Raw genomic sequence first — 56521 nt, 5'->3', positions numbered from 1 at the left:
GGCATCGGTGACAGCCAGGTGCGGCGGAACCGGCCGACCTCACCCTCGACACCGCCCTTCTCGTGCGCGCCGTCGATCCCGGGCTCGCAGTAGAACGCATCGAAACCGTAGTGGGAGCGGAACAGCACCCACCGGTCGTTCTCCACCCGATCCCGCGTCCCGTGAATCACCCGGACGACGGCCGGGGTGAGGTTGTCGTACTTGATGTGCAGTGCCGGGACACCTTGGATCGTCTCAAACGCGGCGATGTGCCCCTCGAGGAACGCTTCCTGCGCCTGCGTCGGATAGACCCGGTGCACGGCCTTCCCGGACGCGGAGAGCCGGAACACGAACAGGTGGCACTTCGTCTTTACCCCGGCAAGCACCACCCAGACCTCACCGAAATCGACCTCGGCTTCCATGCCCGGTGCGTGCTGTTGCTGCACGAACGCCGACACGACCCGCTTGCCCGCCTCGGTCTCGATCTCCGGACGGCGCCGGCGCACGTAGTCTCGGACGACCGCGTAGGACACCTCCGCTTCGTGCTCGTCGATCAGGCGGTTCCAGATCCGCGTCGCCGTCTGGTGCTGCTTCCGTGGCGCGTCGAGGTCCTGCCGCAACATCGCGTCGATGTGAGCGCGGACCAGATCGAGCTTCGGTGCCGTCTGCGTTCTCGGCTTCCGTTCCGGAGGCACCGGTGATTCCAGTGCCTGCGCGATCGTGCGCCGATGCACCCGGTACTTCCGGGCAAGAGCCCGACGGCTCAGACCCTCGACTCGTGCGTCCCTCCGGATCGCTGCGAACAAATTCACCTTCGACCCCATCCTGGGCCCTCCCGTTCATGCACGTAACTGCTGACGGGACCACGTTCAGGTGGGGCCACTTATCTCCGACACAACCCACCGGCACGTCGGCAAGTGGAGCCACTCAGTTCCGACAAACCGGGTCCAAACAACGCTGACAGAGACACCATCACCTCCCCCAACGGCTCGGTCAATCTCACAGTCACCGACGAAGCAAATGGCTCGTTGACCTACAGCGTGACCGCCGGAACGCAGACGGGACTACTGCCCTCATTCGGATCGGTCGGCGACGGGCTGGACAACGCGATGATGGAAAGCTTCTGGTCATCCATGCAGATCGAGCTGCTGAACCGGAAGAAGTGGAAGACGAGGGTCGAGCTCGCCAACGCGATCTTCGAGTACATCGAGATCTTCCACAACCGTCAGCGCCGACACTCCGCTCTCGGCTACCGCACCCCAATCGAATACGAGACACTCGAAATCAACGACATCCCCGCCGCGAGTTAGCGACCCGGACTGGAACCGAATCCGTGGGGCAGGTCAGAACTGTCACCTATCCGTGCAGCAGTCCCCCGCCTGGCCATCGCGGCGGATGTTTATGCCTTGATTGAGTCAGAGGTACGCCCACTGATAGCTGCGGGTGGTCGACTGTGGTCGAAAGGCTCCGGCGGGTACCCGAGCCGCCTTCGGCAGATGCTCAGTGGGCTCGATTCGGCTCACGAAGTGACATTCGCCACGGACGCTGCACTCGCTCTCCCTCGCGGAGAGCGCGTAGTGGAGCACATCCTTCCGATGAAGCGCATCGTCATCGAGATCGTCGATCCGGCTCAGGCTGATCCGAGGTCGAACAGCCACGCTGATCCCATCGCAGGCGGCCCGGCGACCTCGCCTGAACACCTGCTGGCGATCTTCGACGGTCTCCTTCAAAAGTGCTGGGTCACGAAGGAAGAGCACGATCGCCTCAATCGAGCATCACGGGGACTGTCAGGAAGACGGTGGATCTGGTACTGGCCTGACCGAAAGGAAGGGCTATGAGCCAGACCATCGAGATGATCGATCCTGTGACGGGAGAGATCATCGATCAGCAACAGATCGCCGAGCAGTTGCTCGCGCAGGCGAGGGAACAGGGCGTCAGCCTCGTCGGGCCGGGAGGCCTGCTCGGCGGGTTGACGAAGACGGTGCTCGAGACCGCGCTCGAAGCGGAAATGACTGAGCACCTCGGTTATGAGAAGCACGCGGTCACCACGAGCGAGAATGCCCGGAACGGGACACGGTCGAAGACGGTGCTGACCGAGATTGGCCCGGTCGAGATCGAGGTCCCCCGGGATCGCGACGGGTCATTCGAGCCGAAGATCGTCCGCAAGGCGCAGCGCCGCCTGGACGGAATCGACGAGATCGTTCTCTCCCTGACCGCACGCGGGCTGACCACGGGTGAAGCGCCGCGCACTTCGACGACGTCTATGGTGCCAGCGTCAGCAAGGACACGATCTCAAAGATCACCGACAAGGTGATCGAGGAGATGACCGAGTGGCAGAACCGTCCGCTGGACCGGGTCTACCCGGTCGTGTTCATCGACGCGATCGTCGTGAAGGTCCGGGACGGGCAGGTGCGCAACAAGCCGTTCTACGTCGCTGTGGGCGTCACCACGGCCGGAGAACGCGACATCCTGGGCATCTGGGCCGGCGACGGCGGTGAGGGCGCGAAGTTCTGGCTCGGGGTGCTCACCGAGATCAAGAACCGCGGTGTCGAGGACGTCTGCATCGTCGTCTGCGACGGCCTGAAGGGGCTGCCGGAGTCGATCAACACGACGTGGGAGCTCGCGGTCGTGCAAACGTGCATCATCCACCTGATTCGCAACACGTTCAAGTTCGCGTCGCGGAAGTACTGGGACCAGATCGCCCGCGACCTCAAGCCTGTCTACACGGCCCCGACCGAGGCCGCCGCGAGGGCGAGGTTCGAGGAGTTCGCGGAGAAGTGGTGCACGATGTATCCGGCGATCCGGCAGCTGTGGGAGAACGCGTGGAGCGAGTTCATCCCGTTCCTGGACTACGACGTCGAGATCCGCCGGATCATCTGCTCGACGAACGCGATCGAGTCCCTCAACGCGCGGTACCGGCGCGCGGTCAGAGCGCGCGGGCACTTCCCGAACGACGCGGCCGCACTGAAGTGCCTCTACCTCGTTACCCGGTCGCTTGACCCCACCGGCCGGGGTCGGGCACGCTGGGTGGCGAGGTGGAAGCCCGCACTCAACGCCTTCGCGATCGGTCAAGTCCCCGGTAGTGGTGTAGCCGCCTTGTGATCCTTCGGTGCTGGGTCAGGCGCTGAGTTCGAGGATGCTGTCGGTCACCTCCTCGGGGCCGGTGTCGGGAAGCAGGCGCAGGCGGGACTTGGCGAGGATGTCGAGGCCGAGGTAGCGGCGGCCTTCGGCCCATTCGTCGGTCTGCTCGGCGAGGACGGCGCCGACGAGGCGGACGATGGCGTCGCGGTTGGGGAAGATGCCGACGCTGTCGGTGCGGCGACGGATCTCGCGGTTGAGTCGCTCGTTGGGGTTGTTGGACCAGATCTGCGACCAGAGGCCTTCGGGGAACTCGGTGAACGCGAGGATGTCCGCCCGCGCGGTGTCGAGGTGCTCGAACGCGTCGGGGAGCTTGTCTTCGACGTAATCGAGGAGCCGGTCGAACTGGACGTTGACGGCGTCCTTGTCGGGCTGGTCGTAGACGGAGTGCAGCATCGCCTTGACCGCGGGCCAGAGGGACTTCGGGGTGACGGACATCAGGTTCGCCGCGTAGTGGGTGCGGCAGCGCTGCCAGGCCGCTCCGGGCAGGTTCGCCGCGATCGCCTCGACCAGACCCTGGTGGGCGTCGGAGGTGACGAGGCGGACGCCGGTGAGACCGCGGGCGACGAGGTCGGCGAAGAACTGGTTCCAGGCCGAGGCGGTCTCGCTGGTCGCGACGCGCATGCCCAGGACCTCCCGGCGCCCGTCCGCGTTGACACCCGTGGCGACGAGGACGACGGCGTTGATCACGCGGCCGCCTTCGCGGACCTTCATCGTCAGGGCGTCGGCGGCGACGAACGTGAACGGCCCGGCATCCCCGAGCGGACGGTGGCGGAACTGGTCGACGTGCTCGTCGAGATCCGCGGCCATGCGGGACACCTGCGATTTGGACAGCGAGTCGATGCCGAGCGTCTTGACCAGCTTGTCCATCCGGCGGGTGGAGACGCCGGCGAGGTAGCAGTCGGCGACGACGGTGATCAGCGCGGCCTCGGCGCGCTTGCGGCGCTCGAGCAGCCATTCCGGGAAGTATGTGCCCTTCCTGAGCTTGGGGACGGCGACGTCGATCGTGCCGACACGGGTGTCCAGCTCGCGGTGCCGGTAGCCGTTGCGCTGCGTCACCCGGTCGGGGCTGGGCTTGCCCCATTCGGCGCCGCAGACGGCGTCTGCGTCCGCGGACAGCAGCGCGTTGATCATCGTCTGCAGCAGCTGCCGCATCAGATCCGGCGACGCCTCAGCGAGGGCTTCACCGAGCAGGCCAGCAGGGTCGACAATGTGAGGAGCGGTCATCGTGATGACTCCATTCGAGAGGGTTGTAGGAGATTCCTCGAAGGATCACACGGTGACCGCGCCCACGTTCACGACGAGGCCGACCACCGAGCAGTTACACCACTATGCGGGACGCCACTTCGCGATCACCTTCGAAGGCCGAATCAACTGAAATGCGCCAGACCAGATCCACCGTTAATCTGACACACCCGCATCACGTAGCTTCCAGTGGGATGCGGGTCAAGTCCCGTGGAGTGGTGTCACTCCGGTTGCTCCTTGGTGGGTGATGGTCAGGCGATGAGGTGGAGCTCGGGGAGTCAAAAGGTGTCGAGACCTGACCCCCGATGCCTCGCTTGATGTGCGATCGGGTGACCCGCATTCGAGGGCGAGCCCATCGGGCCGCGTTCGCGGTCGAGTCGAGGTAGGAGTCGGTAGCGCTCCGTTATCTGCGCGTCACACCTCATTGCGCTCGTGATCTCGCGCGCTGTCCCGCGCGTCACGAGGAGAATCCGCGGGGCGGAGAAGCGGCAGGGCCAGCGCGGCCAGCAAGAGAGTGCCCAGACTGGCCCCGGTCGCGACGAGGGCGAAAGAGTGCGCAAACGCTGCTTGGATGACGGACGTCAGGTGGGGAACCTGATTCAAGGCCTCGACTACCCCCTGATTCAGGGCGTGCCCCTGGTTTGCTTCAAGCATCTCCACGTGTGGCGCGAGATAGTTGCGGTAGACCATGGTGCCGGCGCTGCCGAGAACAGCGATACCAAGGGCTTGACCGAGTTCTGTGCTCGTCTCAGAGATCGCCGATGATGCCCCGGCTTCCCGGCTCGGCACGGTGCCCACGATGATGTCCGTGCCAAGCGCCGCCCCTGGGCCGAAGCCGAGATAGGCCAGCGAGAATCCGACAATGGCAAAGAGGACACCCCGCTGGTCCACCGTGAAGGCGAGGACGGCGAAGCCTACTGCTGCGACGAGCAGGCCGGCGGCGAGGGCCTGAGCTGGCGTGATCCACCGGGTCAGGACGGGGCCAACAGAGGAGCCGATGCCGAATGCCACCGCCGGGATGATCATGACAAGCCCGGCCTGAATGGGCGAGAGTTCTGCAGCGAGCTGGAGATACTGGGAGAAGTAGAAGTAGGTGCCACCGATCAGCACAGCACACATCGTCATTAGTCCGACTGCTGCGGAGAAGCGCCGTTGAGTGAACAGAGCCACCGGAATGACTGGGCGCTCGTGGCTTCGAGAGCGCCAGGTGAACAGCGCTAGCGCTAACGCGGTGAGCACGAATCCGCCGATCGCAGCAACCGCACCGGTAGCGCTCGACAGAACAGCGGTCTTCAAGCCGAATACCAGACTGAAGATCGCTGCGCCGAGCAGGAGGGCGCCAGGAACGTCAATCGAGGCCCCCACCTTAATCTCCGATTCAGGAAGCATGCGGCGACCAGTCACCAGCACAGCGACCATGATGAGAACCCCGGGCAAGAAGACAGCGCCCCACCAGAAGTGCTCCAAGAGCACACCGCCCATGCTCGGGCCGAGCGCGATTCCAACCATGAAACATGCCATCCACAGTCCGATCGCCCTTGCTCGTTCACTTGAATCCGGGAACAAGGTCACGATGAGACCGAGACTCGCTGGGGCGATAGTCGCCCCGGCGATCCCCAGTAGTGCTCGCGCGATGATGAGGACTTCGATCGACGGAGCAAACACGGCGATCAGCGACAGGATGCCGAATACGGCCGATCCGGCAAGGAGAAGCCGACGGCGGCCGACTCGGTCAGCCAAAACGCCGAACGGGATCAAGAAGACGGCCACCATGAGGCCATAGATGTCACTGACCCACAGCTGGCTCGTTGCAGACGCTCCCAAATCGTCCGTCAGAGTCGGGAGGGCGAGGAACAGCACGTTCTGATCCATCGCCACGACCAATGCGGGAAGCGCCAAAAGGACTAGTGCCTGTCGAGGCGAGCGAATGCTCATAGCGTGTTGTCGAACAGCACTCGGCGGACTTCCGCACGACCGTACTCCACCACGGGCATACGCTGTGCCCACTGCTCAACACCCCTAAGCGAGTTGGCTTCGATCACATACTGCGCGAACACCACCTCGCCGTTCTCACGTTCGGGTCGGTCTGCGGGGACACTGTGCGTGGCCAGCTCAAGACCAAAGGACTGCACGAGCTGACCCGAGGAGGCGATTTCGCGGTTGAAGCGATCCCAGGCGCGCATCTCCGCCGCGTGCTCAGGCGATCCTTCGGCGGGACCGTGCCCGGGTACAAACTTCGTCATCACAAGATAGCGAGACATCTGCCCCTCTCCTTCCGGTTGCGTTTTGCAAGTGCTCTGACTCTAGCGTAGACTGCTTGCATGACGCAACTGGAACCGGGTGGTCTTGATGTCACGGTCGGACGGTCGGCCTGCCCGATCAACCTTGCCGTCGAACTCCTTGGGGATCGGTGGAGCATTGTCGTCCTGCGCGATCTCACCTTTCGCGGACCGCTGTGCTTCCGCGAGATTCTGACTGGCTCAATGGAAGGGATCGCGACGAACATCCTGACCAGCCGACTCAACAAGCTTGTTGCCGCAGGCATGCTCACCCGTCATGAGGATGAGCACCACCGCCAGAAGGTGCGCTACCACCTCACCGAGGCGGCGATCGACTTCGTCCCCGTCCTCACGGCGATCGGTGCGTGGGGCAACAGGTGGCTGCCGGCTGACCCGGAGTTGGGGGATGCCGCTGCGACGCTAGACTCCGGCGGGCCACGACTACAAGGGCAGTTCATGCGCGAGTTACGTCACGAACACCTCGAAGGGCATCAACTGGATTTCGACAGCCTGCGTCAGCGCCTGCTGCAGAGCTGAGCCTGGATCACAGGTCGGTCCGAAGACACCTGGCGGCGCGAGAGTAGAGTCAACAGATGACACGGCCCGGGGAGCAACGGTCGGCGGATCGCATCCTATCGACCGTCATCGCCAGACATGCGCTCACGAACGCCGTGGTCAGTTACGTCACGTCATCCTTCAACACTATCTATCGAGTGTCCGCTGACCAGGGCGAGTTTATGCTTCGTGTGAGCCCTCCACAGCGCATCCATGAACCAGATGTGACAGAGGCTGAAGAGGCCTGGACGGACCGGGTTCGCGGGGCCGGACTCGCCGCTCCACAGCTGATCCGGGCGTTCGATGGCAGCACCGTCCTCACCGAAGGGCGCGGCGAGGGGGGCCAGGCCGTGCTTCTCACATGGCTGGACGGCACCGACCTTCAGTGGCCTCTCACGCCGGGGCAGATCGAACTGCTGGGAGAGCTGAGCGCGCAACTGCACCGTGCCGTGTCGCCCACAGCTACTCGCACTCCAGGTGTTCTCGATGCCAGCAACCCGATCCTCTTTGCCGTCCCCGACCTGCTTTCTACCGCACCATCAGCCCACCGTGCTCTCTTTCGGCGAAGGTTCAGCGAAGCTCAAGCGTGCCTAGGCGAGGTATGGTCGACCGCGAACGAAATGCCGCGCGTATTGCACTTCGACCTCACGCCTAGAAACGTGCTTCAGCTCGCGGATGGTCGCCTTGCCGTCATCGACTGTCAGGACCTCGCTTGGGGGCATCCGGCGCAGGACATTGCGAACACGATCTATGGCATTACGCGAGGAGAGCTGGACGAGACGGTCACCGCGCTGTTCCGGGCTGGCTACCAGCGCCACGCGGCGTGGCCGGATCTGGACGCTGGACGCCTCCGTCAGCTGTTCGTTTCCAGAAGGATCGTCATGGTCAACTTAGCCCTGACTCTTCGTCGCCCTGGGCTCGCAGCGTATCTCGATCGCCATGCGGCGGCACTGAGCTGACTTTGGTAATCGATGGTAACCAGGGCCAGATCGCCTGGTCGGGCAGATCTCCGCATCCTCTGCCTCATCCACCGTAGGTACCGCGCGCCTTCTCTCAGCGGCACAGGCCGGGCGGGCCATCTCAACGAGGACGGCCCGATCCGCGTCCAAGGCGGGCTGGATGATCATGTGGTCATCGTGGGCGGAGCGTCCGCCGCGCTCATCGTGCTGCGGGCTGTGCGGTGCCTCTTGCCAGTGCGAGTCCTGCTCCGGTCCAGGCCTCGTCGTTGGTTACGTCCTGCAGCGTATCCAGCCAGTCTGGAATGTCGGCGGGCGTCTGCCCCCCGTCGTCAATCTCAGCGACGAGGCTGCCGTCCTCATGCTGGTCGATTGCGACTGTCGTTCCACCTTGTCGTGCGATGTGGCGTCGCTTGCGGAGGGTGTGCGCAGGCAGCGAATTGAGCAGGTTCCACTCCTGGTCGTTGAGGTACAGATTGGTACACGCGACCTCGTGAGGGCCTGGGCCCAACCGGATTTTGTGGCTCAACTTGTGGGTGACCGTCCCATCCGCATCATGCACTTCGCGGAGACTTAGACGTGTCCCGATGACGTATCGATCGATGATGTCCCTGGTGCTGGTCACCCCGTCGGGAAGCGACAGAAGGACGTAGCGGCGTTCTCGTTCGACTACCGCGTACTTCAGCGGATGGTCCCGCTCTTGCGCATCTGATGCCGCCTCGCTCGCTGAGGACTCTCCCGTCAGGAGCACGTCGATGGCCATGTCGACGATAGTTCCGCGTGACTCCAGCTCATGGAGCTCGGAGATCGGCATCCAGCGTGCGAACTCCGTGGAACCGTCGGTCTCGGTGGTGCCAAGCATGCCGCCGGTGATGGTGCCGGCGTAGAGGAATCGTTGGGATCGGAATGGCCTGCTGTCGGATGTGGCGGGCGCAGTTTCGTAGGAGTCGGCCAGTATCCGCTGCACCGAGACGTGGTAGCCGGTCTCCTCGTAGGTCTCTCGAATGGCGGCATCGCGTAACGATTCGTCGAACTCGATGCCCCCGCCGGGCAGGGTCCAGCAGGGCGGGTTGAGTTCGTCCCCCCGGAACCAAGTGAGCAGGACCCGCCGCTCATCCGTGAGCAGCACGTATGCTGCCAGGCGCGTGTCGTACTCCGTGAAGTGCATGTGTTCTCTCATTCGTTTGGGCTGGGGCGAGCATTGATCAGCCAGGAGCTGTAGTGTTCGGTCACGGTGCCACCGAGTGTTTCGGCGATGGATGCTGCTTGTCTCACCTCGGATTCCGACCAGTCGCTGAAGGTCGCAAACAGGGCGTGAATCTGGTCGGCGGTCAGCTCGATCGACCACCGGTAGCGGTGCATCTGCTCGACGGTGAATAGCTGCGTTCTGGCGATCTTCGCCGCGGTGTGTTCGAGGTCCTCCGGGTTGCCTTCTCGGGTGGTGCCTCGGCGATCGACGATGCGCTGGATTTCGTGGCGGAATGGGGTCACTTCCGCGTCAGGGTCACCGAAGACATTGCGCCAGACCAGGAGCCTGGCTTCAGCAGTGAGCGCTTTGTGAACGAGCGGCAGCACGACGTCGAGGTCCATCCAGTGGATTGAGGTGGCTGCGATGGCGAGGTCGAAGGCCGCAGTGTCCGGCCGGATGTCTTCGGCGCGCGAGCGAACCACAGTGGCCGCCGGGAATCGTTGTTGAAGGATTGCCGCTAAGCTCTCGCCTGGCTCGACTGCGACCACGTCCATCCCGCGGGCGAGGAGCTCGCCGGTCGCCTCTCCGCTGCCGGCTCCGAGGTCAAGCGCGCGTCGGCCGGGTTCGACCAGGCCGGTCGCGGCGGCATCCCGCCACAGCGCGGCTGGGTAGTGCGGTCGGGCGGAGCCGTAGTTGGCCGCCACCGCGTTGAAGTGCATCGGATCGAGATTGTTCATTGGTTCAGCTTCGGGTCAGTGGGGCAGCGCGGTCCAGGCGGACACCAGGAGTGCAACGGCGAGCCCGAGATCGAGGACGAAGCAGGCTTCGGCGAGGGACCGGCTCACCACCTTGTTGCGGGCGAAGTGCGCGATGTCCCAGGCGGTGTGGCCGAGCGCGGCGATCGCGGCGAGGTAGATGGTCCAGGTGGGGCCGGACATCATCGCCGCCAGTCCGATGGCGGTGTAGCCGAGGAAGCCCAGGGTCTGTACACCGATGGTGTAGCGGTGGGTTCCTGTGGCGCGGATGAGCCCGAAGACTGCCAGGCCGATGCCCATCACGATCAGCGTGGCGGTGGAATCCAGACCGGTGAGTTTGGCGAGGACGACCGCGGCGCTGGCGACGATCACCATCACCCATACGCTTCGCTGAGAGCCGAGGACGGCCGCCCCGAGGTAACAGGTGGCCGCAATGATGATGATCATGGCGGTGACGTGGGGGTCGGCTCCACTGGCCAGGTTAGCGAGCAGTGCCAGGAGGCCGAGCGCGGACGGCCAACGGGAGATCACGTGCCGGATTCCCCGCGCAACCCGGCCGGCTGCGGGCTGATGGACGTGACTGTCGAGGTGAGTGGTGTTATTCATAGCCTCAGTCTGGGTGCGACTGGAGCCTGGTGATCCCGTGGATCTGTCACGAAGATCCTGGGTGGCACGCACGGTCAAACCCAGCCATTCTCGCGAGCGATTCGATGGGCTTCTGCTCTCGACTCGGCGTGGAGTTTCTGGGCAATGGACGCTAGGTAGTTGCGCACCGTGCCCGGTGAGAGAAACAACTCGCGCGCTATATCGCGCACCGGACGATCCGCGTGCGCCGCTACCAGCACCTCGGTCTCGCGGGGGGTGAGCGGGCTCGACTGGATCGTGAGGGCGTCTGCGGCGAGAACGGGGTCCACGTAGCGTTGTCCTTCGTGGACGCGGCGAATCACGTCCGCCAGAGCCGTGCCGGGCGCGCCCTTGGCGAGGAATCCTTGGGCGCCAGACAGCAGCGCTTGGCGCAACAGATACGGGCGGCCGTGGCCGGTGAGGATCACGCCGGCGCACTCGGGCAGGGTGCTGCGCAGCTCCTTGATCACGCTGATTCCGTCGAGCTTGGGCATTTCCAGGTCGACGACCGCGACCGCTGGTCGATGACGTAGCGCCTGCTCGACCGCTTGTCTGCCGTCTGGAACGGTGCCGACTACTGCAATGTCCGGTTCGCGTTCCAGGAGACTCACCAGGGCCACCCGGATCAGCTCGTCGTCCTCGGCTAGCAGAACCCGGATCGGCGTCGTCATCGGAAACCTGCCGAATCAGCCGAGCACCGGAGGCGGAGTTCGAACCAGGACTCGTTCTGGATAATGGTCAGGCTCGCGCCCTGCGTCGCGCAGCGTGCAGCGAGGCTCGCCAGCCCGGTGCCGTCCGACGACTCCCGGCGCCTGGACACGCCGTCGTTGGCGATAGTCAGCCTCAGGTGAGGTTCTTCGGTAGTAAGTGAGATCGCGACCTGGGTAGCCGCACTGTGACGGAGCAGGTTGGTTACGGCTTCCCGGGCCACCGTGGCCATGAGCTCGGAACAGGCCTGGGATGCCCGATTGATCACGTCCTGAGGTGCATCGATGGACACTCTGATCCCAGCGGAGGAGAGCACGAGTTCAGCGGTGTGAAGCTGGCTGGGAAGGTCGGTGGTCAACTGGTCGTACACGGCCCGGCGCGCGTCCCGAAGCGTTTCGGTGGCAAGCGTGCGGATCTCGTCATTCTCTGCGAGTTCTGCTTTCAAGGCGATAATGCTGAGACGATGCCCGAGTACATCGTGAAGCTCGCGACTGACTCGCAATCGTTCCTGAGCGATCACGAGGTTCGCCTGCGCCTCCCGACCGGCCTGCGCCTCCCACAACAGCCGGAGCATCCAGACCAGCCCTTGGCACATCACCCAGACCGCGGCGGCCGTCGTGAGCGTGATCAGCACGCCCACCGCAAGCGACGCGTGAATAACCTGGCCACCAACCAGGGTCGCGGCCGCGAGCGTCCCTGCGGCGGCTGCAGCCATACGCCAACCGAACAGGGCGCACGCGGCGATCGCGAAACCGGCCAGCCACGCCCAGGGCTGGTGACCGGGCCCCGCCCATAGATGCGCTGGCGCCCACAGCGCCAATGAAACCGTCACGAGCAGTGCGGCCCGGAACCACTTGGCGCCGCTGGTGAGGTCGGGGCTCACCGAAGACCACAGCACCCAGAGCAGCGTAGCCCCGAACCCAGTGAGACCGACCACATAAAGGGTGCGGAGCAGCGCGGTCGGTGGCGCGGTTAACGACCACGGGATGATCACCGCCCAGGCGAAACAGGCCATCAGCACGCCCAGCACGATCAGACGAGGACTCAGCCGGGGCCGTTGGAGCAGGCTGGACTCCAACGCCACGTCCTGGGGAGAGCCGACCACTCGGTGACTAAGTCCTGTGAGCGGGCCACCGTAACCCGCGAACTCACTGAGATCTCGACTGCTGGCCGGGCCTATCGCCATCGGAATGCTCTCACCGAGATGAGCCCGCAGAGCACTGCCCAGACGGACATGACGATGTACGCGACGATGTCGGCGGTTCCCTGGTACCAGGCAGAGGTCAGCGCCTGGCTCATCGCGCCGAGCGGGGTGAAGCCGGTGATCAACTGCATCGCCGGGGTCATCATGGGTCCGGGCGTCCACATACCTGCGGTGAACAAACAAGCCATGAAGACCAGCATCCCGACCCCGTACGCGACCTGGGCATTCCCGGCGGTCGCCGCGATCAGCGATCCCACGGCCATCATGGCGAGGGTCCCGATGCCGATGACCGCGGCGACCAGGGCAACGCTTCGTGGGGCGGAGGCGCCGAAAGCGGCCCGAGCGAGCAGAGCGGTCATGAGGATTGCCGCGACGAACGTGGCAGCGCTGACCAACCACTGCGCGAACAGCACCCGGCGCGCGCCCACTGGTGTGACATCGAGGCGCCGGAGCACGCCGCTATCGCGGTACGCCGCGATAGCGGATGGATAGTTGGTGACGGCGACGCTCAACAGTGCGACGGTGATCGAGATCGGGACGAAGAAGTCGATCACCCGCAACCCCACCAGGGCGGGGTTGTCACTCCTGATGGGGTCCATCGTGCCCGGGATGGCGAACCCTTGGAGCAGCAGAAGCAACGAGGGCAGCAGCAGCGCCATGAACACGCTGGTCGGATTTCGCAGGAACAGCCGTGCCTCGGTCACGGTCAACGTTGTGAGGGCGCTCATGCTGCTCTCCCGGCGTTGCTCGGGTCGATTGTGTCGAGGAAGGTGAGGTAGGCGTCCTCAAGGGTCTGCGTGGCGTGCGACCTGACCGCGGCGGCGGCTCGGAGTTCCGCCGGCGTTCCGACGAACTGGGTTCGCCCAGCGGCGATGATGGCGAGCCGGTCGGCCAGTCGTTGCACCTCGTCGAGGTAGTGGGAGACCAAGATGATGGTGACCCCACGAGCTTTGATCTGCTCGATGAGGTGCCAGACGCTGCGTCGTCCCTGCGGGTCGAGGCCGGTGGTGAGTTCGTCCAGCACGACGATGCGCGGCGAGCCAACCAGCGCGAGGGCGATGGAGAGCCGCTGCTTCTCGCCGCCGGAGAGCTTGCCGAAGGCCCGCTTCCGCTGATCCTTGAGCCCGACCGTTTGCAGCAGCTCCTCAATCGCGATCGGCGCTGGATAGAACGAGGCGAACAGCTTTGCCGCTTCTTCCACCCGCAACGTGGCGGGAAGGACCGACGCCTGCATCTGATACCCCACGAGCTCACGCACCTGAGCGCGGTCCTTCGCCGGGTCGAGGCCAAGCACCTCGACCCGGCCCGCGTCGGGGGTGAGGGCTCCGGCGAGGCATTCCACCGTGGTGGTCTTGCCGGCACCGTTGGGGCCGAGCAGGCAGAACACCTCCCCGACCCGGACAGAGAAGCTGACCTCATCGACAGCCACAACCCCCGGAAACGTCTTGCGCAGTTCGCGGACGGCCACGGCGACCGAGGGCTGGCCTGGTGGTTCCGCCGCGAGGCTCTGCGTGCCGGTGTTCATCGCTCTTTGTCCTGCTTGCTGCGCTGGGTGAAGATTGACCACAGCGCGTAAGCGAGCAGCAGCGTCACAAGGCCAGCCGCAGCCAATGCGTACGCACCCGGGCCCCAGGCGACGCCGCCGAGCACGGCTACCAGCACGGCCGCGGTGATCACCGCCGCCAGCAGGATCACTTGGGACGCAATCGAACTGTTCTGTCGATTGCGGGCCGCCAGGACGATCTCCGCGATCTGCAGCACCGCGATCCCGAGCCCGGAGCCAACGGCGTAGGCGACGATTCCTGGCGGGATCGGCGCGGTGGTGATCGCCAGGATGGCCGCGCCCGCCGTGACGAGCAGCGCAACCGCGTCCAGCACGGCTGCGATCAGCTGCCACGGGCCGGCGTCGGTGGGGTCTTGTCGTTTCCTGGGGATGAAGTCCCAGGCGCGAGCCTGGTGCCAGCGGCTCGCCGCGAAACCGACCGCGAAGGTGCCGATCGGCGCTGCCAGCGCTGCGAACAGGTTTCCAGTGAGCGTCCACACCACCGCGCCGAGCGCAACGACGATTGGCAGGGAGCAGAGCCGCCCGAACCACCAGCCGCGCAGGTACAGCGGACGCGCCTGGGGCAGGTCAGCGGGGTGTAGCAGCCGTTTCACGGCAGGGTCGGGCAGGGTCACTGCCTCATGCAGGTCATTCATGGTTTCTCCAAGGTGTCGTCTTGAGGTAATCGGGATCCACGCTCGGCCGGGCGAGTTCGTAGACCTTCTGGCGGGCCACGCCGATCGCGCTGGCGACGGTCACTGCGCTGTACTCGTCCAGCAGCGCCCCGATGCACACCGAACGGACGCTCGCGGCCCGGGCAACCAGGTGCGACATCAACGTGCTGACCTCAGCGGCCAGCAGAGCGACGGCTCGCTCCCCGCCGAACTCGACGGCCCAGTCTGCACCCCCCGAACTGGCAGCGGCATAGAGCCGGTCCCCGCCGTCTTCGAGGTGGGACGCAACCTGGTTCGGTGTTACTCCGGCAGCATCGAACCGCTCGATCACTGACGCGACCGTTGCGGGAGCGTCCTTCCGGCGATGCGCCAGGACGCGTATCCACTGGTCCGCCGCGGAATCCGCCGGGCCGGGCTGCAATTTGTCACCCCTGGGGTTACGATCCATGTTGATAGCGTCGCATCCCAGGCTTCAACTGTCAACCCTGGGGTGACGGCAGCCCTGAAGTCAGCCAGGGGACTTCTTGTCTTTAGTTGCGTCATCTCTCACCCTCCGTTCGTTGATGCCTTGAGCGCGCAACGCCTGCTATGTCACTGACAAGGCTCGAGTGCCATAACTCGTATATGTATGTACTAGATCATACTTGAGCGTCGGGATCTGGAGAGTTGCTGAAGTCGGGCAGTGGTCGACCCTGCTCCTTCAGGGAAACCTGAGCCTCCTCCGCTGCAAGGTGCCGGTTATGCGGAGGAGCGGGAACCAGGCCGCCATCATGATCGCGAGGACGGCTGCGGCACCCAGGATTTGCCCCACGTCAAGCCAGTGCGCCAGGAAGGCTGCTAGGGCAGATCCGAGCGGCAGTGCGCCCCAGCTGAGAACACGTGACGCCGAGTACACCCGACCCAGCAGCGCCGGCGGGGTTCGTTCCTGCCGCAAAACCGCCACAAGCACACTCCACAGGCTCGCCCCTGCGCCGGCGGCGACGATGCCGGCCACGACCGTCCACAGCGGTCCTCCCATCGCGGCTGGCAATACCAGAAGCACAGTGCCGACGAGGTCGGCGAACAGCAGCGTGGGTACCGAAAAGACCCGGCGCAGCAGTGGAGCGGCAATGCTGGCTGCGATTCCACCGACCGACATGGCGGTGATCAGCCCTCCGTATGCGACCGGGTCGAGGTTGAGTGGGCCCGGCGCGATGGCGTAGATGACGAACAGCGCCGTCCAGGCACCCCAGACAAGATTCATGACGGCAGTTAGGATCGCCAGTTGCCTGAGCAGTACATGCCGCCATAGAAAAGCGAGACCGTCTCGGACGCGGCCGTGGTCGTCGGCGTGGGATTCCCGCTGGTGTCCCGGTTGGTCGAGTGAGCGCAACAAGAACAGGCAACTGAGTGCGGCGAGGGCGTAGAGCGCACCGCCGGTCACGGCGGTGAGAACCGTGGAGATCCCGATCAGTAGGCCCGCGACAGGTGGGCCAACGAAGCTGTTGAGCATTGTGCTTGTCGCATACAGCTGGCTGTTCGCGCTCGTGAGGGTAGCGGTCGGGACGAGGCGCGGCACTGCCGCGTTGACCGCCGTGTCGACTAGCTGTTGCTGGCCATGAGGTTGTTGACGTTTCTCGCTGCTGGCTGGTCGCGCAGCTACACTGGTGTCATGCGGATGCAGCAGCGATTTCAAGACCCCCGGCCGGGATATGGCCGCGGGGTCTTCGACGCGCAGTCGTAGCGCAGTAGGTCTCCGCAGGTACGGCCGGGGGAAGTTTCTCCTCTTTCACCTACCTGCCATCTTCTTGGAGACCTTCTCATGTCGCACACCGACTATCTGACTTCCGACCAGCTCTATCGTGCTCTCAACGTGCGCGACCTCACCGATCCCGACCAGGGACGTCACGCCATCCAGGCACTCCTGCAATCAGTCATCGACCGTCTGCAGCCTGAGTGGGACAGCTCCCTCCGGTATGTGCGCAGCTCGCCGGTCGTTCCTGTTCGGGACAACTACGACCGCCTCGGTTACGACCCAGGTGATGTCACTCGGGCTCGCCGGTACACCCGTTACATCAGCCCCGCCGTGATGCTCCGCAGTCACATGAGCGCCGAACTCCCGCGCGCCCTTGAGGACTATGCGGGAATGTCCGAAGTTGATGAGTTACTCGTGGCATCCGGCCTCGTCTACCGTCGCGACGCCGTCGATCGCACCCACGTGGGGGAACCGCACCAGGTGGACCTGTGGCGTATCCGCAGCACTCCGGATACCGATGACCAGGACATGCTCTCGATGATCGGCGAATTGGTCGAGGCAGTCCTCCCGGATGCGCAGTGGAGAACAACAGACGTGGCGCACCCGTACACCGTCGGTGGCCGGCAGATCGATGTGCGCCACGACGGCGAATGGCTTGAACTCGCCGAGTGCGGCCGCATCCATCCCGAGGTGCTGCGCGGATCAGGCCTCGACCCCGAGAGATGGTCCGGCCTGGCTCTCGGCATGGGGCTTGAACGGGCACTTATGCTGCGCAAGGGCATCCCTGACATCCGCTACCTCCGGGCAGAAGACCCTCGCATAGCAACCCAGATGCTCACCCTGGATCCATGGCAGCACGTTTCACTTCTGCCTGCGGCACGACGCGACCTCTCAGTCGTCGTTGATGCAGAAGAAGACGAGGAGACGCTTGGTGACCGCATCCGTGTCGCTCTCGGAGACAACGCCGACGTCATCGAGTCTCTCGAGGTTCTCAGTCGCACGCCCCACGACGGACTGCCCGAGGCCGCGCGCTCCAGGCTCGGCATTCTGGACGGACAGGTCAATCTCCTGCTGCGAATCGTGTTGCGCCCCATCGACCGCACCTTGACCTCGGATGAGGCCAACGTGATCCGCAACGTGATCTACGAGGCCGTGCATGAGGGCCCGGTGATGGAGCTGATCTGAGATCGCTGAGAGCAGCCATGACCTCGCCTACGAATGCCAACGCTCCCCTCTCACCCGAAGGCCGACGTCGCCTGATAGAACGCTGCCGTAGCCGCCCCATCTCCCACGTGGCCGCCGAGATGGGGATTTCCCGCGCGACCGCCTCGAAATGGGTCAACAGATACAAGCGATTCGGGAAGATCGGCCTACTGGACCGCTCGTCGTCTCCGACAGCGACAGCCATCTGCAACGCCTGGCCGCCTGGTGGAGCAGATCGAGTCGATGCGGCGCGAACACAAATGGTCGGCGTCCCGTATCGCGTTCGAGCTCGAGCAGGCAGGAACACCGGTCAGCCGTCGCACCATCACCCGGCTCCTCGCGCAGCTAGGCCTCAACCGGCGGAAGTTCATCGACCCGAACGGCGAGACGAACCGGGAGCCGCAAAGCATCAACGCGAAGCGTCCCGGCCACATGGTGCATCTGGACGTGAAGAAGGTCGGGCGCATCCCCGACGGCGGCGGATGGCGAGTGCACGGCAAAGGCAGCGATAAAGCCAAAGCAGTCGCCCGCACGAAGACCCGCGGTACGAGGACCGGGTACGTCTACCTGCATTCCGCCATCGACGGACACACCCGACTCGCTTACACCGAAGCGCTACCGGACGAGAGAGCCGTCACCGCAGTCGCATTCCTCGAGCGGGCCAGAGCCTGGTTCGCCGCGCACGGCATCACCCGAATCGAGCGCGTCGTGACTGACAACGGTTCCTGCTACCGATCTGCAGCCTTCCGCGAGGCGGTCGGCACCAGCCGACACCAGCGCATTACGCCATACACGCCTCGACACAACGGCAAAGTCGAGCGCTACAACCGGATCCTCGCCGAAGAGTTCCTCTACGCCCGCATCTGGCACTCAGAAGCCGAACGCGCTTCCGCGCTGAAAACGTGAAACCGGCACTACAACTATCACCGTCCCCACGGCGCTCACGACGGGCAACCGCCTGCCTCTGCAACACCGGCACGCGTCAACAACGTCATGGCCTCATACAACTAGCGGCTCCGCGACACCGTAGATGAGTGCCGCAGCGTAGACGGCAGGCATTACCGAAACCTGGGTCGCGATTGCGCCCGCGAGGATGAGCAGGGCGGCCGCTCGCGCCAGGTTCACCAGCAAGATCGGACGTCCCGTCTGCACTCGGTCAACCACCCATCCGGCATGCAGTCCGAACAGTGGCCAAGCCGCTGTAGCCACTGTGGTGACGAGCGCCACCTCGGAAGCGCTCGCGCTGACACTCAAGGCGATCAACCGCGAGGCCGTCAGGGCAACACCATCGCCGAGATTGGCCGAAGTGGCGGTGGCCCACAAGGCCCGAAATGGCTCAATGCAAACCCGCGGGAACCGAACGAAGGCGCGTCGTCACCACGCGCGACAATCTTCGCCCCAACCGGGCGGCCGGCCCTACCGCTCGTGACGCGCCGAATGGCCTGACGATTCGGCACTCGGGGCCCGCCCTATGGCGCTATGCGCGGTCGGCGGGTTGGTTCGGATCAGTGTGGTGGGTGGCGCTCCGGCAAACCGGCGAACCTCGCGGATCAGGTGGCTCTGGTCTGAGAAGCCGAATCGCGCGGCGACATTCGCGCTGGAGTCATGGCGGAACGCCTCGTGGGCGCGCTCGAAACGTACAACGCGGGCAGCCGTTTTGGGACCCAGGCCGATCTGCTCGGTGAAACGGGAGATGGCGTGGCGCTCACTCCATCCGGTCTGGCCGATCAGCTCGCCGATCCGGGCCCGGCCCCCGGTTGCTTCAATCTGCTGCCACATCCAGCTGACGAACGGTTCCAGGCGAGGGCCGCGGGCCAGCAGGGCGAGCAGCTTGCGATCGATCAGGTCGAATCGGCCAGGCCAGGTCGGCGTGGCCCAAAGCCGGTCCTGGAAGCTGTCGTCGAAAGCGGGGGCCGCGTCGGCAACCCCGACCACGGCTTCGGCCAGCTCACGACCGGGCACACCCAGCAGGCAGACGACGCCCAACGGCGTGAGATAGATCTGGACGCACTCCTGCACCCGGTCAAAGCGGGTGGTGGCGTAGCCAGGCATGAGCCCCGCGATGAACGACACGTGGCGACCGATACCGCGTCCGTGGGAAAGGCCGACCACGTCGAGGGTGGGGCCGGACGACAGCACCAGCGGTATCAGGCTCCCGGCCACCTGACGACGGATCACCGGGCGATTCGTCCATTCCTGGAAGCCGACGATACCTGCCACCAGCCCGGCGAACTCAGGACGGACCCGATGTCGGGTCAGGACTGGACCTGAGAATTCCGTTGACGTGCTCATGTGGTCACCGATGGGCCACATCCGGTCAGAAATCTTCAAGACGCAGCCGTCTCACCCAGGGGATCCTGGACTGAGAAAGGAGTGCATCATGCGCAAGTTGATCGCGATCGAGTTTCTCTCGGTCGATGGAGTCATGCAAGGTCTGGGCTCGCCGGACGAGGACCGCGAGGGCGGATTTGAGCACGGCGGCTGGGGCGCGCCGTACGCCGCGGGCATCCACTCGTCGACCAGTTCGGGAGGGCTGGACGGAACGACCGCCTATCTCTTCGGCAGGAAGACCTACGAGAAGATGTCCGCCTACTGGCCGTATGTGCCCGACGACAACCCGATGGCCGCTCACCTGAACTCGACTCCCAAGTATGTCGCGACCACCACAGTGTCTGCCTTCGATTGGCAGCAGACCTCTGCGCTGGAGGGTGATGTCCTTCAGGCTGTGCGCACCCTGAAGCTGACCGGTGACGGAGATATCGCCATCCTCGGCAGTGGCGTTCTGGTCCGATCCCTGCTGAATGAGGGCCTGCTGGATTCGCTGCGCCTGTTCATCCATCCACTGCTCCTAGGCTCCGGCAAGCGGCTCTTCGGAGCCCTCGACCTGCCATGCTCGCTGACCCTCACCAACTGCTCGACGACGTCCATGGGGAGTGTCGCCCTCTCCTACGACATTGGGTTGAGCCAGTAACGGCAGCAGGACGGCCATGGGCTCAGGCTAGGACGCGCGGTGATCGGTAGCGCAGGACGACCGCACCCGAAACGAGTTGCTGGCGACCCGCCAAGTCGAGTTCGATCCGCTCCCGCAGACCGGCGAACAAGGTCGGACCGTGGCCGGCAATGACCGGCTGCACGAGGAACTCGTACTCGTCAATCAGCCCGAGGTCGGCCAGCGTGCGCGGGAGCGTCACGCCACCCACCCACAGGCCATCGCCGGGCTCCTGCTTGAGCTGCTGGATCGCTTGCCCCAACTCTCCCCGGATCAGCTCGGCATTCCAATCGACCCTGGTCAAGGTGCTGGACACGACGTACTTCTTCGCTCGATCGATGGTCTCGGCGAACAGGATCTGCCAATCATCCATCCAATCAGGCCAGGTGCCGCTGGCCGGCTTCCGCCACGCCGATTCCATCAATTGGTAGGTCACCCGGCGGAACAGCAGAGCGTCGGCTCGTGCCAGCCCGGCGGTCCAGTAGCGCATCGACTCCTCGTCTGGCGGGAGCCCGGCCTCGTGGTGGCAGCAGCCGTCAAGCGTGACATTGATCGAATAACGAAGGGGTCTCATCGGTGACTCCAGGTCAGTCATCCTGGCCGAGGTTCTGCCGGCGTCAGCACTGCTGCTCACGGCCCGGAGCGGCCGCGATCGCTGGTTGGAGGACGGCGATGATGAGGCGCGCGGCGTCCTCACTGGTCACGAGGCCGGCAACCACCTCGTCAGCCGCAGCATTCATCACCACATGCGTCGTCGTCAGCAGCCAATGCATGGGGAGATCAGTGCGGAACGCTCCTTCTTGCTGCCCTCGCTCAAGGACGCCGCGCACTCGTGCTTCCGCCTTTGCGTGCAGCTCCCGCACGCGCTCGGACGGCAGCTCTTCCTGTGCTGCGGCCAGCAGGCCACGGGACTCGTTAACAAGCGTCCAGCTTGACTCGATGAGTCTGCCGAACGCTTCGGCGGGTGGTCCGTCCAGCGGCACCTGGGCCAGGATGTCCTCACCGCGTCCCAGGCTCTCGATCATGGCGGCATCGATGAGTTCGGCACGGGTCTTGAAATGCCCGTAGACGGTCATCCGTCCGAGGCCGGCTTCAGCTGCGATCTCAGCCACGGAAGCTTCGGGGTTTCGTCGCAGCGCCCTGGCTGCGGCGACGAGAATTGAGGCGCGGTTCCGCTGCGCGTCTGCGCGTTGGTTGGCGATCCTGGCTTGGTCTGGTGCGTCGTCCCTCGGACTGCTGCTCACGCCGATCCCACCCCTGCGATAACTCGTATAGGACTGTACGGGCTAGCGTAACACGGGGCCCGGGCCACATACATCTGACCGAGATCTGTCTCAACAGGTTTGGCGCGCTCGGCGCCCAAGCTGGACCGTGGCGCGCGGTGAACCCGTTGATCTGTCCGGCCCGAGCTGCGAGCTCCTAGGTCACTTGATGATCTTGGTTCAAATCTGGTGGGACGCTGCACTACCCGTACTCCAATATACGAGTTATAGTTTGAGATAACTCAATCACAGATGTCCGAGTTGTGGTGCGGGCGGTCGAGCGTCTCACATCTGGTGTCAGCCCCGTGTTGCTCGCTGGCGAGTGCGCTGCGGGCAGCGTCCAGACCACGACAGGGGCGTCAACGTGACGACGCGAAAGGAACAGACTCATGAGCGGCGACGAAGAGCCGAAACGGGTGTCCTTGGATCAGCGCGCCCAGCGAGTCGCCTGTTCGCAGGCGCCACACCGGCGAAGCGGAGGGCTTGTGAGTCAGTTCATCAGCACGCTCTATACATCCGGGGGCAGACGAACGAGCGCCGAGTACTCCGACCATAGAGAGCAGATACCGGAGTATCGGGCTGCTCGGGAGATCGCCCTCCAGTACGAAACCCTCCGAAACGTCAACCGCTGATGATCAGCTCAGACCGGTCAGCCGCAGAAGTCCCTCACGTGCGGCGCTATCCGACCTTGGCCACATCCGGGGTGAGTTCACTGGCGGAGGTGGCGGAGGTGACGTCCCCTGGGGTGGTGTAGTTCTCGGTGCTGGGTGTCACGTCGTTGACGTGGTGAGCCATCGTGCGGTGGTCAGTGAGAACCGACTAAAGCTACTCACAGAAAGACACAATGCACGATGGCTCCCCGCCAGTCTGCCCTCCTCGAGCTCCTCGGGGGACTGAAACTCACCGATGTCACTGACCGGATCCGGTCGCGACCGAGACGCTCTATCAGGAGTTGATCGATGCGGAAGCGGCCGCGTTCATCGGCGCCGTCCCGTTCGAGCGCACCCCGGCCCGGGTCGCGCAACGCAATGGCACCCGCCCGCGGACCCTGACGACCACGGCCGGGGAGTTGGAGCTGCGGATCCCGAAGCAGCGGCAGGGTTCGTTCTTCCCGTCGCTGCTGGAGCGGCGCCGGCGGGTCGATCAGGCGCTGTTCGCGGTGGTGATGGAGGCCTACGTCCACGGCGTCTCGACACGCAAGGTCGACGATCTCGTCAAAGCGCTCGGCGCGGACACCGGGATCAGCAAGTCCGAAGTCTCCCGGATCTGCGCGAACCTGGACGAGGACGTCGCCGCGTTCGGGGACCGGCCCCTGGCGGACCAGGCCTACCCGTATGTGTTCTGTTCCTCGACGCGACCTACTGCAAGGCCCGTGTCGGGCGCCGGGTCGTCTCCCAAGCCGTGGTCGTCGCGGTCGGGGTCGCGCAGGATGGGCGCCGTGAGGTGCTCGGGTTCGAGGTCGGGGAGACCGAGTCGCAACCGTTCTGGACGACTTTCCTCCGCTCGCTGAAGGCCCGTGGGCTCGGCGGGGTGAAGCTGGTGATCTCGGACGCGCACACCGGGCTGGTCGCGGCGATCCAGACCGTGTTCCAAGGCGCCAGCTGGCAGCGCTGCCGGGTTCATTTCATGCGGAATGTGCTCACCGCCGTCCCCAAGACCGCTGGCCCGATGGTCGCGTCGATCATCCGCACGATCTTCGCCCAGCCCGACACGGAGCACGTGTTCGCGCAGTTCCACGAAGTCGTGCGCATGCTCACCCGGTCGCATCCGAAAGTCGCCGGCATGCTCGAGGACGCGCAAGACGAGCTCCTCGCGTTCTGCCAGTTCCCGTTCCAGCACTGGCGTCAGATCTGGTCCACGAACCCTCTCGAACGGGTCAACAAGGAGATCAAACGCCGCACCGACGTCGTCGGAACCTTCCCGAACCCCGCCGCGCTGCTCCGCCTCGCCGGGCACGTTCTCCTCGAGCAGCACGACGAATGGGACGGCGCCGACCGCCGCTACTTCAGCGAGCACTCCATGGCCCTGCTCCTCACCGAACCCGAGGAGGTGGCCATCCCGGAACTGACCGCGGCATAATCAAAACCAGCTGACCCGCACGGTGTCGAGAAACTGTCTCGCGTCAAGTAGTTGGCAGGATTTCTTCGATTTCGAAGTTGGGGGTGGTGGGGTCGGCCCGGCCGGCGTAGACGTCGGCGGGTCGGTTCCAGGCGATCGCTTCGTGCGGGCGAACGTGGTTGTAGTCCTGCCGGTAGGCGTTCACGTGCTCGACGAGCTGGAGGGCGTCGTCGATCTCCTCGCGGAACAGCCACTCGTATTTCATCGTCCCGAAGCCGCGTTCACGTGAGCCGTTCTCCCCGGGGGTGCGGACCTTCGTGCGCACCTGCTTGAGCTCGGGGTGACGCATGATGAACAGCTCGAACGTCGCTGATCGGAACGGGCCGCCGTTGTCGGTGACGATCGTGAGGACCGGCTCGATCTCACCCGTCTCAGCGTTCACGACCGCGTCGTCGATGAGCGGGTGGCCGAGAAGCCGTTCGGTCTCGTCGAGGGCCTTCTGCACGGCTTCGACGGCGTCGTGCATGTTCGCCGTCGGAGACACGTGCGCGTCGAACTCGTACTTCGACCAGTAGTCCCGGCACGCCGCGATCCGCCACGTCCCGCCCGCCGTGGTCTCGTACTCGGAGAAGTCGAGCTGCCAGACCTCGTTCGGGCCCGTCGGTTCCTTCGCGAACGCGGCCTTGCGCCGACCCGGATCTCGACGGCCGCCTCACCCAGCGCGGTCGTAAGTTCAGCGACCTCGTCCTCGAGCTGCTGCTCTCGAGTCGAGGGCTTGGACTTGCCCGCTTCGATACCGGCTTTGCCCGCCCTCGAGGAACTGGCGCTTCCAGTTCCCGATGGCCTGCTCAGAGACCTTCTCGCGGCGGGCTGCTTCAGCGATCGTGATCTCGCCCTGGAGCACGCTCAACACGATGCGGAGCTTCTTCTCCGCGGGGATCGTCGGTGGACGACTCATGACATTCAGACCTTTCAGCTGGGGCGTTGCATCAGCAACTAACTACCCGTGCCACATAGTCTGACGCGCGACAAGTGACGCGCGTAGCGGGTCGAGTTCAACGGTTCGGTACTCGCGTCCTTGGGCGTCGCGCTGGCGGACGTTGAAGTACCCGATCGGTGCCCGCATGGGTGTTCCACCGGTGGCGACCTTCTGCCGCAATCCCTTGGATACTTCGGTGGCGAGGTTCTTGGAGTAGAACTCGGCGATGCCCGACATGATCACGTGCAGCAACATCCCGGAGGGTGTTTCGTCGATGTTCTCCGTCGCCGACACCAGCGTCACCCCGGCCTCGATCAAGGCGCGGTGGATCTCGACGTCGTCCAGGCGGTTGCGCGCGAGGCGGTCGACTTTGTGGACGATGCAGTAGTTCACCCGATGGGTGAAGGAATCTCCGTCCGGCTCCGAGCGTTTGACATTGTCACGGTGACAAGGTGTGAAGTAGGTTGAGGAGGTATCGAGATGGTCGAAATCACAACGGACACACCACGAAACCGGCTGAGGACTGCGCTGTGGGGCATTAGCTCATCTGCGCGGTTGCAGGCTGCTTTAGCAGCCGGCACTCGACCAGATGGGTCCTACATTGAGGTTCTTGTGCAGCGTTGTGAAGTGGAGCCGGACTTCTTCGTCCGGGACATGCTGACGTGGGCGCTGACTCGACATGATCCTGCGTTGACCGTGAAGGCCGTGCTGCCTGAGCTTCGCTCCAGCTCGCCACAAGCGCGCAGTCAGGCGTTGCACACTCTCTCGAAGATTGGCGACCCGAAGACCGGAGACGCGATCACCGTGGACCTCCTTCATGACGATGACGTTGAGGTGGCCCGCGCCGCATGGCGCGCTGCTGCCGGGCTTGTCCCTCAAGGCGGGGAGGCCCTGCTGGCTCAGGAACTGGTCAGCGAGCTCGGGCGGGGAGACCGAGAGACGCAACGGAGCCTGAGTCGGGCGTTCGCCGTGCTCGGAGCGGCTGTCGAATCGGTGATCGAAGACGCAGCGCGCAGTGAGAACGACGCGGTGAGCGCGCACGCCGTGGCAACGTTGGCGATCATGGCTGACCCTGATGAAGGGTTCGACGCGGCGACCGCAGAAGCAAAGCGTGTGGTGGCTCTTCGCGGAGCACCAACAGTGCAGGAGCAGTAGTTGCTGATCGGTGAGGTGGCGCAGCGTTCGGGCATCAGCGCTCGGATGCTGCGCCACTACGACCGCATCGGCTTGGTGTCCCCAACAGAGCGAACAACGGGCGGATACCGGGAGTACTCCGAGAACGATCTGCGTCGACTGTTCCACGTCGAAGGGTTGCGGTCGCTGGGGATGAGCCTCGCGCAGATCGCGGACGCGATTGAAGACCGTGAGTTCGATCCTGCCATCATGGTCGCCGACGTGATCGAACGCACCCAGGAGCACATCACCCAGGCTCAGGAACTGGTGCAGCGACTCGAAGAAGTACAAGCCACTGCTCCAAAGACATGGAACGACGTCTTTCGAACCATCGGACTCATCCGAGGCTTGGAATCGGCGAGTCCTTCACGCAGGCAGCAGCTGGCGTTGAAGGTTGCCGAAGCGGATCAGCGAGACGTTCCCATACTCGTCGAGGCGATGCTGCGTGAGAACACTGAAGACGCGGCAGGGGCCCTGCAATGGGCTATCGCGCGAGGAGGCGGGGACGACGCTGTCCCCGTACTCGCTCATGCGATGCAGTCCGACGAGAGTGATCGGAGGCGTCGCGCCTTCGATGCGCTCGTGAAGATCAACACCCTTGCCGCGCAACAGGTGATTATGAAATCCGCGAATCACGAGGATCCGCGCATCCGAACCCGTGCGATCATCACACGCGCTCAACACGGCAAACGTGGATCAATCCCTGCGCTGGTCGGGCTCATCAGCACGGGCCAGGATGATGTCGAAGCCGCCGATGCGCTCACGGAACTCGCGATGCGTGACGGGCAAATCGATCAGGTCGTCGCCGCGTTGGCGGCGGAACTGAGAGCTTCAGAACCTGCTGCCCGTCGACGCCTGGTCGCAGCACTGACCGATCTCCCCATCGACGCGACGAAGGACACGATGCTCGGGCTGCTCAATGACGACGACCGCGCCACTGCGCTCACCGCCAGGTTCATCCTCGACGCTCGAACCAAAGACGACTCCGTGTAGCCATCAATCCCTCATCTGCTTTCCACGACCTCGACCCAGGACGATGAGATCCGAAGCCCCACGAGGATCGACCGTGAAGAGGTTTGAGCTGCCACGCGTCTTGCAAACGAGGAATCAACCGGCCGTGAGAGTCTTGGTGTATGGCCTCTCCGCAGACACTCGACGATGCCGATCGGCGTCTCGTCGCCCTGTGGGCAGCTGACTGCGCTGAACGAGTCCTGCCGCTGTTCGAGGCGGAAGCTCCGGACGACGACCGGGCACGAGACGGCATCGAGCGAACCCGAGCCTATGGTCGCGGTGAACTCGATGCGGCTGGGGAGATCAAGCGGAGATTCGACGCCGGCCGTTCAGCTCAATCGGTGAAGTCGCCCGCAGCGGTTGCGGCTGCACGATCGGCCGGCCAAGCTTCGGGCGTCGCGCACATGGGCGCTCACGCGTTGGGTGCTGCCGCCTATGCGGCTAAGGTGGCTTCACTTGCGGCCGACGACCAGGAGACCGCGCGGCGCGACGAGGTTCGCTGGCAGCTTGAGCACATGACGCCAGCCGCCCATACCGCGCTAGCCCGCCTGCCGCTCTTGGGCGAAGACTCATCTGGGCCGCTGGGCGCGGAACTCCTTGCGTCTGGCGTGCTCGCCGAGACGATCCGTGAGATCCAAGCAGACCTGACCGCCGCTCGATAGCTGAGGCTCTACCTCGACCTGCAAGAGGCGTGACGTCTCAAAAGCGGGTCTGAGAGAGACCTCAGACAGCGGCGGTGCTCGACAGAGGAGCGGGCATGGAGGTGGTGGCGCGCGTCTTCTGAAAGACGTGTGTCGTCCCTCCCAAGGGTTGACTGAACTGTGGGCATTGGGCGGTCCGGTGTGGCACGTCCTGGGGTATCTTCGGCACCACCTGTGGAAATGAGTTGCGCCGATCGTGACATCAATCGCCGCGGGCCGGTATGCGCTGCCACCCGGGTGGAACGGTTCGTAGGTCCTGCCCTGGGGTCCACGCTCGGACCTGGGAACGAACGAGCGCTCCCGGATGAGACTTGCCCCAACCCATCTCTCGGTAGACGTCCTTTCCTGTGTTCTCGACCCAGATCAGCGACTTCCGCTCGGCGGTGAGCCAGTCCTGCAAGAAACCGGCATCTATCAGGAGCTCGTTCTGGCCGACGTTGACGGAGTGGCGTAGAACGGCGATGAGTCGGCCACTCGCGTCGGTCCATCCATTGCGGCCGTTCCAGTGAAGAGTGCCCGGCGTGGCGCCGAAGAACTCAGGAGCGGGGGCGTCGAACGAGATCGTTTCGAGGTTGCCTGGCGCGTACTCGTTTTCGCCAAGCAGCTCCCATACAGCTGGTCGTGTCGGAACGCTGAGCGGGTCCGTCCACTCGTGCTCCACGACACTCAGCGTTGCGCCGTGGTGGTGCCCGAACGGGTACTCGCCGACATACCTGTTGTAGCTCATGGGGAGCCGGGACATTCCCAGGCCGTTGATCAAGTCTCGCCCTTCGGGTTCGCCGAGGGCGACGGGAAGATCTTCGGTGCTAACCAGGTGGGTGTAGAGGTTGGTCCAGATCTGGTGGGTGCGCTTCGCGGCGTCGCCAATGAGATCCCAGCTGTATGAGCCCGACACGACGATGAAGGGGTGTCCGTCTCGTTCGGCGGAGATGACGTCGATAGTGGGCAGATCGGAGTCATCGGCCGCCCATTGGGCGTCAGTTCTCCCGATCTTCGCATCCCACTTGTAGGTCGGCACCCAGGGGCGGGGCGCATCGCTCGCGGGTTCGAACTCGGTCACTGTGGGGTCGACCTGCCGGACGATGGAGGATTCGGGTCCGGGTACAGCCGGCGGCGGGGCTTCCCAGGAGCTCCTGGTCTTGGGTGCGCGTAGTGCCCCATAAGGTGGTATAGCCCACGGTGGCCGGCCTCGTCGTGAAGACGGGCGCGGTCACCGTGTGATCCTTCGAGGAAACTCTCACATCCCACTCGAAAGGCATCATCACGATGACCGCACTTCATATTGTCGACCCTGCGAGCGTGCTCGCTGAAGCCCTGACCGACGCGTCGCCGGATCTGATGCGTTCGCTGTTGCAGACCACGATCAACGCGCTGCTGTCCGCGGACGCGGACGCTGTCGTCGGCGCCGAATAGGGCAAGCCCTCGCCCGACCGTGTCGCGCAGCGCAACGGCTACCGCCACCGCGACCTCGACATCCGTGTCGGGACCATCGACGTCGCGATCCCGAAGCTGCGCCAGGGCACCTACTTCCCGGAATGGCTCCTCGAGCGCCGCAAACGCGCCGAGACCGCGCTGATCACCGTGGTCGCGGACTGTTACCTCGCCGGGGTGAGCACCCGCCGGATGGACAAGCTCGTGAAGACCCTCGGGATCCACTCCCTGTCGAAGTCGCAAGTGTCCCGGATGGCCGCCGACCTCGACGAGCACGTGAACCAGTTCCGCCACCGCCCGCTCGGCGACGCAGGCCCGTTCACGTTCGTCGCCGCCGACGCGCTGACGATGAAGGTCCGCGAGGGAGGCCGCGTCATCAACGCCGTCGTGCTCGTCGCGACCGGCGTCAACGCCGACGGGCACCGCGAAGTCCTCGGCCTGCGGGTGGCTACCAGTGAGACGGGAGCTGCGTGGAACAGCTTCTTCGCCGACCTCGTCGCCCGCGGCCTGGCAGGTGTCCGCCTCGTCACCTCCGACGCCCACGCCGGGCTCGTCGAAGCCATCGCGGCGAACCTGCCCGGAGCGGTCTGGCAACGCTGCAGAACGCATTACGCCGCGAACCTGATGAGCGTGACACCGAAGGCCATGTGGCCGGCGGTGAAAGCGATGCTGCACTCCGTCTACGACCAGCCCGACGCCAGCGCAGTCAACGCCCAGTTCGACCGGCTGTTGGACTACGTCGACGGAAAGCTGCCCGACGCGTTCGATCACCTCGACGCCGCAAGGGCAGACATCCTCGCGTTCACGCAGTTCCCCGACGGGCTCTGGCAGCAGATCTGGTCCAACAACCCCAACGAGCGCCTCAACCGGGAGATCCGCCGCCGCACCGACAGCGTCGGGATCTTCCCCAACCGGGACGCGATCATCCGCCTCGTCGGGGCCGTCCTCGCCGAACAGACCGACGAGTGGGCAGAAGGCCGCCGCTACCTCGGCCTCGACATCCTCACCAAATCCCGCCTCACCCTCGTCCCCGACACCGCAACCGAGGAGGTGACCGACACCGTCCTCGAGCTCACCGCCTAACCCAAACCAACAACAGAAGGATCACCGACCGCTACACCACTCCACGGGGCTTGACCCCTCAGTCTCTAGGCGAGCTCTAGGTGCCGCTGCACTGAACGGACCACATGCCCCACGAGAATCGCCTCGATGCGGCGCAAGGCGAATGAAGTCCAATCCGCTCTGTCGGCGCGGGGAGTCCCTGACGCTCGCCGATAGCCATGTGGGGTGCGTCACAACGCCTGGAAGGACTCGAGGTCACCGACAAAGGCGGGTCCGCGAGCGTGTCGACTGATGCACTCGCGAGGTCAACACCCTGCACACGCGCGCCCTCGCTCTCGCTCTCGACCCGCGCCTATCCTCGCGGGCTGCTGAGCGAATTCCAGCGAAGCCCTCACGCAGCCATTCAGCGAGGTATCCGAACCGGAAAAGCCCCTCCTCAGCTCGCGAGCACCCTGAAGTAAGCGGAGGCCGTGCCTTGCAGTGAGGGTCGCGATCGGTGGGTCCTGGGGATGTGCAGAAGACGGCTTCGCTTAATCCGAGAACTCGCCGATAGCGAATCCGAGCCTCAGATACAGGTCCGTTACGGCTTCGTTGTTGGTCCGGTACTTCACCCACACCCCGCGACGCGATTGAGCCTCGGTCGTGGGCGGGTCGGCTACGACCAGTCCCGCGGCTTCGAGTTCCTTCAGGCGCGGGAGCACGGTCGTCGGTCCGAGCTGGAGCGCGTCGCAGATGGGGCCGACGGTCACGTTGGGGTTCGCCCGGAGATAGCGGAGGATGCCGGCTTTGACGAGGTTCCCGAGGATGGCGACGGGTTCTTGGGCGTCGCCCGATCCGGCGGGCTGAGCGAGCTTGGGCACCCGCCAATCCTCCCCCACCGAACGCACGCAGTCCAGCAAACTAGGCACAATAGGTGTTTACTTCAGAAGAACACTGCTATACCGTTTTCTCATGATTGAGGCGGCGAGGCTAGCAGCTTCGGAGGTGGTACACACCCTCGAGTTCGCCGCGCGCCGTGCACCTGGGGTTCTCCACAGTTCAGCGAACCCCGGTAGATGCATCGACGCCCACGCCCTTAGGATGCGGACACGGCGACCGTCGCACGGCGTCCGCACCGCGACGACACTGGCCGCCCTGAATGATCAGGGAGATACGCGATGATGACGTCGACGGGTTCGCACCGGGGGCTGCTGTGGGCAGTCGTCGGCGGCGTGGTCCTGGTGGCGGGCATCGCAGTCCTGGTCGCCGCCGCGATCAGCGGCAATGCCGGTCCGACGCCGACGTCATCGCAGTCGGAGTCACCGGGCCCCAGCACCTCAGCCAGCCCGAATTCGACGGGCGCCGGCGATGCGTACGTGGACCCGACCGCCGCTGAGCGGGGGTGGGTTCCCGAGCCGATCACCACCGACGAGGACGTCTACATCCGGGCAGCGCTGGCTGCGGCATCCACCTTCGATACGCAGAGGAGCACCCGCGAGGAGTGGCTCGCCTACCTGGAGGGCTGGTTCACCCCGGATGTCCGGTACACCTCCGACGCCGACCGCGAAGCCGATACGAGAGCGGCGAAGGTCGAGCTACGCGAAGGCGTCGTTCTTCCTGAGCAGGATTGGGAGGCGCTTGCGGAGCAGGATGGCCGGGTGAGCGCCGCGGTGTCGGGGCCGATCACTACGATGCCGGTGCCGGATGACCCGTCTGGGGACATGACGATCGCGACGGCGGATGTCACCCTCACGTTCACTCAGGCGGACGGGAACGGCGGCGAGAGCTCGTTCGATGAGCCGGTGCGGGTGAGCGTGCAGGTGCTGTGCGGCGAGGGGTCGGTGCCGGCTCCGGGCACGGATCAGCGCGCGGGCGATTGCAAGGTCGTGCGGTACTTCACGGAGCCGTTGGAGCGGTAATCATGGGCGCCCCACTCGCCACCGCCGCAGCCCTCGGAAGATCGAGGACGGGACGGAAGGCGGTGAAGGGGGTTCTGCTGGCCCTCGCGCTGGCGGTCGCGGTGGTCTTGACGCCGCTGATCGCGATTCCCTTCGCGGTCGCGGGCAGCGCGACGACCGTCGCGGTCTCAGACGCGCAGGCCGGACCGGTCGCCGTGGGCGAGTGGGGTTACCCGTTGAAGGGGAGCTACTCGACCGGCCGCGGGTTCGGGTGGCATCCGGTGAACAACTGCGCGTTCTGCCCGAAAGACCACCTCGGTTACGACATGGACCAACCCTGCGGCGCAACGGTCTACGCCGCCGGGCCCGGTCGCGTGATCAACGCCGGCCCGATGCCGGGGTGGGGGAACACAGTCCGCATCGACCACGGCGGTGAGCTCGTCACCCTCTACGGCCATATGGCGTGGGACTCGCTGCGCGTGATCGTCGGTCAACAGGTGACGGCCGGGACACCACTCGGCGATGAAGGAAGCACCGGCAAGTCGACCGGATGCCATCTGCATTTCGAAGTTCAGAAGTCCGGTACTGCGATCGACCCGGAACCGTTCATGGCCGCGCTCGGCCTCCCTCTCAGGTAACACCTCACCCCCAAGGAGCACACCATGTCGATTCCCCTCGTCCGGCTGGACGTTGACGTCCCCGATATCCAGCCCGACTTCAGCGCCCCGTTCTTCGCGGGGTTCCAGCTGATCGCGTCCTACATCCTCGCTGGCGCGCTGATCGTGGTGCTGATCATGCTCATCCTCGCGGGAGCCGCACTCGCCTTCCGCGGCCTCGCGTCAGACCGGGTGCGGACGTGGGCGGGCGAAAACATCCTCTGGATCTTCATCGCGGCAGCTGTGCTCGGCGCCGCGTCCGGCCTGTTCCAGTGGTTCGTGAACTTCGACTTCGGGTTCTGATCGTCATGACCGGGGTCCGCGCGATGCTGACCGGGGCGCTCGTCGCCGTCGGCCTCGTGCTCGTTGTCGCCGCCCCGGCCGCAGCTTCGACCCCGGAAGCTGCCGCGACTCGAGTCGTGCCCGCAGCCGTCGCGGTCGAAGGGCAACCCTGGAGCGCACCGGCCTACCCGGTCACCTGCAGCCAGTCCGGCTCGCAGATCACCTGCACCCCCGACGATCCCGCTCAGATCAAAGCCCAGCAGTGCCTCCTGAGCGTCTTCGTCGATGGCGCAAGAGCCACAGTCTGCACCACCTACGAAGAACACATCCCAGCGATCAAGACGGCAGGTGGGAAGTCGTTGCTGGTGGAGTACGGGTGCAGTCTGGGCGATGTCGTGTGCGTCAGTTTCGAGAACGCCGGCCGCGGGCTCGCGCTGGCCGCGACGGCGGTGATGTTCCTCGTCGCGGAGGCGATGCGGTTCGACACCTCGACGCTGCTGTGGACCGCGGCAGTCGGCGAATGGTCCTTCTGGCAATGGGGCATCCTCGGCGTGCTGTTCGGAGCCATGGTATGGGCGATCGCCGCCGCGGTCGTCTCCGGTGACCGCAGCGAACTGGTCGGTGCCCTGGTGCGCTCGTTCATCGCGATCCCCGCAGTACCCATCACCCTGTGGTTGACCGGGCACCTGCTGAACACGATCGACGACATGACCTGGTACATCATGAACCGCGGCGGACCGATGACCCTGTTCTCCACGCTCCAGTCGGTGATGTGGGCCGGCGGCCGCGCGAACTACTTCCTCGCGTTCCTCATCCACGGGCTCCTCATGCTCGGGATGGTCCTGCTCATGCTAGTGTTCGCGTTCCGGAACATCGTCCTCGCCGCGCTGATCATGGTCGGGCCGGTGGCCTGGATGCTGTTCCCGCTGCGCAGCGTCGGCCCGCAGTGGGTGGTCCGGTACGTGTCCGCCGTCGTGGTTCTCCTGCTGACCGGGCCCCTCACGATCGGGTTCGTCACCCTCATCATCAACGGGCTCGCGAACGTCGAGACGATTTGGGACCCCAGGTCCTGGCCTCTCATCATCGGACTGGTGATGGTCGCGTTCGCGCCGTTCGCGATCTTCGGGTTGTTCAGCTTCGCCGGCGCCGTCGCCGCCGACAGCATCGGCTCCAGCCTCGGCTCCCGAGGCGGACACGCCGCCGCCCGCGCCGCGGGTACCGTCGCCCGCATCCCCTCGCGGATGGGCGGGCTTCCCTCCGGCATCCGCAACACGGGCCGCGCGGCAGACGCCTCACCCGCCGGCCGGGCACGCACCGGCGGTCCGCGCGGCGCCACCGGACCCGCGCAAGGCCGCACCCCCACCTCAGGCAGCCCGAAGACCGCCTCGCCGCCGCCGACGCCACGCGCGGCGGCGACGTCCCCGCCGTCGTCCCCGTCAACACCCGCCCCGCCGACAGGGAGGTCATCATGACCACCAGCACCTCCGAGCAGTCCCGGCCGGTCCGGCTCCCCCGCCGGTCCGGGCAAGGGCTCGTCCTCGGTCTCGACGGCTGGCAGGCCGTGTTCCTCGTCGCCGCGGGCCTCGTCCTGCTGATCGCGGTGAACCGGTTCGGGCCGCTCGGCCTGCTGTACGCGGCACCCGTGTACCTGGGTCTCGGGGTTGCCGCGGTGACCACCATCCGGGGCATCTCAACACCGAAGATGGCCGGGCTGTGGCTGATGAAGCAGACCCGCCACGCCGCCGGCGCCACCACCCACCGCTACCGGCCCGAAGCCGCCCACCTGGCCGGCACGTTGAACCTCCCCGGCATCCGCGCGTCGGTGCAGCTGTGGGACGTGGACGGGATCGCATGCGTCTACAACCCCCACGACCGGTCCGTGTCGGTGATCGCCGAACTCGCCGTCCAAGGGTTCCTCATGCACGACCTCCCCGAGCGTCTCGACCTCGCCGAGCAGTTCGACCGGGTCCTCGGCCCCCTCACCCAGCGACCCGGGATCAAACGAGTCACGCTGCAGGAGCGGACACTGCCCACCACGATCCGCGCCGCCCGCGAGCACTTCGACACCGTCCGCGCCCTCCGCGGCATCGACCCGCACGCCTCGGTCGCGCGAAACTACCTCGAAGTGATGGACCAGTCGGAACGGTTCGAGGTCGCGCACCGCAACTACCTCGTCTTCACCCTCGACCTCGTCGCCCTCGGCCCGCAGCTGAAAGGCCTCGGCGGCGGGAAGGACGCGATCCTCGCGCTCGCGGCGATCGAGTCGGGGAACCTCGCCGACGCGCTCACCGCGGCGAAGATCCAGGTGCAGCGGTGGTTGTCGGTGCGGGACGTCGCCGCGCTCAGCCGGTTGGCGTTTGACCCGGACTTCGCCGCGACCGTGCAGAACCGGCCCGACCAGCTCGCCGGGGTGGACCCGGCAGCGATCGGTCCGATGTTCCTCGACGAACCGAAGGGCCGAAACGGGATCGTCGTCACCGACTCCGGCGTGCACACCACCATGTGGGTGCACGAGTGGCCACGCTCCGACACCCACGTCGGGTTCCTCGCCCCGGTAACGTTCGCACGTCACCCGAACACCGGCGAGGCGATCTCCCACATCCTCTCCATCGTGCTGACCCCCGTCCCCGTCGCGAAGGCGTTGAAGCGGATCCGGGACGAGAAGAAGGTGTGGCGGGGCAACGAGAAGCTGCGGGCCAAGCGCGGTGCGGACGGGTCGGCGGCCGATGCCGCGGACTGGCGGGCGCTTGAGCAGCAGGAGCGGGAGATCGCGAACGGGCACGGCGACTTCCAGTACGGCGCGTACCTCACCATCTCCGCGCCCGACGAGGAACGCCTCGACCAGGCGATCGCGGGGATGCGCAACGCCCTGTCGCGAGCGGGCATGGAGGCGCAGATCCTGTACTGCCAACAAGCCGAAGCGCTCATGGTCAACGCGCTGCCCCTCGGGTTGGGGATGAAGTGATGACCCGACACGCCGCCACCTTCACCCCCGCCGGCCTCACCCGCCGGGAACGCCGCGAGCTGCAGCGCAGCCTCACCGCCGCGCGGCAGGAACCGGCGGCGCCCCGCACCCGCCGGAAAGATCGGGCGCTCCCGGAAGCTGCGGTGCCGGGGCCGTTCGGGCCGGGCCTCCTACAGGGCGGGTACTGGAACCTGGTGCGTCCGGTGCTGCCGCCGCATCAGGCGACCTCGCAGCACATCGCCGGGATCTACCCGTTCGTCGCCGACTCCGGGCTCGGCCACCGCGGCCCCATCCTCGGCGTCGACCTGAACGCCGACGCGCTGTGGCACTTCTCCCCCTGGGAGGCGTATGTCGACTCCTCCGAACGCGGCACCCTCTCCACGAACATCCTCGTCCTCGGTGCATACCGGTCCGGGAAGTCCGCGACCGTGAAGACGCTCGTGACACGGTCGATCGCGTTCGGGCATCAGGTGGTTGTGCCCTCCGACCCGAAAGGGGAATGGGTGCGGGTCGCCGAAGCGGTCCCCGGCGGCCGGGTCATCCGGCTCGGCGGCGGGACCGGCGCGCGCCTGAACCCCCTCGACCGGGGGCCACGGCGGACGGGAACGTCGGATGAGCAGCACGAGCAGATGGTGAAGCAGCGCCGCATCGGGACGCTGATCGCGGTGATCGAGATGGCCCTCGCCGGCCGGCTCACCGCGGTCGAGCATGCCGCGGTGATCGACGCGCTGGACCGGTGCATCACCCGCACCGGCGACCGCCCTACCCTCCGTGGCGTGTACGACGAGCTCGGCGAGATCGCCACCGACACCACCGCCGCGTTCCACGCCGCCGACGGGGCGATCCAGCCCCGGTTCGTGCTGCGCCGGTTCGTGGAAGGCGACCTCGCGGGATTGTTCGAAGACGAATCGACCGTGCGGTTCGACCAGGACGCCCCGATCGTCGTGACCGACACCTCCGAACTGTTCGCCCGCGGGGATCTCGCCGCGCAACTCACCCAGGTGTGCTCCACCGCGTGGATCCAAGCCGTGATCAGCGACCGCGCGTCCCACCGCACCCGCTATGTCGTCCGCGAAGAGGGCTGGCGGGACATGACCTCGCTCGCGTCGCTGCAGATGTTCCAGCAGTGGCTGAAACTGTCCCGCCACTACGGGATCAGCAACATCGTCATCCTGCACAAGATGGGCGACCTCGACGCCGTCGGCGACGCCCGCAGCCTGGAACGCTCCCTCGCGTATTCGATCGTCGGGGACATCGAGAACAAGTTCATCTTCCGCATCAACCAGCAAGAACAGACCCCGCTCCGCGAACGCCTCAACCTGTCCGCGACGCACGTGGAGATGGCGAGACAGTTGCGCAAGGGCGAGTTCCTCGCCTACGTCGGCCAGTACTCCTACCTGGTGCACTGCTTCGCCACCTCCACCCCGTGGGAGCGGGACCTGTTCGACACCGACGACGCCATGACCACCCCCGACGACGACATCGCAGACCTCCGAACCCTGGACGCCCGGCAGATCGAAGACCTGTGGCCGGAGCCGGACTACCCGCAGACCGATCTTGAGGGGTGGCTGTCCGCCCCTGCCAGCGAACTGGAAAGGGAGGCATGACGTCATGAGCACCGACACCCGCGCCCGCGCCTATGCGACCGTCACCGGACCCACCGCGGTCTTCGTCGCCACCGACGGACACACCGAACCCGTCCACCCCGACGAGGCCGAGGACATCCGCCACGCCATCATCCGCCGCGCCACCGCAGAAGCCCGCCACGCCGGCACCCCCGTCGAGCTCGTCACCTCCGGCGACCGCGGCGCCCACCGCCTTCTGATCAGCACCGACGGCACCCTCACCCCCCTCCCCACCCCGCCCGGAACGCCCGCAGTCATCGACACCGTCCCGGGCGACGAGCACCGCACCCGCCGCGCCACGCAGACACGTCACGGAGAGGAGGTGAGGCAGGACGCTCCGCAGCCGGACGCCGACACACCGTCCACGCCGACTGCGGAGCCGCCCAGCCGCCCCTCCTTCCTCACCCCACCCCCCGCCGTCGCTACCCACACCGGGTGGCGGGCACTGCTGGCGCGGATGGGGATCACGATCCCCCCGTCGACGGCAGAACAGCGGCGCGCGGAGTGGACCCGGCTGGCGTCCCGGCAGTGGGCTGGATGCCGGTCCCTTGCCGTCGCGAACGGGAAAGGCGGGGTGGGAAAGACGATGACCACCGCGATGCTCGCCGCCGTCTACGCCCGCCACGGCGGCGGGAACGTGCTCGCATGGGACAACAACGACACCCGCGGCACCCTCGGCTGGCGCACCGAACAGGGCCTGTACGACACGACGCTGCGGGACCTTCTCCCCGCCGCCGACCAGCTGCTGTCCCCGGATGCCGGGGTGTCGGACATCGCGAGGTTCGTGCACCACCAGGCCACCGACCGGTACGACGTGCTGCGCTCCAACCCGGAACTGCTCGCCGCAGACCAACGGATCCGGGTCGACCAGTTCGACCTGCTGATGCGCGTCGCCGCACGCTACTACCGGATGGTGATCTTCGACTCCGGGAACGACGAATCCGCCGACCGGTGGATCCGGATGATCGACTCCACCGACCAGCTCATCGTCCCCACTCTCGCCACCCCCGAATCCGCCGAATCCGCCGCCCTTCTGCTGGACGCGCTCCGCGACCGGGACGACCGGTCGGCGACGCTCGCTCGCGGCGCGGTCGTCGTGGTCACCCAGTCCGAGCCCGCCCGACCCGCGGGGGTGCGGGCGATCGCGGACGGGTTCCTCGGGCTCGTCCGGGCGGTGGAGATCGTCCCGTTCGATCCCGCCCTGAAATCCGGGCCGCTCCGGTTCGACGCGCTGCGCCCCGCCACCCAGGACGCGTGGCTCGCCGTCGCCGCGGCCGCCGCATCCGGTCTCTGAAAGACACCCGGTCATGAACGAGACAGTGGGTAAAGGCGCCGCGGTCCTCATCGCCATCGCGACCGTCCTCGCCCTCGCCCTCGGGTTCGTCGCCGAGGCCGTCACCTACGCGATCTGCGGGGCGCGGCCCGCGGCGGAGCACCTGTTCGCCGGCCTTACCGTCGCGATCACCGGCAACCCCGCCTCCTACACCGCGCCGACCGGGTGCGTCCTGCCGGTGTGGCAGATCCGCCTCGCCGACATCATCGCCGTCCTTGCGATCGTGGCGCTGGTGGTGTGGGTGTGGGCGGCGGTGCGCCGGTACCGGCAGTCGGACCGGGCGTTCATCGCCGACCTGCGCGCCCGACCCGGGTTCGCGACACGGTCGGAGATCCGCCACCACCTGTCCGCGAAGGCCGTGCTGCGCCGCGCCTCGCAGCTGCGCCGCGACCTCACCAAACCGGAAGCGACCGACGTGGGCTGGCGGGTCGGGCAGTCCCGCGGCACGGACGTGTACGTGTCCATCGAAGACTCCGTCGCCCTCGAAGGGCCACCCCGCTCCGGGAAGGGGTACCGGGTGCTGATCTCCGCGATCGTCGACTGGTCCGGCCCGCTGATCACCACCTCCACCACCAATGACAACCTCACCGCGACGATGCGGATGCGTCAGCACCGCGGGCAGGTGGGCGTGTTCGACCCGCAAGGCCTCTCCGGCATCCGCCACACCCTCCGCATCAACCCGATCACCGGGTGCGAAGACCCGCTCGTCGCGATGCAACGCGGATCCGCGATCATCACCGGCACGGCCCTGGGCACCTCCACCACCAACGCCGAATGGGCCCAAGCATCCGGGGTTGTTCTCGGCCGGCTGCTGCATGCCGCCGCCGTCGGCGGTAAATCCGTCGACGAGCTGTACGACTGGGGCACCAGCCCCGGGCAGGCGCGCGAAGCGGTCGGCATCCTCCGCACCGACGGGGCACCCGGGTGGGGTGACAGTCTCGACGCCACCCTCAGCGGCGACGACAAGCTCGTCTCCTCCACCTGGTTCGGGGTGCAGAACGCCGTCGCCCCCCTCGCCGTCCCGCAGATCCGCAACACCCTCATGCCCCGCCCCGGCGACCCCGTCTTCGAACCGCGCACGTTCCTCGACGACGCGAACACCCTGTACCTCATCGGATCGTCCTCCGGTGCCGCCGCGATGGGCGGGTTCCTCGGCGCGCTCGTCGACGACATCGTCGAGGTCGCCCGCGTCCGTGCCCTCGCCTCCCCCGGATCCCGCCTCACCCACCCGCTCGGGCTCATCCTCGACGAGATCGTGAACATGTTCCGGTGGGGGAACCTGCCCCGCATCATGGCCGACGGCGGCGGCCGCGGCATCTGCACCTTCGTCGTCCTCCAAGCCCTCTCCCAAGCCGAGACATCCTGGTCCCGCGCGGAAGCCGACACGATCTGGGCTGCCGCGACAGCGAAAGTGCTCCTCGGCGGCGCATCCCACGTCGACCACCTCCGCGACATCGAAACCCTCCTCGGCACCCGGGACACCCGCCGCACCCAAAGGTCCTGGTCCACCCGCGACAACGGACATTCCACCAGCGAGCAGCACGAACGCCGCCCCCTGATGTCGGTCGACGAGATCCGCCGGATGCCGCAAACCCTCGGACTCCTCGCCTACCGCAACCGGCGCGGCGTACTCCTGGACCTCGCCGGGTGGGACGAACGCCGCGACGCCCGCCACATCGAAACGGGCAAACGCGCCACCGAACAGGAACAACGTGCCGTGTTCGAGCAGCACGCCACCCCGCCCGCACCACCGGCCACAGCCGATCCCGTCGAGGCGGTGAGCGAGGAATGAGCAACCGCCGCAAAGCACCCCTTGCGAACCTGTACCGCACCGAATACCTACGCTCCCGCGCCTGGTTCGCCCGCCGGCACCGCTGGTTCGCCCGGCAACGCACCCTCGGCATCCCCCTCCTCTGCGCCGGCTGCGGGCAGCCCGCGACCGTCGCCGAACTCGAACTGCACCACCTCGACTACCGCGGCGTCATCACCCGCGGCGGCGTCTTCAAAGCCCTCGAAGCGGACGATGACCTCACCCCGATGCACCCGTACTGCCACGAGTTGCTGCACCGACTCATCGACCGCGACGCCGTCCTCGCCCAGAACCGGTCCCGCCGCACCGCCACCGACGAAGCCCTGCGGCGGCTCCGCCGCAAGCTGCAACCCGCCACCGGGAGTAGGTCGTGAACGAGTATCCGGAAGTCCCGGACTTCGACGATGCGATCGCCGGAGCGATGACCGGGTTCGACCCCCTCTACCGCGACGGGACCTCCGCACCGCTGGGCGCCGAAATCGTCAACTGGCGGCGCCTCGAGGACCAGGACGCGCCTCGCGCGTGGGAACGGCTGCGGGAATGGGTCGAATGGTTCACCGTCCGCTACGACATCCCCCTCTCCACTATCCCCGACTGCTGGTGGAAACATCCCGCGCTCGTCGAAGAGCTCTCCGCCCTCCACACCGCCCACGACGCCGCCTTCGACACCTCGGATGCCGGGTTCGGGCCCATCGGCTGGCACGAGCGGCTCGCCGCCGCGCTCCCCCGCCTCGGCCGGGCATACGCCGGCGGATGCGCCCGCTCACACAGCACCCACAAACCCCGCTCCTGGAAGAACATCACCGACGAGCAGGAATGGACCGCGTGGACCACCGAGGCCCACGCTAACCGAGACGCCCCGGCGTCTCCCAACGGAAGGAAAGCAGAATGACTACCAGAATCCCCGTCACCGTCGAGGGCAACCTCACCGGTGACCCCGAATACGGCGCCGGCGAATCGGGCAACGAGTACGCCCGGTTCACCGTCGCCGTCAACGACCGGCGCCTGAATCAGACCACGAACACGTGGGAAGACGCCGGCACCGTCTTCCACCGCGTTGTCGTGTTCAACCAGCAGGCCCGCCACGTCGCCGCATCACTGCGCAAAGGGGACAGCGTCCTCGTCGCCGGCGACCTCCGCTTCGGCACCTACACCGACAAGGAGACCGGTCAGACCCGGGAAACCCGCGACATCGTTGCCGACAACGTCGGTGCGTCGCTGAAGTTCGCGGATCTCGCCGTCAGCCGCAGCCCAAAAGCTGAAGGCCCCGCGGCCTACGCCACGGGGCCCACAGCAGCGCCGGCCTCGCACGCCGACACCACAATCGCACGCTGACCCATCAGGACAGGAGCGGGTGAGAGTCACTGTACTCTCGCCCGCTCGTGTGTGCGCTTCGACCGAGCGCGGGTGCTGCAGGAGCGAGCGGTCGACAGCCCAATCGTGGCTGACGCTGCCCTAAGGCGCCGAGTTGCGGCCCACACGAGGGGGCGTACGTCCGACTCTCGCTATAAGAACGAGACTGCCGCTGGGTAAGCGGATCACCCTTAGCTTCGAGGCGTGAGTGAAGAAGGCGCGTGTGAGGCGGCGCGCAGCACGCAAGCCGGCCGCGTCGCGAACGACGCCTGTGCCTGCCGAGACGTCGGACGACGGGCACAACGGCCAGCTGATTCGTTCCTCCGACAGGCCCCGCGACCGGCTACCGGTGCGGGGCCTGTGGCGTTCCCCCGCGTTGCGGGGTTGCACTCCGCTCCGTGCGCGTCAAGGGCGGCGTGCGCGACAATATAGGGCTGGCGGTTCAGCTACGGCATCGGCCATCTGATGAGCGTCGCCGCTTCCGAAAGAACGAGATAGCCTGTGTCGATCCGTCAAGAAAGGACGATGTGAGCGCTCGTACGACTTCTCGAACACCTATTGCGCGGCATGGCATCCTGCGCTCGCCGAGCCCTGCGCTGCAGGTCCTCAGTGTTTTGGGCGCGATCGTCATGGTGGCCGTCATCAGCGTCGGCGCCGTGGGAGCGTTCTACGTGTGGACTGTCGCACTTACGGTTGAGGCCGCCGGGGTCTCGATCGGTGACGATGGCGAGGTTCTGCCCCCGTCACTTGGTGAGATCGAGGGCGGAGTGAATCTGCTCGTCGTCGGCACGGACTCATGCGAGGGCGCCAACACAGCCTTGTCAGGCGCGTGCCAGGCGGGCGACACCGCCGGTGAGCGCAACGACGTGACAATGCTTGTCCACATCAGCGACGCACCTCGTCGCGTCACGGTCGTCTCATTCCCCCGCGACATGATCGTGCCTATCCCCGCATGCATCGGCGAAGACGGGACGCAGTATTCGGCGATGAGCGCGCAGATGTTGAACGTCTCGTACATGTACGGGGGTCTCCGCTGCACCAAGATGACGATCGAGGCACTCACGGGTATCGAGATCCAGTTCGCTGCCGCGACGCGTTGGACGGGCGTCATCAACATGTCGGACGCCATCGGGGGCGTGCAGGTGTGCCTCGCGGACGACATCGACGACGATCACACGGGGCTGCACCTTAAGGCGGGTAATCCGACTCTCCAGGGTGTCGAGGCGCTGCAGTTTCTGCGCATCCGCCATGGCATCGGAGACGGGTCCGACCTCGGACGTATTTCGAACCAGCAGCAGTTCATGAGTTCGATGGTGCGCAAATTGCAGTCGGATGGTGTCCTCAACGACCCAGGCACTCTCTTCAATCTGGCGAACACCGCTGTCGCGCAGGTCAATCAGAAGCAGATCGTGCTGAGCCAGAGTCTCGCAAACCCGCAGCGAATGGTGCAGATAGCGATGGCCGTCCGGAGCGTGCCCTACGAGGACATCGTTTTTGTGCAGTACCCGACGGCTTACGCCGAAGGCGGCCTGCGCGTGTTGCCGGTGACTTCTGCGGCAGACGTGCTGTTCGAGGCGCTGGCGAACAACCAGCCGTTGCAGCTGACTGGCACGACGAGCGACGGCTATGGCACCAAAGTTGTCGGAGAGGCGACACCGCCGGAAGCGGGGGTGACCGCCGCCCCGACGCCAACGGCGCCCGGAACGACCGACCCGACCACGAGTGAGAGCCGGGCACCAACCGATCCGGTAGTGCAGCTGCCGAACTCAATCACCGGACAGACGGCCGCGCAGGTCACCTGCACTGTTGGGCAACGCTGACTGCGCCTAGGCCATCGCGCACGGCACTCCCTTTCATTACAACGACTCTGTTCGCATCCGACGAAAGTCTTGGAATATCCTCCGAAAGGTCGTTGAGTTCCCTATCTGTCCGACGCCATCGTCGTAGGGAGCTGGACCTCTTCGGGCGGCTTTTCAGAGATTGGATTCCTTTGATGACATCCCTTGCGCGCAAAGACCTGGCGGCAACCAACCGAACGAAGACACGCCTCACTTCGGCGATCATCGCAACCATCCTCGCGGTTAGCGGCTCCGTGGTCGCGGCTGCTCCCGCGAGCGCGGCATCCCGCATCGTGGGGCCGTTCCAGTCGATGACGCATTGCCAAGCCGAGCGGCGGCTGTGGATAAGAGAGGGCTATAGCCCTCAGGCGTGCATCAAGGGCCCCAACAACGTGACCTATTACTTCTGGGTCGACTACTGAGACAGACCTCGGGTGCCCGCCAAGACCTGAGGGCACTCGGGTTCACGCAGATGGAGTGCGAGCGCCAGTCCTTCGAGGATCCAACCTCGAAGGACTGGCGCTTTCTCGTCGAGTCATGGTCAAGCCCTCGCTGGAACCATCGCAGTAGGCGCCGCGTGTACCTCGCTCCTGGCTCCGGCACGTTGTCGACGGCCGGCGGCCGCGGCCGGAGCAAGGACGCTAGTCATGTAAGGCCTGCACCGCACGATCGGCGTAGGTCAGGCGGGCACGGCGTAGCGCGTCGGCCGGCGATCCGTCGCTCTAGTCGCGCACCTCGCCCGCCATCGGCAGCGGAGCGTTGGTGCGCGCGTACTCGCGCACTTGGTCGGTGAGCGTTTCCCACGTCGCCAGCTCTCCGGTGGGGCTCGTGGTCAGCTTGACCTCGCACGTCACGCCGCGATCGGTGAAGTAGCGGCGCGCGGCCGCTTGCGGCTCGCCGGCCTCCTCGGAGCGCTCGATGACAGCCTCGTTGATGCTCCGGGCCTCCTGCATCAGCGCGAACACGCGATCGCGGTCCCGCTCGTCGACGGCGAACACGTCGGCCGGCATGGTTGCCTGAATGTCCGCGATCCGTGCGCGTTCCTCGTATCGGCAAGGGTGCTCCACTTTTGCTCTTCTTGCAAGGGTTGGCGCCTTCCGACTTTCTCAGGGATCGACAGCTACAGATCGTCGCTTACTGGCGACGGTCGTTCTGCGGAACTCTGGAGCCCTCAGCGCCATTGATTCTAGCGAGTCGGACGTCGAGCGCGGCGGCCAAGCAAGCGCGGAGCGCGCCCGAAAGCCTCTCAGCCTCACCATCGACCAGGTGACCGGCACCGGCCGCCGTGTGGGACGCCACGGCGCCCGTCCCGGTCACTGCGTGGGTTCCGCACCGGGTCGCGTATGTCGACGCTCTGGCGATTGAGGCCGAGGTGATCGCGTGGACGCAACGCGCCGTGCTCGTAGGCTGGATACTGTCAGGCTTAGCGCACCCGATACACGTTTGGTTGTGGGCTATGCGGTGCAGCGTCGGCAGTGACAGCTTCGAGGGGCGGACCCTCATCCGCTGAGGGTCTCAGCCGAAAGTATGTAGAGGAGGCGAAGGCCATTGAGCCACTATGTGCCCCATGAGACACCATCTGCAAAGTCGCACCCTTGCTCACGTCGCTGCCGCCGCAATCGCGCTAGGCGCTCTCCTATCGACTACAACTCCCGCTGTTGCACTTGCCCTCGACGGTCCTGGAGTCAGGCAAGCCGGACTCGCAGTTCGCGCTGCTCCGCTTACCGGCTCCACTTGTGACTATCTGAGGTCGAGCACGCCTACTCTCGTCTGGATACAAGCAATCGAGCCTCGTGTGTGTTACCAGGTGCAGGCCAAGATGTTCCGCTTTGTGAGCGGCACCACACTGACGTACTTGGGGAGCCTCAGCACGACGTACACCGATTCTTCGGGCCATCTGAACGCAGCCTATTCAATTGTTGAGAGGTCGGCGGGCACTAATAGTGGGAACTACCTCCGCGCACGGGCTAACGCACCCTCGCTGATGACGGACTGGACCTGGTATGGGTACACCGTTAGCCGCTCGTCGGAAACTGCGCAGACGTTGATCCCCGCGGCAGCAACTCCGAGCGAAGAGGAGTACGCGAGGGCGCGCTCACAAGCTGTTAGCCCCGCACAGCGTAGGGCACTGCAAGATTCTGAGGTTTCGTTGCAAGAGTACGCGGCCGCTTACGACGCATACGCTGCATGCCTGACCAGCGCTGGCTGGGCCTCTTCCCCTATTGAGATGTCCGATGGCGTCTTGGGCATGGAGATCCGCGGCCGCGCGGAGGGCAACAAGTTCGAGAACGTGAACAACGCGTGCCGCGCCGAGACAGTTGACTATCTCGAAACGCTGTACCTAGCTGTCGCAGATATTGACCGGGCTGCCCAATGATGGTGCTAGCGGGATTCCTTCACCCTAGAGCGGGTGTGAATGACGATCAGACCGCCGGCCAGAACAGCAGCCCCGATAAAACACGCCCACACGATCGCGGGTAATTCGGTTCCGAGGGAGGGCACCGCCCAATTTTCCACCTCGGGGCGCAAGGAGAACTGCCACTCGTTCCAAGCAGTGAAGACCCACCGCAGGGCGAAATAGGCACCCAATCCCACAAGGGTGGCGGCGACGGCGAGTAGCGCCGTGGCCGCCACCCTTTGCCGTTTGGTCATTCAGCCATGCTACCGGTAGGTAGCGACGAGACCCAGCGCTCCCGGTCAGCCAGGCGCCAGTAGGCCCCCTCGCACTCCATCATTGTCGCGGCGTTATCCACTGCCCCGCGCCACGGGTGAAGCCGGCCGGTGCTCCCTCGGAACACTCGGGGGTATGCCTCGTACTGTGTCCCTCGCTCTGTCCGCGACCACCGACGCACACGATGCGCCGATCCCCGGCTCGGTCGCTCACGTCGACGTCGAGCTGATCGATCACGTCGAAGGCGTCGTCATTTACAGCCGATGGCGCGCGATGGTCGAGGATTGCGTGCCGACCTGCCACGCCACCATCCACGCCACGATCACCGGCACGGTACAGGTCATCATCGTCGGGCAGTTCGAAGCCGTCGACGAGGCGGTCGCGGACATCGACGGGTTCGCGCAGCGACTAATGGGCGTGTCCCTGCTCGATGCCGGCGAGCCGCACTTCAACGATCCTGTCGAGCCGTAAACCCGTCCCGCTCCCCCCCAGCGACATCGTAACCAAGGCAGCTCACGCACACCGCGTCCGCGCAGCTCGTCGACCCGGCCGGCCTTCCGGATCTCGACGACCTCGAACCGGATGCCAGCGAGCCGCAGGGCCGTGCACGTTTTCGCACACATTCCAGCAACCCTCTCCCCCGTACACCGTCACATGAACGCTCATCGCTCGGCACCCTCTCCGCAGTTGTCGGCCAGTCAGCCGATGCCTCGCCATCGGCTGACACTTGCCGCCCTGGGGCTCTCGGAGCGGTGCGCAACCACCGGAGGAATCCCCGTTATAGTGAAGAGCTGCGGGAAGCTGCGCGCGTAGCAGGAGCCACGATGCTGCGCGTCGCGTACGCCGATCGACTGGCCGCGGATCGGCTCACCGGCCGCGATGTCACGACAGCTCACGAGGCACGGCGCAGCTGGCTGATCATCGACGATGTGTTCCGGCCGCGCTTTCTGATCGCGTATGTCGCGGCGATCCACGCGCACACTCACGGGACTCACCTGATGTACCGGATACAGCGGTGGCGCTAGACCGAGATGATCGTCAAACGCTCGCGTGGTGCGAGACCGAGCGCGACGCCATCTGCTTCTGCGCGACACAGCTCGAGACGCCGGACTTCCACGCGCCCATGCGGGAGTCCGACGGCGGGGTGGTCGGCGTGGAGGTGCAACGCCGGCGGTGGGAGAGCGGGCTTGATCCTCGCACCGGTGATCCGCGGTGACACTACCGGGAGATGCCAGCGCCCGGGCGCTCCCGATGCCGGGCCACCGACGGCGATTCTTCAGCCGCCCGGGACTTTCCCGCGGCCGCGATCTTCGCGGCGAACGCCTCGGACACAAATGCGTATTTCGCTGCGAGACGATCTCGCTCGGCACTGTTCTCCACGGTCACGCCGGGACGCCCGTGACCGTGAGCGGCGCCGCTCGCGATGCGGGCGTCCATTTCGAGCAGTTCCGCGCGCGCGTGCTTCAGCCACGAATGCGCACGCCTGATAAGTTGCGCGCCGTGCGGCGGCGTTTCCTCGCGGGTGGGGCGCCGCGACGGGTCACCATTCTCGGGGTTCACGCGTGCCGCACGGGAGAGTTCCGCTCGCGCGGCATGGACGGAGTCGCCCACACTAACTTCCGGAATACCGCGGAGCATGCTGTCTGCGATCTGCTCGCGTGCCACCGCGCCGCGGCGGGCGATGACGATCGCCTCATTCCGTGTGCGCCCGCGGGTCATGCCGACGTAGAGGCCTGCGGCGTCGACGCCGGGGCCGACGATCGACTCGTCGGTGGTCTCCCCCTGGATGCCGTGCACTGTCGACGCGTAGGCGAGGTGGACGTGGTCCGCGGCGTACTCGAGGGAGACGTGACGGATGTCGGTGGTGTCGCTGATGCTGGCCAGTTCGAGGTGGTCGGCGCTGATGTGGCGGACCGCCCAGAGGGCGCGGTTCTCGACGCCCGTGTCCCTGTCGTTGCGGCGGGTCTGGACGACATCGCCCTCCAGGATCCGCTGTTCTGCCTGTCCGATCGCGATGCGCGCGAGTGAGAGTTCGCCGGCATCGACTCGTCGTTGTTGGATGGCTTCATTGATCGCGTCGGCTTCTTCGTTGGTGCCGGTGACGAGAGCCACCCGGCGGTGCGTCGCCGTCCGGGCGAGGTACGCGTCGACCATCGCGTCTCGTACTGCGGTCTTGTCCGCGACCGATCGGATGAGCCCTCGGCTGTCGAGTTCCGCTGCGACAGCGAGCGCAGCTTCTCGGGAGTGGGGGTTGCGCATGCGGAGGGTCAGCTGGGCGTAGCCGGGGTCGTCGAAGCGGTGGACGGCGGCGAGTTCGACGATGGCAGTGGCGCGGCGGGTGAGCGAAGCCATCGCGCCGGAGTGTCCGACGGGTCGGGCCTGGAAGTGGTCACCGACCATCGCGATCCCCGCCCCTGTGTCCTGGGCGAGCACGGCGAGGGCGTGTGCGGTGCGCAGATCGACCATGCCCGCTTCATCCACCACAATCCGATCCCCCGCCGCCACCGGGAACCGTCGCGGACCAGGGTAGAGGCGGCCGGTGGCAGGGTCGGGTTGCCCTGGCTGCAGGCGAAACCACTGTTCCGCGCCGGCTGCGTCGCGCGCCCACCGCCATCCGTGATCGGAGAGGAGGGCGTGCAGGCTCGATGCGGCGGCGCCGATCTCACGGCCCGCGACAGAGGCAGCCTTGTTCGTTGGCGCGACCACCAGCATCCGGCGTCCCTGTGCGTTCAGGACCCGGCGCGCGACGCGCAGCATCGTCGTCTTCCCCGCCCCCGCCGGCCCGGTCACCGACACGAGCCGGTCGGTCCCCGCGATCGCGCCGGCCGCGGCGAGCTGGCGATCGTCGAGGGCGACGTGATCTTCGAGCACCTCGGTCGCCGCCGCGGCAACCTCTGCCGCACCGGCGGCGATGCCGGGGGTCGCGAGCCGGTCGAACTCGGCGCCCAGAGCCACCTTCAGCGCCGCCGTGGCCGACGCCATGAACCCCTTCACATGCGCGGGACGTTCGCCTTCGCCGGGCAAGAGATCATCGGTGAGGGCGAGCGCTCGTCGGGTGACCTCGTCGATCGTCGACTGCAGGTCCCTCCGGTCCGCGACGACACCCGCCGTCGCGATCGCCCGGGTCGCGCCGGCACGGACGTCGAACATGCTGAACCGGCCACTCGAGCTGGCCGACCGTTCGTCCGCCTCGACGATCGCGCGAGCAGCCAGAAGGTCCAGGTTCAGCTCCTCGAGCGGCAGCGGCGGTAGGTCGACGGGAGGGCGGGCCGCCGCGAGGTGCGGGTCAATGTGCGTGAGCTCGTCGGCGATCATAACCTCCCAGTCGTGCTCGTCGACCTCTCCGGGCTTGTTCGGACGCGCCCGCGCCCAGGCCAGTCGGTCGATTCGCCGCAGCTCATCCGGGCCGGGTTCCGCGCCCGAGTTCTGCCGCCGCCACGCGGCGAGCAGGACGGCACGGTTCGCTTCGATCTGATTCGACCGACGCGACAACGGCCGGACAGCCTGGGCGAGCTGCTCGATCTCGCCATCCCCGCCGACGGTGAACCCATGGCGGGCGAGCGCTGCGATCCATTGCGGATCGGTGCGCGCCGCGAGCTCACCTTCGGCGTTGACTCCCGTGTGCATCTTCATCGCCACACGGGAGTCGATGTTCGACCACTTCCCGTCCACACCCTGGACCTTGACGTTCAGCCACAGGTGACGGTGGATGTGCGGGTCCAGCGCCCGGGAACGGCGGTGCCGGAGTTCGACCACCTCGATGCGGAGCAGGTCCTCGCGGATCCGCCCGCCGGCGCCGCGGCGTGCATTCAGCTCCCTCTGCCACATCAAGATGATGCGATCGCGCAGCCGGTCCTGCAGCGCCTCGAACTCCGCCGCGAGCTCCTGGCTGAGGAGTGCGGCGATGCTGTACGACTTTGGCGCGTTGATCGTTCCATCGAGGATGAGGTCCGCGTCCGGCGACATCAGGTCGCGGCCGCGACGCTCCCCCGTCGACGGGTCACAGCCGTCCACCCACCTGCGCAGAGACGGTTCATCGAGCCGGTCGACCGAGATCTCGGCATCCTCAACCGTGTACCTCAGGACGCCATCTGCGCCGGCGACGCCGTACGCGGCGAGTGTGTCGATGCCGGTCGGAGCGCGGACGTGCGAATCGCAGGAGCCCTGGAACGCGTAAGCCATCGCCTGCCGCACACCCTGCGAGCCGACGCCCCGCTTCCAACGCTCCAGACCTCCGCGCATGGGGCTAGGGTACGCCTGATATGTCGAAGTCAGCACGACTTACACAGAAAGTGCCTGCGTGCATTGCATCCTTTTCGGCTGGCGTCGGCTCGCTGGTCGCGTCCGTGCATGTTCTCGCGCATCGCGCTCATTTGAGGGACGCCAGCTGAGATTCGCTGCGAGCGGGGCTTACGCGCCGAAGTGGATCATGGATGGTCGGCGTGTGCGCAGACTCAACCCTCGCCCTCAGATCGACCGGCATTCGCGCGATGAAGGACCGTCGTACGCGCGGCCGCTGAGCAGGATGGGCGTGCTCTCAACCTTCCCGCGCACTTGAGAGGTTCCGGAAGCGCCGGCGCGATGCTTTGGTGCTCCGCCTGAATCGATGGTCGGTCGTCGGAGCACACGTATAGAGTGCCGACCGTGACCACCACCGATCAGCTCATTGATGAACTGCGCGCCGAGGGATTCGAGGGATTCGTCCCTTTCGTGGACCTACCGAAAGCCCAGGTTCCGAAGGCGGGCGGCGTGTACATCGTCGTTCGGCCGAGCCCCGAACGTTCGCCTGAGTTCCGGCAGGTCAGCCCGGCTGGCTGGTTTCAGCAGCGCGATCCTTCCGTCGCACTTGAGAAGCTCCAGACGGCCTGGGTTGACGGCGCATTCGTCGTCTACATCGGCGTCGCTACGCAAGGAGCGAATGGCCGACGGGGCATTGCGAAGCGCTTGGACGAGTTCCGCCGACACGGCGCTGGCGAGCCCATCGGACATTGGGGCGGTCGTTACGTCTGGTGCCTGAATGACAGCGCTGATCTTCTCGTCGCGTGGCGGGTGGAGTCAGTGGACCCGGGTGCGGTCGAGGCCGACCTCACCCGAAAGTTCACCGCCCACTACGGCAAGTTGCCCTTCGCAAACCTCAAGCAGGAACGTCGCCACAACCAGCCGCACTCCTCGTCGTAGATGAAGCATTCGAGGAGCTCGCTCGTCGAGGTCTTCGACTCCATCGAGTAGGCCAGCCAATGCACATAGGGACCGGTATTCGGGCGTGCGGCTTTCGGGAGCACCTGCTCCTGCGGGCCTCTCAGGGGTCGCCCGATTACTGTTTCCAAACCGGCGCGGCGAGTTCCCAGAAACCCGGTCGCTAAAACGCCCTTGCGCGGCCCCGCCCACCCCTTCGGGCGTGACGTAGGGGTCGATGCAAAGCAGAACTACGAGCGTCCGGCCGGAGTGCACGCCGTCGCGGTCGACGTCGCCATGGGTATCGCAGGTTCCTTTGTTCTTACGCGAGCCGAGCCCCCATGTCGTCGACGTTCGCAGTCATGCGCGACTAATACCAGTGAGAGGAAGAAGCACTCCGCATCTGCACTCTCGCCCGTGCCCGCTGAACCGGCCGAAGCGGGCCGAACCGCGCGCGGATCGAGTCATAGACGTCGGTGCGGCCAGAATCGTCAACGACCGAGATGAGCAGCGCGAACGGGATCTTGGTTGGGGAGTTGTCCAGCGCCCCGCTGCGGCGCGCGACGTAAGACAGCTCTAGTCGCGGTAGTTCGAACTCACCGGCCTTCAGGGTCACTCGGAAGTGGCGAACTGTCTCCCACTTCCCACTATCGCGGAGTTGAGCCTCGGAAGCACCTGTCTTCGCCGCACCGAGCGTCTTGGCTACCGGCTCCTGGCTAGGTGTCCACCCCTGAGCGAGGAGGGACCGAGCCGCGGTGCTGCCGATGTCGAGAATCTGCTTCTTGTCAGTTCGACCCTTTGGCGGGGTGAATGTGTGAATGCGGTGATGTGGCCGGAGTACGAGCTCGAGTGACGCGCTTGTGTACTCGGTCGGTTGGGTCGGGTCCACGGGCGACGCGTACGCGAGCGTCAGGTGTATTTGCACGTCGCTCGAGGTCGGGGCGGGGACGGGAACCTGATATCCGAGAAGATCGCCTCGTTCGATCTCGTCGACGTAAAGCACGTGTGCCTCGTTCGGTGCGCATTCCAGGAGGTCAGCGAAGGTGACGGGTTGGCGTCCATATCCGACTTCGTCCCGGAGCTTGACGTGATTCCTTGGCCGCTCGGCGAAGTGCGCAGCGAAAGCGCGGAGAACACTGCTGTTCACTCGCGGAAGCCGTGTGACGAGGTCAGCGAGAGCATGAGTGGTGACAGGTGCCGCGAAGCTCGTGCCCGACGCCTCGAGGAAGCTGCCGTCCGCCCGAAGGACGTTGAACATCCGGTTGTCGCTGCCGCCAAACTGCACTCCGAGCGGCTGGACCCGCGCACCGTGGCGTCCCGGTCCCATTGATGAGTACGTTGCTCGCGCCCATGGCTTCTCAGGAGCAGGAGCGTCACACGCCCCAACGGCCATACCGTTGGCCATGTCAGCTGGCACCTGTACACGATGGAGTCCGGTGATCTGGTCTTGGTGCCCGTCGTTGCCGGCCGCGACGACGAAGAGCACGTCCTTCTCCCAGGCCAGTTGGTCAAGTTCGCTCGTCCAACGGTTCGGCTCCATGTCGTCTTCGACGGCGAGCGTCGGGCCGAGGCTGAGATTGACGAGGCGGTGCCCCTTCGTCTCGACTGCGTCCTTGATCTGGTCAAGTACCCAGTAGCCCTCGAGGTCGCCGGGAATCTGGGGAGCCGGAAGCACTCGATAGCTCTCGACGGGGAGGGGCGGTGCCGATGCTTGTTCGCCGGGTCCGACCAGCCCATAGAGGACGGCGCCTGTAACGCCCGTGCCGTGATCGAGCTCACCCTGATCCGGCGCTTCGGTGGTGAGGTCGTGCGTAGGGATCGAGAATAGGGAGCCCGCCCTGCGTGCAGTGTCCACCCCGCCATCAAAAACCGCGACGGACACTGTCGAGAGGAACGGTCGAGTCGAAGTCGGCGCACTGAGCCGCTGCACGCTGCGGGTACCGAACCGCGGGCGTGGCCGGATGGCCGGCATGGGACGTAGAACACGCAAGGGGTTGAAACGCGAGAGCGACGATGCCCTAACGTTGTCGACACTCACAGGCGTGAACGTTAGGCCGCCGACACGGCGCACGTAGTCACGATGGACCTCCCCGCCTTCGCTTTGAATCAGGTCGAACCAACGCTCGAGCGTTTCCTCGTCAAGTGGAATCGGTTCACCCAAGGTCGAAGATCGTGGGTGGAGAACCGCCTCCCAGACCTTTCGCTCCGCCGATGCGGGCTCTGGCTCTTCGCTTGACGACGCTCTCAGGATGTCGGACTGACGAGGGAGCCCGATCTCGCTCAGTTCTCGAATCTGGGTAAAGGCCTGGTTCTCTGTCCTGTTCCGGCCGCCTTCGGTGATGAGGCGTCGCAACTCGCGCAAGCCGTCGTCAGAGACGGTGAAGATCAGTCGTCGAGTTTGAGCTTCAACACTCTTCGACTTCGTTACGTATAGCCCAGTGTCAGCGCGAGATCCCACAGGCGACGCTCCGACGTGTGCGAGGAGCTCCGTCGGGAAGTAGGACGCTGCCAAGTAGTTCGGGAGCAGCTTTGCTTCGACGTACACACGATCACTTGCACGGAGTGATCGTGGAAGCGTCTCGACTGCCTGCGCTGTAGCGACCACCTGCGGGCCGAGAACGTCGCGGGCTTGTTCCACGGTCTGCGGCTCATATTTGTCTCCACCGCCTGCGCGCGGTGCCTGGATATCGAGGCGCAGCGCTTCTCCGTTTACGAGGAGTGGTCGAGATGCTGCATCATTGCTTCGCACTTCCGCCACGCTGGACTCCTTCGGCTCGCTTGATACCAGCGGCGACGGTCGGATGGCTTACGCCCACAAGCGTTGCGATCTGCCTGTTCGACATCGCCAGCTTGTCGTGCATGATCAAGAAAAGCCTGTCACGTTGTGGGCCTGCATCTTCGATACGACGCGCGAGTTGACTTACCAGCTCGTCAGTCACAACGGACGCGTTGAGAATCGAGCGTCTGTGCGCGAGCGCCCATGCTCGCGTCAGGTCAGAACTGCTCATGCCGGCGGTCAATTCGGTCGCGAGCGCTAGGGCGTCCGGGTCGGCATTATCGAATCCAGCGGACAGATGATTCAGGATGGTGCGCCGTTCCTCATCGCCGGGAAGCGACAACGCGAGAGACCGATCGAAGCGGCGTTCAGCTGCGGTATCGAGCAGTTGCGGGTGATTGGTCGCGGCGATCAGCAGGCTCGCATCTGGCCACCGGTCGAGCTCAACGAGGATGACATTGACGATGCGCTTGAGCTCGCCGATATCGGTGTCGTCGTCACGTCGCTTCGCGATGGCATCGAACTCGTCGAGCAGGAGCACGCACGGTCCGCTCTTCGCATAGTCGAGAACTGCCTTGATGTTGCGCCCCGAACTCCCCAGATAGCTCGAGACCACCGACGAGAGGTCGAGCGAAAGCAACGGGAGTTCGAGCGCTTGCGCCAGCCACCGCGCAGTCATGGTCTTGCCGACGCCGGGAGGGCCGCTCAAGAGAACGGTGCGTGTGAGGCTGGCTCCTGCGCGGCGCAGCTCGTCCGCGCGGCGACGCTCCGCGAGGACTTCCTGAAGCTCACTCATGACGTCGTCATCGAGGACCAGCCCGGCACCGTCCGGGATAAGCTCGATGTCCACGAGCGGCTGCGCGCTATCAGCCTCAGTGGGAATCGCACCGGGAACGTATCGCAGCTCGGTTGAGTCGGAACCGGCCGCGATCGCCTGATGTACAGCGTCGCGGAATGCTTCAGCGTCGCTAACTCCCGTCGGTACGGAGCGAATGAGTCGCGAGGCCAGCTGCCGCACACCAGCGCCATGACCGCGGGTGCCCACACGAACCAGATCCACGATAGCGCGCTCAAGTCCCTCTGAGGCGTGGTAACTCTTCTTTGTCGCTGCCGCCATGCTTACCACCTTACCGGGGCACTCCTTGAATGCGAGCCGAGGTCGTTCGGTAAGACTCTGCCACGCACCCCCGACACTTACCGGCCGGCCGGGCATTTGGTCGAGCCCGAGCCAGAGTGGCGGTCCTCGCTTGGGATGCGTCTCCCTGACCTAACGGAGGCGAGACGATCCGCTCGGTCGCGCTAGGCGCAGGCCAACGCGGGACTACCCGCCCGCGACGCCCCACCATAGGGCACTGCCCGGATACGAATCGGTCGCGCAAGCGCCGCCCGCCATGCGGCGCTCCTCGCTACGAACGGGATCGTGGGCAGACGAGCGCTACCACTGCGAGTTTCGGATGCGGCTCGCGAGATCTTGCACTGACTCGAGCGCTTCGATCGCCCGCTGCGAGTCCCCTCCGAACAGCCCTCCTAACAACGGAGTCCATCCGCTCCCCTGCGTTCGCGCCTCCTCGAGCATCCTCGCTTCTGGCGCTTGACCGCGGTGCTTGTGTCGCCAGGTGTACCGCCCGTGTCCGCCGTGAGGCCCGTAGTAGTTATCTGACTGCGCGCGGGCGTCCGTGGCGATCGCATCGAGCAACACTTCCGCGC

The 56521-nt window shown here is 65.8% G+C and carries 54 protein-coding genes and 5 pseudogenes (2 of these 59 running past the window's edge); 30 read left to right on the top strand and 29 right to left on the bottom strand.

Annotated elements, in window-relative coordinates; genetic code table 11:
- Positions 1-803, bottom strand: partial view of an IS21 family transposase gene (gene istA, locus JOD60_RS05050; protein ID WP_076689127.1) — the start only. The gene continues 892 nt to the left of window position 1, outside the view; the window shows 803 of its 1695 coding nt (coding positions 1-803); it begins with the start codon at positions 801-803; its stop codon lies beyond the left edge, outside the window.
- A 237-nt stretch (positions 804-1040) separates the two neighbouring features.
- On the opposite strand from istA, the pseudogene JOD60_RS05045 reads away from it, so the two are divergent.
- The 3 genes and pseudogenes from JOD60_RS05045 to JOD60_RS05035 all read left to right on the top strand — a co-directional run.
- Positions 1041-1289: pseudogene (locus JOD60_RS05045) on the top strand (integrase core domain-containing protein); the annotation flags it as partial.
- A gap of 285 nt (positions 1290-1574) precedes the next feature.
- A complete protein-coding gene (locus JOD60_RS05040) occupies positions 1575-1817 on the top strand; it encodes a hypothetical protein (RefSeq protein ID WP_157127849.1) in 243 nt (80 codons plus the stop codon).
- 14 nt (positions 1818-1831) lie between these two features.
- Positions 1832-3081: pseudogene (locus tag JOD60_RS05035) on the top strand (IS256 family transposase).
- Between the two features lie 15 nt (positions 3082-3096).
- On the opposite strand, the gene JOD60_RS05030 reads toward JOD60_RS05035, so the two are convergent.
- The 3 genes from JOD60_RS05030 to JOD60_RS05020 all read right to left on the bottom strand — a co-directional run bounded on the left by JOD60_RS05030 (position 3097) and on the right by JOD60_RS05020 (position 6623).
- On the bottom strand, positions 3097-4344 hold the full coding sequence (locus tag JOD60_RS05030) for an IS256 family transposase (protein WP_076689125.1): 1248 nt from the start codon (positions 4342-4344) through the stop codon (positions 3097-3099).
- Between the two features lie 432 nt (positions 4345-4776).
- Positions 4777-6297, bottom strand: a complete 1521-nt coding sequence (locus JOD60_RS05025; RefSeq protein WP_076689122.1) for an MFS transporter — start codon at positions 6295-6297, stop codon at positions 4777-4779.
- Positions 6294-6623 (bottom strand): YciI family protein, encoded by a 330-nt coding sequence (locus tag JOD60_RS05020; RefSeq protein WP_076689120.1) that lies wholly within the window; start codon positions 6621-6623, stop codon positions 6294-6296. Before JOD60_RS05020 ends, JOD60_RS05025 begins: the two co-directional genes overlap by 4 nt.
- 60 nt (positions 6624-6683) lie before the next feature.
- On the opposite strand from JOD60_RS05020, the gene JOD60_RS05015 reads away from it, so the two are divergent.
- Both JOD60_RS05015 and JOD60_RS05010 read left to right on the top strand, forming a co-directional pair.
- Complete coding sequence (locus JOD60_RS05015) at positions 6684-7178, top strand: winged helix-turn-helix transcriptional regulator (protein ID WP_076689118.1); 495 nt, start codon at positions 6684-6686, stop codon at positions 7176-7178.
- Between the two features lie 56 nt (positions 7179-7234).
- The gene (locus JOD60_RS05010) at positions 7235-8155 is read left to right on the top strand and encodes a phosphotransferase enzyme family protein (RefSeq protein WP_076689115.1); all 921 of its coding nucleotides are present in this window, start codon (positions 7235-7237) and stop codon (positions 8153-8155) included.
- 199 nt (positions 8156-8354) lie between these two features.
- On the opposite strand, the gene JOD60_RS05005 is transcribed toward JOD60_RS05010, so the two are convergent.
- The 10 genes from JOD60_RS05005 to JOD60_RS04960 form a co-directional block, all read right to left on the bottom strand.
- Complete coding sequence (locus JOD60_RS05005) at positions 8355-9320, bottom strand: NUDIX hydrolase (RefSeq protein ID WP_076689113.1); 966 nt, start codon at positions 9318-9320, stop codon at positions 8355-8357.
- Between the two features lie 8 nt (positions 9321-9328).
- Positions 9329-10078 (bottom strand): class I SAM-dependent methyltransferase, encoded by a 750-nt coding sequence (locus tag JOD60_RS05000; RefSeq protein ID WP_076689111.1) that lies wholly within the window; start codon positions 10076-10078, stop codon positions 9329-9331.
- Positions 10079-10093: 15 nt separating this feature from the next.
- The gene (locus JOD60_RS04995) at positions 10094-10702 is read right to left on the bottom strand and encodes a hypothetical protein (RefSeq protein ID WP_232321698.1); all 609 of its coding nucleotides are present in this window, start codon (positions 10700-10702) and stop codon (positions 10094-10096) included.
- A gap of 74 nt (positions 10703-10776) precedes the next feature.
- On the bottom strand, positions 10777-11391 hold the full coding sequence (locus JOD60_RS04990; RefSeq protein WP_076689108.1) for a response regulator transcription factor: 615 nt from the start codon (positions 11389-11391) through the stop codon (positions 10777-10779).
- Positions 11388-12506: a sensor histidine kinase gene (locus tag JOD60_RS04985; protein ID WP_198159122.1), complete on the bottom strand. Its 1119-nt coding sequence runs from the start codon at positions 12504-12506 to the stop codon at positions 11388-11390. Before JOD60_RS04985 ends, JOD60_RS04990 begins: the two co-directional genes overlap by 4 nt.
- 98 nt (positions 12507-12604) lie before the next feature.
- Complete coding sequence (locus JOD60_RS04980; RefSeq protein ID WP_076689104.1) at positions 12605-13360, bottom strand: ABC transporter permease; 756 nt, start codon at positions 13358-13360, stop codon at positions 12605-12607.
- Entirely contained in the window at positions 13357-14157 is an 801-nt protein-coding gene (locus JOD60_RS04975) for an ABC transporter ATP-binding protein (protein ID WP_076689102.1), read from the bottom strand. Before JOD60_RS04975 ends, JOD60_RS04980 begins: the two co-directional genes overlap by 4 nt.
- Positions 14154-14831: a hypothetical protein gene (locus JOD60_RS04970; protein ID WP_157127848.1), complete on the bottom strand. Its 678-nt coding sequence runs from the start codon at positions 14829-14831 to the stop codon at positions 14154-14156. The genes JOD60_RS04975 and JOD60_RS04970 overlap by 4 nt, the downstream gene beginning before the upstream one ends.
- Entirely contained in the window at positions 14824-15297 is a 474-nt protein-coding gene (locus JOD60_RS04965) for a hypothetical protein (protein WP_076689097.1), read from the bottom strand. Before JOD60_RS04965 ends, JOD60_RS04970 begins: the two co-directional genes overlap by 8 nt.
- A gap of 252 nt (positions 15298-15549) precedes the next feature.
- Positions 15550-16524 carry an MFS transporter gene (locus tag JOD60_RS04960; RefSeq protein WP_198159121.1) on the bottom strand — a complete coding sequence of 325 codons (975 nt, stop codon included), beginning with the start codon at positions 16522-16524 and terminating at the stop codon, positions 15550-15552.
- A 126-nt stretch (positions 16525-16650) separates the two neighbouring features.
- On the opposite strand from JOD60_RS04960, the gene srmL reads away from it, so the two are divergent.
- Together srmL and JOD60_RS04950 are read left to right on the top strand one after the other, a co-directional pair.
- The gene (srmL, locus tag JOD60_RS04955) at positions 16651-17769 is read left to right on the top strand and encodes a PheS-related mystery ligase SrmL (protein ID WP_076689093.1); all 1119 of its coding nucleotides are present in this window, start codon (positions 16651-16653) and stop codon (positions 17767-17769) included.
- A 17-nt stretch (positions 17770-17786) separates the two neighbouring features.
- Positions 17787-18798: pseudogene (locus tag JOD60_RS04950) on the top strand (IS481 family transposase).
- Here JOD60_RS04950 and JOD60_RS04945 read toward each other — a convergent pair.
- A complete protein-coding gene (locus JOD60_RS04945; protein WP_198159120.1) occupies positions 18787-19110 on the bottom strand; it encodes an MFS transporter in 324 nt (107 codons plus the stop codon). The pseudogene JOD60_RS04950 and the gene JOD60_RS04945 sit on opposite strands and share 12 nt — an antisense overlap.
- A gap of 93 nt (positions 19111-19203) precedes the next feature.
- Positions 19204-20118 (bottom strand): AraC family transcriptional regulator, encoded by a 915-nt coding sequence (locus JOD60_RS04940; RefSeq protein ID WP_157127846.1) that lies wholly within the window; start codon positions 20116-20118, stop codon positions 19204-19206.
- A gap of 49 nt (positions 20119-20167) precedes the next feature.
- Here JOD60_RS04940 and JOD60_RS04935 point away from each other — a divergent pair, with 49 nt between their 5' ends.
- On the top strand, positions 20168-20758 hold the full coding sequence (locus tag JOD60_RS04935) for a dihydrofolate reductase family protein (protein WP_076689089.1): 591 nt from the start codon (positions 20168-20170) through the stop codon (positions 20756-20758).
- A 22-nt stretch (positions 20759-20780) separates the two neighbouring features.
- Here JOD60_RS04935 and JOD60_RS04930 read toward each other — a convergent pair whose 3' ends face one another.
- A complete protein-coding gene (locus JOD60_RS04930) occupies positions 20781-21350 on the bottom strand; it encodes a dihydrofolate reductase family protein (RefSeq protein ID WP_076689086.1) in 570 nt (189 codons plus the stop codon).
- A gap of 43 nt (positions 21351-21393) precedes the next feature.
- Positions 21394-22020, bottom strand: a complete 627-nt coding sequence (locus JOD60_RS04925; RefSeq protein WP_269746950.1) for a TetR/AcrR family transcriptional regulator — start codon at positions 22018-22020, stop codon at positions 21394-21396.
- Positions 22021-22889: 869 nt separating this feature from the next.
- On the opposite strand from JOD60_RS04925, the pseudogene JOD60_RS04920 reads away from it, so the two are divergent.
- Positions 22890-24117 (top strand): annotated as a pseudogene (locus JOD60_RS04920) (IS256 family transposase).
- A 43-nt stretch (positions 24118-24160) separates the two neighbouring features.
- On the opposite strand, the gene JOD60_RS04915 reads toward JOD60_RS04920, so the two are convergent.
- The 3 genes from JOD60_RS04915 to JOD60_RS04905 all read right to left on the bottom strand — a co-directional run bounded on the left by JOD60_RS04915 (position 24161) and on the right by JOD60_RS04905 (position 25468).
- Complete coding sequence (locus tag JOD60_RS04915; RefSeq protein ID WP_239541902.1) at positions 24161-24622, bottom strand: integrase core domain-containing protein; 462 nt, start codon at positions 24620-24622, stop codon at positions 24161-24163.
- 207 nt (positions 24623-24829) lie between these two features.
- Complete coding sequence (locus JOD60_RS04910) at positions 24830-25054, bottom strand: transposase (protein ID WP_232321695.1); 225 nt, start codon at positions 25052-25054, stop codon at positions 24830-24832.
- Positions 25055-25096: 42 nt separating this feature from the next.
- The gene (locus JOD60_RS04905; protein WP_084201892.1) at positions 25097-25468 is read right to left on the bottom strand and encodes a recombinase family protein; all 372 of its coding nucleotides are present in this window, start codon (positions 25466-25468) and stop codon (positions 25097-25099) included.
- A gap of 87 nt (positions 25469-25555) precedes the next feature.
- Here JOD60_RS04905 and JOD60_RS04900 point away from each other — a divergent pair, with 87 nt between their 5' ends.
- From JOD60_RS04900 to JOD60_RS04890, 3 genes are all read left to right on the top strand, one after another.
- Complete coding sequence (locus JOD60_RS04900; RefSeq protein ID WP_076689081.1) at positions 25556-26230, top strand: HEAT repeat domain-containing protein; 675 nt, start codon at positions 25556-25558, stop codon at positions 26228-26230.
- Positions 26231-27241 carry a MerR family transcriptional regulator gene (locus JOD60_RS04895; protein WP_076689079.1) on the top strand — a complete coding sequence of 337 codons (1011 nt, stop codon included), beginning with the start codon at positions 26231-26233 and terminating at the stop codon, positions 27239-27241.
- A gap of 140 nt (positions 27242-27381) precedes the next feature.
- Positions 27382-27921, top strand: a complete 540-nt coding sequence (locus JOD60_RS04890; RefSeq protein ID WP_076689077.1) for a putative immunity protein — start codon at positions 27382-27384, stop codon at positions 27919-27921.
- Between the two features lie 241 nt (positions 27922-28162).
- Here the strand turns inward: JOD60_RS04890 and JOD60_RS04885 are convergent, their stop codons facing one another.
- On the bottom strand, positions 28163-29020 hold the full coding sequence (locus tag JOD60_RS04885; protein ID WP_076689074.1) for a hypothetical protein: 858 nt from the start codon (positions 29018-29020) through the stop codon (positions 28163-28165).
- Between the two features lie 206 nt (positions 29021-29226).
- On the opposite strand from JOD60_RS04885, the pseudogene JOD60_RS04880 reads away from it, so the two are divergent.
- Positions 29227-30474 (top strand): annotated as a pseudogene (locus tag JOD60_RS04880) (IS256 family transposase).
- A gap of 509 nt (positions 30475-30983) precedes the next feature.
- Here the strand turns inward: JOD60_RS04880 and JOD60_RS04875 are convergent.
- Complete coding sequence (locus tag JOD60_RS04875) at positions 30984-31313, bottom strand: helix-turn-helix domain-containing protein (RefSeq protein ID WP_076689072.1); 330 nt, start codon at positions 31311-31313, stop codon at positions 30984-30986.
- Between the two features lie 297 nt (positions 31314-31610).
- Between JOD60_RS04875 and JOD60_RS04870 the strand changes: the two genes are divergently transcribed.
- The 13 genes from JOD60_RS04870 to JOD60_RS04810 all read left to right on the top strand — a co-directional run bounded on the left by JOD60_RS04870 (position 31611) and on the right by JOD60_RS04810 (position 44614).
- Positions 31611-32351: a hypothetical protein gene (locus JOD60_RS04870; RefSeq protein ID WP_076689070.1), complete on the top strand. Its 741-nt coding sequence runs from the start codon at positions 31611-31613 to the stop codon at positions 32349-32351.
- A 107-nt stretch (positions 32352-32458) separates the two neighbouring features.
- Complete coding sequence (locus JOD60_RS04865; protein ID WP_198159119.1) at positions 32459-32968, top strand: M23 family metallopeptidase; 510 nt, start codon at positions 32459-32461, stop codon at positions 32966-32968.
- Positions 32969-32992: 24 nt separating this feature from the next.
- Entirely contained in the window at positions 32993-33289 is a 297-nt protein-coding gene (locus tag JOD60_RS04860) for a hypothetical protein (protein ID WP_076689066.1), read from the top strand.
- Between the two features lie 5 nt (positions 33290-33294).
- Positions 33295-34740, top strand: coding sequence for a hypothetical protein (locus JOD60_RS04855; protein WP_076689064.1), 1446 nt, complete (start codon positions 33295-33297; stop codon positions 34738-34740).
- Positions 34737-36233, top strand: a complete 1497-nt coding sequence (locus JOD60_RS04850; protein WP_076689062.1) for an SCO6880 family protein — start codon at positions 34737-34739, stop codon at positions 36231-36233. The genes JOD60_RS04855 and JOD60_RS04850 overlap by 4 nt, the downstream gene beginning before the upstream one ends.
- Entirely contained in the window at positions 36233-37840 is a 1608-nt protein-coding gene (locus JOD60_RS04845) for a putative type IV secretion/conjugal transfer ATPase (protein WP_076689060.1), read from the top strand. The genes JOD60_RS04850 and JOD60_RS04845 overlap by 1 nt, the downstream gene beginning before the upstream one ends.
- Before the next feature lie 4 nt (positions 37841-37844).
- Positions 37845-39152 carry a MinD/ParA family ATP-binding protein gene (locus tag JOD60_RS04840; RefSeq protein WP_076689058.1) on the top strand — a complete coding sequence of 436 codons (1308 nt, stop codon included), beginning with the start codon at positions 37845-37847 and terminating at the stop codon, positions 39150-39152.
- A gap of 13 nt (positions 39153-39165) precedes the next feature.
- Positions 39166-40983 (top strand): type IV secretory system conjugative DNA transfer family protein, encoded by a 1818-nt coding sequence (locus tag JOD60_RS04835; protein ID WP_076689056.1) that lies wholly within the window; start codon positions 39166-39168, stop codon positions 40981-40983.
- On the top strand, positions 40980-41375 hold the full coding sequence (locus tag JOD60_RS04830) for a hypothetical protein (protein ID WP_076689054.1): 396 nt from the start codon (positions 40980-40982) through the stop codon (positions 41373-41375). Before JOD60_RS04835 ends, JOD60_RS04830 begins: the two co-directional genes overlap by 4 nt.
- Positions 41372-41893 (top strand): hypothetical protein, encoded by a 522-nt coding sequence (locus tag JOD60_RS04825; protein WP_076689052.1) that lies wholly within the window; start codon positions 41372-41374, stop codon positions 41891-41893. The genes JOD60_RS04830 and JOD60_RS04825 overlap by 4 nt, the downstream gene beginning before the upstream one ends.
- A complete protein-coding gene (locus JOD60_RS04820) occupies positions 41890-42336 on the top strand; it encodes a single-stranded DNA-binding protein (RefSeq protein ID WP_076689050.1) in 447 nt (148 codons plus the stop codon). Before JOD60_RS04825 ends, JOD60_RS04820 begins: the two co-directional genes overlap by 4 nt.
- Positions 42337-42752: 416 nt before the next feature.
- The gene (locus JOD60_RS04815) at positions 42753-44174 is read left to right on the top strand and encodes an LCP family protein (protein WP_307823845.1); all 1422 of its coding nucleotides are present in this window, start codon (positions 42753-42755) and stop codon (positions 44172-44174) included.
- Positions 44175-44347: 173 nt separating this feature from the next.
- Positions 44348-44614, top strand: coding sequence for a hypothetical protein (locus tag JOD60_RS04810; RefSeq protein WP_076689047.1), 267 nt, complete (start codon positions 44348-44350; stop codon positions 44612-44614).
- A gap of 300 nt (positions 44615-44914) precedes the next feature.
- Here JOD60_RS04810 and JOD60_RS04805 read toward each other — a convergent pair whose 3' ends face one another.
- Positions 44915-45190: a hypothetical protein gene (locus JOD60_RS04805; RefSeq protein WP_157127844.1), complete on the bottom strand. Its 276-nt coding sequence runs from the start codon at positions 45188-45190 to the stop codon at positions 44915-44917.
- A 1229-nt stretch (positions 45191-46419) separates the two neighbouring features.
- On the opposite strand from JOD60_RS04805, the gene JOD60_RS04800 reads away from it, so the two are divergent.
- Positions 46420-46569 (top strand): hypothetical protein, encoded by a 150-nt coding sequence (locus tag JOD60_RS04800; protein ID WP_157127843.1) that lies wholly within the window; start codon positions 46420-46422, stop codon positions 46567-46569.
- 5 nt (positions 46570-46574) lie between these two features.
- Here the strand turns inward: JOD60_RS04800 and JOD60_RS04795 are convergent, their stop codons facing one another.
- Positions 46575-46844 (bottom strand): hypothetical protein, encoded by a 270-nt coding sequence (locus tag JOD60_RS04795; protein WP_076689039.1) that lies wholly within the window; start codon positions 46842-46844, stop codon positions 46575-46577.
- A 154-nt stretch (positions 46845-46998) separates the two neighbouring features.
- Here JOD60_RS04795 and JOD60_RS04790 point away from each other — a divergent pair, with 154 nt between their 5' ends.
- Positions 46999-47334: a hypothetical protein gene (locus tag JOD60_RS04790; RefSeq protein ID WP_157127842.1), complete on the top strand. Its 336-nt coding sequence runs from the start codon at positions 46999-47001 to the stop codon at positions 47332-47334.
- A 353-nt stretch (positions 47335-47687) separates the two neighbouring features.
- Complete coding sequence (locus JOD60_RS04785) at positions 47688-47888, top strand: hypothetical protein (RefSeq protein WP_076689035.1); 201 nt, start codon at positions 47688-47690, stop codon at positions 47886-47888.
- 193 nt (positions 47889-48081) lie between these two features.
- Here JOD60_RS04785 and JOD60_RS04780 read toward each other — a convergent pair whose 3' ends face one another.
- The gene (locus tag JOD60_RS04780; RefSeq protein WP_076689031.1) at positions 48082-51105 is read right to left on the bottom strand and encodes an AAA family ATPase; all 3024 of its coding nucleotides are present in this window, start codon (positions 51103-51105) and stop codon (positions 48082-48084) included.
- Between the two features lie 402 nt (positions 51106-51507).
- Here JOD60_RS04780 and JOD60_RS04775 point away from each other — a divergent pair, with 402 nt between their 5' ends.
- A complete protein-coding gene (locus JOD60_RS04775; protein WP_232321693.1) occupies positions 51508-52041 on the top strand; it encodes a hypothetical protein in 534 nt (177 codons plus the stop codon).
- Positions 52042-52408: 367 nt separating this feature from the next.
- Here the strand turns inward: JOD60_RS04775 and JOD60_RS04770 are convergent, their stop codons facing one another.
- From JOD60_RS04770 to JOD60_RS04760, 3 genes are all read right to left on the bottom strand, one after another.
- The gene (locus JOD60_RS04770) at positions 52409-54796 is read right to left on the bottom strand and encodes a S8 family peptidase (protein WP_157127841.1); all 2388 of its coding nucleotides are present in this window, start codon (positions 54794-54796) and stop codon (positions 52409-52411) included.
- Positions 54774-55931: an AAA family ATPase gene (locus JOD60_RS04765; protein ID WP_198159118.1), complete on the bottom strand. Its 1158-nt coding sequence runs from the start codon at positions 55929-55931 to the stop codon at positions 54774-54776. Before JOD60_RS04765 ends, JOD60_RS04770 begins: the two co-directional genes overlap by 23 nt.
- 318 nt (positions 55932-56249) lie before the next feature.
- Positions 56250-56521, bottom strand: partial view of a toll/interleukin-1 receptor domain-containing protein gene (locus JOD60_RS04760; protein WP_076689025.1) — the 3' end only. The gene runs 1219 nt beyond the window's last position; 272 of the gene's 1491 nt are visible here — the last part of the coding sequence; the start codon falls outside the window, past its right edge; its stop codon occupies positions 56250-56252.

This window comes from Microbacterium aurum (assembly GCF_016907815.1).
GTDB classification, from domain to species: Bacteria; Actinomycetota; Actinomycetes; order Actinomycetales; family Microbacteriaceae; genus Microbacterium; species Microbacterium aurum.
Note: the sequence above shows the minus strand (reverse complement) of the source record. Positions and strands in the feature narration are given on the sequence as shown.

Excerpts from the sequence above, each read along its gene's own strand:
- JOD60_RS05040 (WP_157127849.1), top strand. The coding sequence starts at position 1,575 with ATGAAGCGCATCGTCATCGAGATCGTCGATCCGGCTCAGGCTGATCCG.
- JOD60_RS05030 (WP_076689125.1), bottom strand. The coding sequence starts at position 4,344 with ATGACCGCTCCTCACATTGTCGACCCTGCTGGCCTGCTCGGTGAAGCC.
- JOD60_RS05025 (WP_076689122.1), bottom strand. The coding sequence starts at position 6,297 with ATGAGCATTCGCTCGCCTCGACAGGCACTAGTCCTTTTGGCGCTTCCC.
- JOD60_RS05020 (WP_076689120.1), bottom strand. The coding sequence starts at position 6,623 with ATGTCTCGCTATCTTGTGATGACGAAGTTTGTACCCGGGCACGGTCCC.
- JOD60_RS05015 (WP_076689118.1), top strand. The coding sequence starts at position 6,684 with ATGACGCAACTGGAACCGGGTGGTCTTGATGTCACGGTCGGACGGTCG.
- JOD60_RS05010 (WP_076689115.1), top strand. The coding sequence starts at position 7,235 with ATGACACGGCCCGGGGAGCAACGGTCGGCGGATCGCATCCTATCGACC.
- JOD60_RS05005 (WP_076689113.1), bottom strand. The coding sequence starts at position 9,320 with ATGCACTTCACGGAGTACGACACGCGCCTGGCAGCATACGTGCTGCTC.
- JOD60_RS05000 (WP_076689111.1), bottom strand. The coding sequence starts at position 10,078 with ATGAACAATCTCGATCCGATGCACTTCAACGCGGTGGCGGCCAACTAC.
- JOD60_RS04995 (WP_232321698.1), bottom strand. The coding sequence starts at position 10,702 with ATGAATAACACCACTCACCTCGACAGTCACGTCCATCAGCCCGCAGCC.
- JOD60_RS04990 (WP_076689108.1), bottom strand. The coding sequence starts at position 11,391 with ATGACGACGCCGATCCGGGTTCTGCTAGCCGAGGACGACGAGCTGATC.
- JOD60_RS04980 (WP_076689104.1), bottom strand. The coding sequence starts at position 13,360 with ATGAGCGCCCTCACAACGTTGACCGTGACCGAGGCACGGCTGTTCCTG.
- JOD60_RS04975 (WP_076689102.1), bottom strand. The coding sequence starts at position 14,157 with ATGAACACCGGCACGCAGAGCCTCGCGGCGGAACCACCAGGCCAGCCC.
- JOD60_RS04970 (WP_157127848.1), bottom strand. The coding sequence starts at position 14,831 with ATGAATGACCTGCATGAGGCAGTGACCCTGCCCGACCCTGCCGTGAAA.
- JOD60_RS04965 (WP_076689097.1), bottom strand. The coding sequence starts at position 15,297 with ATGGATCGTAACCCCAGGGGTGACAAATTGCAGCCCGGCCCGGCGGAT.
- srmL (WP_076689093.1), top strand. The coding sequence starts at position 16,651 with ATGTCGCACACCGACTATCTGACTTCCGACCAGCTCTATCGTGCTCTC.
- JOD60_RS04935 (WP_076689089.1), top strand. The coding sequence starts at position 20,168 with ATGCGCAAGTTGATCGCGATCGAGTTTCTCTCGGTCGATGGAGTCATG.
- JOD60_RS04930 (WP_076689086.1), bottom strand. The coding sequence starts at position 21,350 with ATGAGACCCCTTCGTTATTCGATCAATGTCACGCTTGACGGCTGCTGC.
- JOD60_RS04915 (WP_239541902.1), bottom strand. The coding sequence starts at position 24,622 with ATGCACGACGCCGTCGAAGCCGTGCAGAAGGCCCTCGACGAGACCGAA.
- JOD60_RS04910 (WP_232321695.1), bottom strand. The coding sequence starts at position 25,054 with ATGAGTCGTCCACCGACGATCCCCGCGGAGAAGAAGCTCCGCATCGTG.
- JOD60_RS04900 (WP_076689081.1), top strand. The coding sequence starts at position 25,556 with ATGGTCGAAATCACAACGGACACACCACGAAACCGGCTGAGGACTGCG.
- JOD60_RS04890 (WP_076689077.1), top strand. The coding sequence starts at position 27,382 with ATGGCCTCTCCGCAGACACTCGACGATGCCGATCGGCGTCTCGTCGCC.
- JOD60_RS04870 (WP_076689070.1), top strand. The coding sequence starts at position 31,611 with ATGATGACGTCGACGGGTTCGCACCGGGGGCTGCTGTGGGCAGTCGTC.
- JOD60_RS04860 (WP_076689066.1), top strand. The coding sequence starts at position 32,993 with ATGTCGATTCCCCTCGTCCGGCTGGACGTTGACGTCCCCGATATCCAG.
- JOD60_RS04855 (WP_076689064.1), top strand. The coding sequence starts at position 33,295 with ATGACCGGGGTCCGCGCGATGCTGACCGGGGCGCTCGTCGCCGTCGGC.
- JOD60_RS04850 (WP_076689062.1), top strand. The coding sequence starts at position 34,737 with ATGACCACCAGCACCTCCGAGCAGTCCCGGCCGGTCCGGCTCCCCCGC.
- JOD60_RS04845 (WP_076689060.1), top strand. The coding sequence starts at position 36,233 with ATGACCCGACACGCCGCCACCTTCACCCCCGCCGGCCTCACCCGCCGG.
- JOD60_RS04840 (WP_076689058.1), top strand. The coding sequence starts at position 37,845 with ATGAGCACCGACACCCGCGCCCGCGCCTATGCGACCGTCACCGGACCC.
- JOD60_RS04835 (WP_076689056.1), top strand. The coding sequence starts at position 39,166 with ATGAACGAGACAGTGGGTAAAGGCGCCGCGGTCCTCATCGCCATCGCG.
- JOD60_RS04830 (WP_076689054.1), top strand. The coding sequence starts at position 40,980 with ATGAGCAACCGCCGCAAAGCACCCCTTGCGAACCTGTACCGCACCGAA.
- JOD60_RS04820 (WP_076689050.1), top strand. The coding sequence starts at position 41,890 with ATGACTACCAGAATCCCCGTCACCGTCGAGGGCAACCTCACCGGTGAC.
- JOD60_RS04810 (WP_076689047.1), top strand. The coding sequence starts at position 44,348 with ATGACATCCCTTGCGCGCAAAGACCTGGCGGCAACCAACCGAACGAAG.
- JOD60_RS04800 (WP_157127843.1), top strand. The coding sequence starts at position 46,420 with ATGTCCGATGGCGTCTTGGGCATGGAGATCCGCGGCCGCGCGGAGGGC.
- JOD60_RS04795 (WP_076689039.1), bottom strand. The coding sequence starts at position 46,844 with ATGACCAAACGGCAAAGGGTGGCGGCCACGGCGCTACTCGCCGTCGCC.
- JOD60_RS04790 (WP_157127842.1), top strand. The coding sequence starts at position 46,999 with ATGCCTCGTACTGTGTCCCTCGCTCTGTCCGCGACCACCGACGCACAC.
- JOD60_RS04785 (WP_076689035.1), top strand. The coding sequence starts at position 47,688 with ATGCTGCGCGTCGCGTACGCCGATCGACTGGCCGCGGATCGGCTCACC.
- JOD60_RS04780 (WP_076689031.1), bottom strand. The coding sequence starts at position 51,105 with ATGCGCGGAGGTCTGGAGCGTTGGAAGCGGGGCGTCGGCTCGCAGGGT.
- JOD60_RS04765 (WP_198159118.1), bottom strand. The coding sequence starts at position 55,931 with ATGGCGGCAGCGACAAAGAAGAGTTACCACGCCTCAGAGGGACTTGAG.